This window comes from Cyclobacterium sp. SYSU L10401, from assembly GCF_010993705.1.
Lineage (GTDB): Bacteria > Bacteroidota > Bacteroidia > Cytophagales > Cyclobacteriaceae > Cyclobacterium.
The window spans coordinates 1-57,671 of record NZ_WOFO01000005.1; the positions used below are offsets into that span (position 1 = coordinate 1).

The following is a 57,671-nucleotide window of genomic DNA, read 5'->3' on the forward strand; positions in this document are numbered from 1 at the left end:
GGGATTGATCACACAGTTGTAGTGTTGGGCGAATTCCTTGAGTGAACGGTTGATATCGGGTTCATATTTGCTGGCACGGGTCACGGCAGACTTCAGGTTGTCGGATACGATTGCCTTGGGAACTCCTCCGTAAAATGCCACAGCATGGTTCAAGCTCGGTATCAGGTCTTCCCTTTTCTGGCTCATGGTAGCCTCTACGTAGGTATGCAGACTGTAGGGCAGGGTGGCCACAAAAACTTCCACCTCCCGCAGTTCTCCGGTCTCTTTGTCGACGATATGCATTTTGGTACCGGCATAATCAATGAAAAGCTCCTTTCCGGGCTCATGGTCGAGCTTCATGGAACCTTTGATCTTGGCATATTTACGGTTGTAGTGTTCCATAAACTGCGTATAGCTGTAAGGTTCTTTGGCCTGAAGGCTGTAGTCCCTGTAATGATACAAAAAGGTAAAGCCGGGATGGTCGCGGGCATGGTTTACTTTTTCAAAATACCCCATCAGTTCATCGAACCTGGGGTTTTTGATGGTGGTATGAGAGGGAAAAAGCTCCGCAAGGGATCCGGTTTCGAATTCCAACAACTCCTGAAGGCTGTATTCGCAGGCCTTGAAAAGCTTCATGTAGGCATTGACGGTATTACGGGATATACCCAGGGTTTTCCCAATTTTGCGGTTACTGTCCCCGTCAAGGTGAAGTGTGATGATTTGTTTGATATCCATAGGATCAAGTTGGTTGGCCATATCGTTTTTTGATTACGATATAACCGGTTTAACATGATCTTTCAAAGTGGCACTGTTCGAACCGATATGACTGGCACAAAACGAACCGTTTTAGGTCCGGACCTGCTTCAGTAAACTGGCACAGTTTAGACCGGAATCACTGGCACGCAAAAACCGGAATGGGTGGCACAAGACGAACCGTTATATCCAACCTCATCTGGGACATCTGGTTAAGTGCGGTGCTTTGTGTCATTTTGCGTGTTTGTTTTATGTGAAAATTATTGTCGTTGCTTATCGGTTTCCTTTATTTAAAATTTTCGCTTCCCCTTATATTGGCATGTTTTATCTCCTTTTGGGGAGTCTGTTCCTCCTGGAGCGGCAGGGTGTCCAAACCGCTCCTGAGAATCCGTGTAATCACGGAATAGTTGAAGATATCATATCCTGTGGCTCTGCGGACTGCGTTTATAAGCCTTTCCCTTCCGGCCTTCCTGTCATAACCTAATATGCCCAGACAGCTTTTATAGGCCTGCTCGGGATAGGTATAACTTTCCAGGATCACCCTGATGTAGTTGTGGACGTCGGGATCTACCCCCTTGGCCCAATCAAGGAAAAAATCGGGGTTCCAGTCACTGACGAACCTGTGTGAAGAGGGCATGTGTTCCTTCACGGTGGTATATTTGCTTCCCCCGGTGCTGCGTTTATGGTAGGCGATCCTTTCGTTGTTGTAATACACCGATACATGGCTTTGGGAATAGGCTATTTTAACTTTTTTGCCGATAAACCTGAACGGTACCGAATAATAGTGATTGCCCTCCTTGAGATGTATATGGCAAAACTTCGGTACGGTGGCCTGCTTATATTCTTTAAGCTCATATCTTTCCGTGGCAAGCGGCTTCAGTGCGGCTTTCTCTTCGGTATCGAAAAGTTCCTTTCTGCTTTCGGGCCTTCGCTGGAAGGGGGTGCTGTTGTAGACCAGGAGAAGCTCCATGATGGCCCTGTTGAGCGATGGAAGATCATGGAAGACCCTGTTGCGCAACGGGGCGTAGATCCTGGAATAAACAATGCTTACGGCCTTCTCAACCAATGACTTGTCCTGAGGTTTCCGGCTTCTGGCGGGAAAAACAGTACAGCCGTAATGGTTGGCAAAATCAAGGAAGTCGCTGTTTATCAATGGTTCGTACCTGTCTGCTTTTGTTACGGCACTTTTGAGATTATCGGGGACAAGGGCCTTCGGAACTCCGCCGTAGAACTGCAGTGCATTGTCGGAGGCGGATATAAAGTCCTCTTTTTTCTGTGATGGGACGGCTTCCACGTAAGTGTACTGACTGTACCCCAGGGTGGAAACATAGGTTTCAACCTCTTTTATCTCCCCGGTCACGGCATCTACAAGGGAGAAACGATCCCCCGCATAATCGATGAAGAGCTTGTCACCAGGAATATGTTCCATGTGCATGCTGGCTTTCCTGCACGAACCCCATTGTCTGAAGTGCTCGCAAAATTGGGAATAGCTGTAACCGTCCGGATGTTTTGTTTTATACTCGCCCCAAAGGTTCCAGCGGTTTACCCCGGTCCTTTTCAACTCTTCCAGCATGTGTGGAAAAAATGCCTCCATATCAAGGAATCTGGAACCGGAGGTATGATCGGGTTCTGCAAGAAGGGCGTTTAGTTCCTCGTCTTCCATCTTCAGGAGTTCGGAATGGGAAAACCCCTTGGACTCGATCAGCTGCAGGTACTTCTTTACCGTATTACGGGCAATACCAAGGGTTTTGGAAATTGTCTGTAGGGCCATACCGTGGTCACGGTGGCGGATAATCTGTTTTAATCTACTCATCGTTATCGTCGTTCCGGCCATACTTTACAGTTAAAATGAACCGCAAAGCAAACGATAACTGAACAAATCCAATGGTCAGTACTGCCGTTCTGTCTATGTTGACCACCAAGAAGCGGTGGTCAGAATGGCCGGAATGGCAGTGGTCAACATCACCGGAAAAGGACCTTGGAAATCTTGATTATCCCCTAAATAGAGGTGGTCACGATCGCCGGAAAAAGGTGGTCAGCATCATAGGAACAGGTGGTCAAGATGAATAGGAATCTACAGTTAATGGAAAAGCCACTTTGACTCCTGAACAGAAATAGATCACCCAATTAAAGAAAGCACTGAAAGAGGCTGAGATAGAACGTGACATCCTAAAAAAGGCCGTCGGCATCTTCTCCAAGAGCGACAACAAATATTCCCGTTCATGAAAGACCATCAACATGAATTTACTGTCGGGAAGATGTGTGAGATCGTTGAAGTATCACGGAGAGGCTATTATAACTGGTTAAACAGAACTGTCAGATTTTATCGTTGCTTTTTCACTTAAAGACATACCCCTTAAGTACCTTTTCTTAAAGTGTTTTTATTCTGGTCGGTATGTAATGGTTTGCGCTGTTTGCCTCCTACTTATTTATAGTGTTGATTTATTCGGGTAGGCTGGTCACCTCACTCCCCAAAATTAGCCCCTTCATTTTACATTACCTATAAATTTAGGATTTGAGTCAATTATTGGCGGTTTAAAACCTCATCCCAAAAATTTTGACATTTTACAGGATGTTCATCCATCCGATCCCAAACTAATATTGCTTTATCATTTATTTTATCATATGCAATTATAAAATCATGGTCAACAAATTCTCTTTTATTTTCATGAAACATTGTAGCTAAATAGCTTGCGTAAAGTTGAATATTATCATAGTGCTTATATTTTGGGTATCCATCATTTTTGCAGGTAAATATCATGTATTGTTGAAAATCTTTTGACAATTCATTTTTTCTAAATTCTTCGGATATAGTTAAAAAATTTCTATCGCTTTTTAACCAATCCAACCAATTAAAAATCAGATCTACAGTTCCTCCATCAACATGATTAAATTTAAGAGTAATATCTTTTCCAATTTGCTTTAAAAATAAATCTTTATTCATTTTAGTACGCTTTAAAATTAATAGATTGGTTAAACAATATATAATAAATCCATTTTCTATCATCACTCTAATTGGATTTCAACCAAGGATTCAAAAAAACAATTTAGCGTTAAATTTTTAAATTATTCTCACGCTTCAGTTAAGGTTATTTCCTGTCATTGTTTTAATCTCATTTTCAAAAATCTCGATATCATTTTACAAATTTATCCTCCAAAACTGCAAATAATAAGCTTCGATCAGATCTAGAAAATGAATGAATTTTACCTTAGCCTGGTAAAAAAAATTAACGGGGTGAAATTATAACTAAAACTATTTTTGACCTAACCGCTTATCACTTTATTTTAAAAAACAATTCTACACCGGCGTAGTCAGTTGGGGTAATTTCACCCCCACTTTCCAAGCCTTCTCATACTGTTCCACCTCCAACTGATGAAGGTTGTTTATTTCCATACTCTCTGAATTCTGATTAGGAAAAACAATCACACATTCCAGTAATTTATTAGGGTCCCTTACCCCTGCTTTTTCCCGGATAGCCTTACTCCTTGCATAGCCACTCACCTGCCGGATATCATTATGCAAACCCTGATGGCTTTTACCAATATATTGGGGCTTGTATTTGGCATCTATGATTTTTACATCCGTTCCATCCACGTACAAAAAATCCAACTCGTTTCCATACGTCCTCTGGTGGTAGGCTATTTTGGAGCCATATTCATCCTTCAACTTCCCCAACACATACAACTCAAACAGCTTACTCATATCAATCCAATAAGGAGGAGTTAAAATGGTTTCCTGTTCTTGGATTGTATGGAGATTATAGCTAAAGCGCTGAAGGATCAGCCGGGCCAGTTCGATGGCCTTTTCGTAGTTTTTGTAGAAAGGATTGAATTTGAAATGCTTGATTTCATAAAGCTGCACCTCTTCCGAGACGGTTTCAAAGGCAGGTTGAATAAAACAAAATGCCTCTTCAAAATAGGAGGCGGAGTCCAGCCCCTTGACGGTAGCCAAATACTTCCTGATAAAAGTCAGGGTCTTTTTTAGTAGGCGGTTTTCCAGTCCGTCCACGCCAAATTCCTCATATAAGCAATGAGTATTCAGGTTTTTACTCTTGACTAGGTTTTGCTTGATGGTCTTCGAGACCAACACTTTCCCCTTGACTTTAGCGTATAGGTTTCGCTCCACTTTGTAGTAGCTTTTCTTCAAGCCTTTGCGGACAATGTCCTTTAATTGATTCAGAAATTGGATCATGATTAGGGGCGAAATCAAATCCTGATACTTCTGCAGTGGAATCCAGGGTTGGTCAAACTTGATTTCAAATAGCTCCTGCGTATGATCGCGAACTTCCGGTTCTTCAAGTGCCTGAAACAACATCTTCAACACATCCACTCGGACGAGTTCCTCTGGGTTTTGTATACTTTCTTCTCCAGATTCCTCGTCAAATTTTGTGTTTAGCTTAGAAGCTACATAGATCCAGTGTTTGCCCTCGTGCTGGGGAATCCAGTCTGCCCCCACATAGTAAGTAGTGGAAATTGTCATTTCTTGACCAGCTACTTTGAACGCCGCGCAACTTCCGTCTGTGCGCTTTTTCTTAAACCGGATCTCCTCCGAGAATTCATCTTCGGGAAAGTCAAAGGAGTTGGTTATATGTTCACGTAGGGAATAAGGTGTCATAGTTTACTCAATTCCTGAATCAGCTTTTGCACAGGGTCATTCGACTTGGTATCATCGCTCCGCAAAATTCCATCCTTTACATATTCCTTGAGGAGTGGAAGCACTTCGTACCTCATCTTTATTTTGATCTCATCGTTTGCTTCTTGCTCTACTTTTTTATCAGTCAGAAAGTAGCTGTGCCCTATCCAAACATCCTCTGGCCTGAAGTCCGGCATTAAGGTGTCTGCTCGCTTTGGGCTAGCTTGCGTGTAGATCACCTCTTGGTAGTTTGACACAAAGAACTTGGAGACCTTTTCAAACATTTCCTTGGCCAACGCATTCGAGATCGGGTTGATTGACGGCAATACATCTACAAAAGCAAACCTTCTTCGAATCGCATAATCGATATGCCCCACACTGCGGTCGGCAGTGTTCATTGTCCCTATTAAATAAAGATTCCTGGGAAGGCTTAAAATCCTACCTTCTGAGGCATCCAATTCCCCTTCATCTCTTAAAGAATACATACTTTCCACACTTGTTTCTTTAGGATTTTCGGGATCAAATCGATATTCCAGAGCATAGATCAATTCGCCCAATACAGATGGCAAATTGGCACGGTTAATCTCATCAATAATCAAAACATAATTGGAAGATTTGTTATTTAAGGCTTTTAGGGCGAATTCAGCCAAGACTTTATTAACAACCTTATATTCTGTTTTATTTTCATCAGTAGTTTCAACCACAATCCCTCTAACAAAATCCTCGTAAGTATAAGCCGGATGAAATTGTATTAGCTTTGATTCACCCTTAGAAATGAGATTTCTATTGTTATATTCCACTTCTCCCTTCAGATCAAAGTGGGTATCCATCCAAATCATGAATTCGTAAGAAGTTACATCAACTGCAAACTCCACTTTTTTCTTTTGAAAAAAACCTTGAATAAGTAGGTTCTTTTCAATTGGACTTTTTCCACTGCTATTCACCCCAAACAAATTGAGCATATTAGTCATATATTTTTCACCATTCGCTGGAAAAAACTTATTCGGATAGTAGCTACTTAAAATTTTGATCATATACCCCCATCCAAATGGGAACTCATCGATGCCATCTAAATTCTCTTTTGAAACTAAATCAGACAGAAATCCCCCTACAACTTTTATTCCTTCCTGAGGAGTATTTACGCCTTCAAAAGCCTTCAAACTCCTGAAATAGGTTTTGTATTCATCATCCTTTTGACTGAAGTAGATTAAGTACGTTCGGGAACTTCCAGGAGAATACCCACCTATATTAGAAAGGCCTCTTTCAATCCACCAACAAAAATTATCTCTTCCTCCAGTTCCAATACAATAAGACTCTAAACTGATATTTCTAAGTTCTTCTTTTGGAAATTTAGATTGAAACTGGGTCAACAATCTTTCTTTTTCAAGCCTTTTTGCTTGAACATCAGGGCTACTTCCATTAAATTCCTTAAAGAAAGAATTAATTAATTCTTTTGGACTTCCAAGATCTTGCGGTACTATTAATTCTTTAGCAATTTTTTTTGCCATCCATGTCTTTCCTGTACCTGGAGGTCCTTGGAGGATAATTTGTTTTTTGTAGGTTAGTAAACTTTCAATTTTACTATTCATGAAAAGAGCCTTTAAATCAGAAAATAATTTATAAATCAAATTAAAATATTTGCCATGGACTTCGTGGAACTGTTTTCCCTGACCACCATAGGTTTCCGATTTTAAAGAAAAATCATTGAGAAAAAAAAGATCCTCTATTTGCAATGCTTTAACGAAGTCAAAATCATCTGCTAAAGATATTTCTACCCTTTCCAAATCAGTAATACTTTTAACTTTCGCTACTGCTTCAATGGATTGCCCTTTAGTGATACATATTAAGTCACCTGAAGAAACACCATTCATCAATTCTTGAACCTCTAAACCTGCAAAAGAAATATTATATTTTTTAAAAATAGGTATTAAATCAATTTGCTTACCCCAATTAGAACCAATTCTCCAAATTTTCATTCTTATAAAATTAATTACTAAGGTTTTGTTCTTACAGTATATTAACGATAATTGTCAAGCTATAGTGACTACACCTAAGTGGGGTTAAACCTGTTTGAAGTTATTTAAAAGATTTTCGTAATCATCTATATATATCGTAATATCTTTTAATTGTCTCCTAATTTCTGTTAATTTTTCTTTCAAAACCTCTAGCTCTATTTTGCTTTTAGATTCACTTATTGCCGTATCAATTAAAATATGTGAGTATACATAGGCAAATAAATTTACCCTTTGAAACTCTTCCAATTCATTTTTGGAGTATTCTTCAAATTTCTTAAATGAATCTGAAATTACTCTCATCTTCTCCTTATCGTCAATATTTGATGACAAATGATTTTTCGAAGAGAGTATTTTGTTATAATAATTTGAACGTTGCCCTCTACCAAAATATAAAAATCCATTCGAATGCTTTATTTCAACATAATCCGTATCGGTACTCCAGCCTGAGCAGCGAAACCTGTTTAAATTTACTTCTAATATTGAATTCATATTTCTAAATTGATTTAATATTAATTAATAAACTATTTATAAGTACACAATATATTATCTACTATAATACTGTCTGATCCGGGAATTACTCTATTCATCCGCGCCTAATTCATTATTCTATTCCAACTAATTCGTAGCATTCCTATGAATTAAATATATGACCACAATATGGGTATTAAGCGCACAACTCACCTTCTAATGTTTGATACTATATTATCATTTTTTGAGAATTAATTAAGCCAACTAAAAACGAAAAAACTGGTATACAAATCATTTCCTTATGAATATTCCAAGAAGCAGAGTATTCATCCTCTACTTGATTACAAATCTCATCCGAGGAATTTAACCCTTCTACTCCTAAAGAATTTATATCCAGTTTCTGAAAAGAACGAATAATTTGATTGATTTCTTTTTCGGTCAAAGTATATGCTTATTATTGAAAATTTGCTATGGAGTCATATGAAAGTCCACTAAATAATATTTAATTTAAATGCTTTTTTCAAAAGTAACATTTTTCTCTGTAAATAGAATTTTAATTACTAAATTACTTCATTTAATATTATCATTTCTAGCATTACAAAGTATATTATATCTTATTCCGGCAATTCTTCAAAATAAAGTAATTACCTCTAAAATTAGGAGGACAGAGTACTTTTTCTGAAACTTGCATTTGACCAAATCAAATAGGTATAATCGTAATGGCTAATTCGGCCAATTAAATGTCAATATTTTTAAAGAGAGATTCTGGTTCATTAGCTACCTAACGGTTTATTATTTCACTTACAATTCCTAATGAAAAGTTGTCAGTAGCTTCTGATAAAAGTCTAAGCTTTAATCGCTCAAGCAATTCGTCTGTTGTAGAGGATGATCTTAGAATATTTTCGATTTGAATGCCATCAAATAAGTCGTGAACGCCATCAGAACAAATCAGGAAAATATCTGAATTTAAGAGATCTGGAATTATCTCTATTTCGGCTTGAGATGTATTAACATTACCCTGTATTGATCTAGTTACCACATGTCTGTATTTAGAGAGTTTAATAGGGTCAACATTAGACCCTCGCTCGACTAAGTCATTAACTAAGCTGTGTGAACTTGACTCAAAGAGCAGTACTTTATCACGGAATTGAAAAATCTTCACATCACCAACCCAAAAACAAAATGCGCACGAGTCATAAATGATTATACCACCAATTGTGGCTCCCATATTACTTGAAAGGGAGGCTTTTTTTTGACGTATTGCTAAGTTGGATTTGTTGATTGCCTTCTGAATTTGAAAAGAATCAGGTTTATCAACTGTTGAAATGAAAGTGCTTATGCTTTCAGCAATAATTTTAGCCGCCATATCACCATTTTCGTACCCACCCATTCCATCTATCACCGCAAATAAATAGCAGTTTTCAGCAAAGTGTTCTTCAAGAATTAAATCCTGATTAGTTGCTCTTCTTCCTTTATGTGAATAGGAGATAGATTTCATTGTTCACCAGTTGCTTGAATAGTAGCACCACCATGTTTTGTCACTCGTGGCCGTGTTGAAATTTTTAAAGGTTTAGCCGAAATACTTCGCTCAGTTGCCTTAGTGGCCCATAGAAAGCCTTCACCTGGAGATAATGAACTCATATCTGATGGAGAAAGACTGGATAACTGAGTGACTGATTTTTGAATATGCTTCAACCACTGGGGGCTGTTAAACTTATGAAGTAGAACGATTGAACTAAGCTCGATAATTTCATTTGGCAAGCTTGGAGGGTCTTGACTCGCAATCATGATGCTAACACCTTTGTGTCTCATCTCTCTAATTGCGGTAACTATGTTGCCAGTTAAATCCTTATTATCCATGTATTTGTGTGCCTCATCAAAAACGATAAACTTATTAAAGTGCTTTCCATTTACATTTTTAACAGCTGAGAAAATATTCAGCATTATCACAAACAGGCCCAGGGCCTCATCCTTGACAATAAACTCGTCTCGGAGGTCAACAATGATTAATCTGCCTGGCTTTAGGGTGTCTCGTAAAATGAATTTATCATCAATGTACTCACGAGCGAAGCTCAATTTCTGTTTTGCTAATGCTTTTTGATTGGTGGATAGTAATAAAGAATCCTCAACTGCTTGAGCAATACCATCAAGAGTCAAATCACGTCTAAGTTCTTTCATGATCGCCTTGAGTTGCTTGATGTACGTGGAATCATTCCCAATTGCGCCAAGAAGGAACATCCAATCTTGAACGTTTAACTCTTTTGAATTAAAGGCAATAGGCAATACTTCAATTGATGGGTATTCTGCTTTCCTTTCTTCTATTTTGTCCTTTGGAGTCAAGATAATCACATCTTCAATGCTGTCCGGTTCAGCTCCGTATCTTTCACGAAGTTTTGAGAGTTCTGTTTTTTTATCGTTGGGGCTTTTCATTGAAGTGAACTCAGGCTCATAATCCATGCTTTCGCTATAGTGAAATATTACTCCTGCTAGTGGTGCTGGAAGTAGGTTTATATGGTTGAATTGCTTCAATACCATCTCTGAGATTGTACCAATAGTGTAGCTTTTACCGCCACCTTGGACACCAAATAGGCTGATAGTGTTAGTTTCACTAAGGTCAATTGCTATTTTCTTACCATGAATGCTTTCGCCAAGGATTCCATATTGGTCGCTTGGAGAATTTTTACCAATAAGAATGTCATAATCCGGTGGTGTAACATTGAATTGATCTTCGTTGGAAATAGGTTCAGAATCTTCTAAACCAACCTGATTATCAATTGATGTAGAGGGACTTGCTGATGTAATATCGGGAGAATCATCTACTGGTATTTCGATTCCACCATCTTCATGATCCGGCTTGTCATCCTTCTGATCTATCGGTTCTTTGGATTTTAGTTTTTGGATGAATGGCCTAAGCTTGGTATTAATACCAACCGCTTCACTTAACTCACTATCCAGTTGATGATCTTCAAGACGTTTTGTGTTTAAATCGGAATCCGGATCAAGAATTTGTTCAATTAACTTATCTCCAAATGTGAAGAATGTGAGATCGTTGTCAATTTCTTCTTTATAATACTTTTGATCTGCCGAAAAATTGAAAATCAAACCAAGTTGCTTAAACCTCAACTTGAACCCTTGATGAAGCAACTGCAAAAACGCATTATAACTTGCGAAAGCATTTTCTGTCAAATATTCATAACGATACGCACGTTCAATGTAGAAGCCTAAGAGGGACTTTAACTCCTTATTTTTAATCTCTCTGTCCAGTCTATCAAAAGACATTTCATATTCTGGGTCAAAGTGCAGTCTTAGAGCAGTTATTGTGTTCTCAATTTGCTCTTTCATCTTACTCTTTAAATCTCCGTTCTCAGCAGATCCAATACTTTTTCTGCACTTTATCTCAATTACAGTGAATTGTATTTCTCTTGTTTCCGGATCAATCGAGACTAAAAGATTATCAGCTCGGCTTTTACTTTCTGATGGGAGATTTTCAAATAGGTTATGGTGTAAATCAATTGGAATTAGAAATGATTCTTCTAAAAGCCCTTTTTTTTCCAAAACCCTCTTGGTGAAAGCTGAACCGATTACCTCAAATGCTTTGTTCTTTGAAGAGTTTAATTGGAGTACTAATGAACTGGAAACTGCTCTGAGATCTTCAAGAAGAATCTTAACCTTCTTCTCATCCTCTGGTTTATGTATATCAATGTTGAACTCCTGAAAATGCGGCCCGAGTAGTCCAAGAACTTCAGATGTCGGTCTTGTTGTGAGATAAGAGGATATTCCTGTTATCTCTTCACCAGGAACAAAGTCTAATAAAAATGGAATTTTTCCATCCTTAGAGGGTTGATCGAAAACCTGAGGACCAAGATTTTTATCAAATGTTATTACCCAATCAGAAAAATCATGCAGATGGGTAAGAAGGACTTTATCCTTATCGTTCAAACGAAGCTGAGTAGAAGGTATTGATTCCGTGAATCTTGAAGCTAATGCCCCGGCGATGAAAGATTGAAGGTTATTGAAAAGACTGACACCACAAGTACCTGAATCTTTATAATCTGGCATTACCTCATTTCCCTGCAAATACCTATTCCATTTAATTTCAGATCCGATATCATTTACAGCAATCGTTGGAGTTGCGATAAGACCATTCAAATAGAAATTACGATCAAGTTTATGTGGTTTGATCAGTTCTACAGTAATTGGAAATGGGCTTATTAGAAAGCTTAAATGAGAAGAATACTGAGAAGGAGATTTAAGATAATCCGAGATACTATTGATTGAAAATCGCATCTTGGGAAATAGACGATTGGCTGAAGGTTGTGAGAATGCCTCAGCTTCTTCAGATATATTTGATTCTGGATTAATCAGGGTGCGAAGAGCTTCTCCATGTTCAATTATTTTGTCATCTCCTTTGAAAATTCGAACTTCATATTTTATGTTCTGAAAGTTCGTCTCTCTTTCTAATTCTACCAAGGAATCTGCAAAAACACCTGCATCACCAGCATTTATTAGATTTATAATCAGTTTGTCGGTATAAGGGTGTTGGGATAAATAATTTTTGATGTGGCGAACGACCAACTTTTGACTAATCTCGGTTTCGACATAGTTGTCTTTAGTGATGTTAAAAAGTTGTCTGAAATAGTGCTTCATTTGACGGGATACAGACGTCATCCCATTTTTGGACTCTTCTGAAAGTACATTGAGATAAAAGCCCCAACCAAATGCTAATTCACCGGAGTAGTGATAGCTTTTAAATGTGTTGGGTTCAACTAGAACCAAGGGATTGTTTTCTGGAGATAACTGACCCTCGAATAATTCTGATAATCCTTTATTCCATGCGGACTTATAACCTTCATATTCACTTGTGCTTTTTTCCCATGTGAGGAATACATCAATCAACTGCACCCACCAGGCTAGTCTTAAAGGATGAATAGGGGATAAAAGAAGCGCCTCAGTTGGCTTTCCATCTGGCAGCTTCGTTTTTATTTTAACCATATCAAGCATTTGAACTTCAGCAAGAAAATCCTGAATGGTAGATTTCTCATCATCAGTTGTTTCTTCATCTGAAATCTGACTGTGAAGTTTTGCAATCCAAGTGGTAAGTTTTTGGATGTATGTTCTTATTGATTCAGAAATGAACATGATGTTGGTGGTCTCAAATACTCCGTTTTCATCGTCATTCGAAGATTTAATTTGATCGAAGATTTCAGATCGTAGTTTGAGAATGTCTTGCGGTATTAGTGTAGAAATTTCACTTGGAATGAAACTTATGGATTCAAAAACTACTGCAGAAGAATTGCTCTTTAAAGTTGCCTTCACATGACCAATGCTGCTTCCGTTTTTTAGAAATGCATCTTCAATACTTCTGAGTTTTGAAGACAAATTGACCTGATAATTATGCTTGTCAGAATAGTTAATGTGAAAGGTCGAAGTATGCTTAGTGTAATCTGTGAGCCAGATATTTGATGTTTCAGAAGATTGAGGTACTTCAGGGTCTGAGCCTGATCTTAACTTGTCAATTCTGAATTTAAAAAACGCCTGTAGGACATTGTTTAGTTTGTCTTTGCGCTGGTTTTCTTCTCGTTCGGTGTTTTCTTCAACTACATAGTAAAAATCGTCTGAATCACAGGTTAACTTATACGGAAAGCTGCTCTTGGATTTACTTTGATCTTCTGATTTAGAAGCTTCCCAAGCGGATTGAATTTTTATGTCTTTAAAATCGTCATCTCCATTAAGGATATTTCCATGTTCATCCTCAGCCCATATTTTAAAAAAATATGAGCCTTCTTCCATTGTATTTGGACTTAACTCAACGGTAGCTTCTCGGTATGGCCTGTTAGAATTTGAGTTTTTGATTTTGCGAAGCACTTGTATTTCCTCACCAGCTGCACCATCTACAGCCATTAAAATCACCTTAAAGTATTTCAGGTCTGAAATGTCTTTTGGGTTTTGGTTCGTTGAGAAGCGAACCTTGACTTTTGAAGTTGAGTTTGGCTGTGCTTTTAAAACGTTTTTCCCTTCTTCAATTGTGAAATCTGTAGACCTAATTTCCTCGGTAGTAAGTTTAATATGAGTGAAATCAAGATCAGGAATTTGCCAATTAGAGAAATTGAGATTAGGATAGCTTTTGTAAATTATCCTGCATATGTCTTCTGAACTTCTTGCATCACTTTCTGACTTTATGAAATTCACTAAATCTTTCTGAAGCGTATTGGGTTCGAGAGGTAGTTCAGCTATTCTGTCGTATAAGGGTTTATGAAAAGAGCCTAATAGGGATATACTTTCAAGGTTAAAATTGAGCCTTGAACGTATTTTATCATGTTCCTTAATCAGCGTGCAATCAGGGATTAAGTCTAATAGGTAGATGTTGTTTCCGATTGTTTCTGCATTGTAACCTTGCTCTTCAAGAGAGAGCAGATAATCGATAACATAGACAGCATCTCCATGAAGAATATCTAGATAACCAAGTATTTCATTTTTGATAATATGATTAAATTCTGACGGTACACTATTAAGTAACTCTTCCTTGAGTTTATGCTCAATACCTTCAAGTGAAATATCTTTGAAAGTTGCGTTTCCATAAGAGTCTTCGGCGGCTGTTCTGCTATTAGATGGAATTAATACAAGGAGTGGTGCATCCTGCTTATTTCGAAACTCTATGAGTTTGGTAGCAGTGATAAATCTGGAGTCCGAGCTGGATTGCTCAGAAACGATGAAAGTATTAATGTTAGGATATTTTTCACGAATCAATTCCCACAAGAACTCCAACTCGGACATTCCAAGGCCAGTGATTTTCATGCAATGTCCTTGAATCGCCTTACTTAAATCATCATGATACAATTCCAGTATCAAGTTAATGATTCGCTTATAATAGGTATTTATAGATGAGGTTAATTCCATTCTACTAAGCATTTAATTCGTAACGTGGTCTAATTCTTTGAAGAATGTAGGCATCACTTAGATCGTTATAAAATCCAATTTGTCTGAGTTTCAATTTGAACGCCTCCACATTTTCTTTAAAGGCTAAATGAGTATTCAGATCTGCATCTTTAAAGCGGTCTTCAGAAAGTCCGTTTATTATTAGACCATACCGATCTCTGATTTTTTGGATCAATTCTTCAATGGATAAACTTTTAGTATGAAAGTCCTTTCCGTCTGATTCTAAAACCAGAATTTGAACAAGTGTTTCAAGCAAGCGGGTACCAAGAACGTATCTTCTTGGATGTTTCTTACTCCGTCCTTGGGCCATAATTCCTCTCTCATTATTTTTTTGAGAGAGGTTGTCTATTAATTGCATGTGGTAGCGGAACTGGTAATTACCTCTTGCTTTTAAGATAAGCTCGATGTATCGGTCAAAATAGGTTTCTTCATATTTCACCAAGTCTTGAATTAATTCCTTGTCATCATCATCAAGCGTACTATACAGGATATCCCATTGAGTTTCAAAATAGATTTCAAATTCTTGGGGTTTATTTTTCAGAAGTTCTAGGGCTTTGCCCAAATGTTCTGAATTGGTTTTTTCCAGTCTTAGTCGTCTAAGTGCAGCGTTTACCTGGAATGTGGACTTGATATAGTCATTAACATTGTTGCCCAAATTTTCAGCTTCCTCAGCTGACATTTTTGCAATTCTACTCTCAAAATCGTCAGTTGCATCAACCACAATACTCCAGTCGACTCTTGAAGTATCCGTACCATTTTCCACCATTTGAGGTAAGGTGAAAATCAGTTTTTGGATATAGATAGATAGATGAAAAGAAGTAATAGTTTTTAGGTATTCAATAAGTACATTTCTAGGGAGTTTTTCCTTATAAACCAAGAGACGCCTCACATCATCACAATACAGTTCTGCTTGCTCATTTAAAAGTGGTCTTATTTGATTTAAACTGGAACTACTATCAAGGAATCCGGGCTTTACATTCTTAATGACATGAAGCAATCCAAGACTGTCAACATCAAGCTCGTTCCCTAGATTTATTTTGCTTGTAGTTTGATCCCAGCCTTCCATAAGAAAGCTTTTCAAGTCATCCCGAACGGTAGGGTTCGCACCAAGCATAAGATAAACCTGATCTGCAGTATTATAGTCTCTTGTATTAGTCGCATTTCTTACCCTATAACTTTCCAAGTGGATTGGTCTTAAAGAGGAGATTTTCTCTTTGTCTAAATTCCCTCTATAAACCATGTTGACCAAATTACTGCGCATCCATAGCACTGCTGCTTCCGGGTTGTTGTTAAACCCAGTAATAGAACCTTCCTCCTCAAGTTTAGAAAATACACGCTTTAACGTCTCAAGGTCAATAAAGGAATTACTCCCCGCTCTGGCTCGCTGCTTGGGACGAATTCCATTATGCTTTAATAGCATGAAAAGATTTACCAAAGTGTTGTCAATATTCACCGCCTTGGCATCAGCTGTAAATATCAGCTCGTTGCGAAATATGCTCTCTTCTTTATTCAGTTTAATTGCCATAACTATAATTCCATTGGTTCAATGTAAAGTCTGCTCTCTTCATCCTTACTAATTCTGTAAAACTCCATGTTGTCACTGGTAACTACAACTTCATTGTAGCTAAGATTTTCCAGAAGGTTTTTGAAAATGATCAATTCAATAAATTTCCCTCTCAGGTCATTCAATGAAGGACTAAAACCTTGTTGAATGAAATATAGCATTTCGTACAAATCCAAAGAAATAGTAAGCTTGATGTGCTTTTTAGACCTATGTCTGAAAGTGAGGCTGTCCGGTTCATACTCTAAATATTTAACCAAATGATCCGTTCTATTCACGTACAACTCAAAATCATCTAAGTCAAACAAGCGGAAAGATTTACTTAAAGGATCTCTGATTTCGGTGGATGCCAATACCAAATAGTCCTTATCAATTCCAGGATTATCGCACCCTTCATTTAGAGAAATAGCTCTTGAAATACTGGCTTTTGTGTAGTTCTCAGCGTCACCTTTTTCAAGAACTTTTACGAACTTGTAAACCGAGTGGTACGGTAGACGGAGTAAGTAGGAGGGAAACTGTGCTTCTTCTGAAGCAGCATCACCTTTTACAAAGCCATTTTTAATAGTCAGTAATTCTGATTTCCCTTCAAAATATTGATGACGAATGAAGTTCTTTTGGATACCACGGATTCTCTTAACATTCGTGTCATCTTGTTCATGAGCTGGCACCCATATTTTATTGTTGTTAAACTCATCAATTAAGTCAATCCCTCTTTCAGCAAATTCCAAATAATCATTCGATTGGTGATTTCCAAAGAATAAATCGCGATCTCTATCAGGAATAGCGACTTCTCCAATGTCAGTTTCACGGAGCAGTTTTATTAGCCTATCCTGATTTCCTGAATCCTCAATAGATGGGTCGGTAATGTTAAAATAATAGTGCTGCCAATAATTCTCGGGTATATCAATATTTTCAGCATACAATTTTTCTATATCAGAACACTCATGATCTCTGGTAAGCGAGAAAGCAATAAAAGATCTTAGATCACGCATGGTAATGTGCAGTTCTCTCTTGAGCCCAGCAGTCCTGAGTAGCCATTCCATTCGTGAGATGACTTCTTCACCCATCGCAGGATCATTGAAGGAATCCACATTATACTTAATAAAACACTTATTCGCTAAATCACAACCTTCACATTTGGTCCAAAGCTCTTTTTTGGTGAGTGCCTTGATTTGCTTTCTAAAGAGGCTTGGTTCTTTATCATCTAGCGCAGCAACGGATCTTAGGTTTAAATTGATAATCATCAACCCGCCAGGCAAGTTGTGATGGCCTTCGTTGTAGAAGTAGTTTTCAATAGTATCATGTAAAGGTTTGTGCTTGGTGGAGGTCTTTAAGAACTCAACTAACCTACCTTCATTGATTGCTATTATTCTTCCTTCTTTAGCATCGTTGTAGTTTGCCGTGTTTTCGAACGGTTCAAAAAAGGATTCTAAAACGTCATTATTGGCTCTTTCATCTTCATCTTGTGAACCATCATAGTTACTTTCGAAGTTGATTCCATTGATCCTAAATTTTGCACCATTTTTATGTTCCTGATGATTTAGTTCTTTGATAGCGTTGTCATACTCAATACGTTTGATGAAGGCGGTTTTACCATCACCAGCGTTTCCAGTGATAATAAGCAGCTTGTATTTCCCATCAAGTATATCCGGGAGAAGTTTTTTATCAAGTTTCGATGGAGTGTAAGTCAGCTTGTCAAATTCATTGACATTTTCACTTGCCCTTGTACCAAAGTTTCCGTTTCTGGATTGACTATATAAGGAATTGATATACTCAATAAAATCAAGCCCTTTCACTTCAATTTTATAGGCATTTAACTTTTGCTTGTGTTCTTCAAAAACCTGAAGCAGCCCTTCGTGTAGGCGTTGAATATTGCCATCAGTAAAATTTCTCGCTCCTCCTTTCCAAAAGGGCTTATAAATGATAATCTCGCTATCAACTTTAAGCGTTAATTCAATCATTTCTCCAAGTGAAAGGCTGTTGCGATAGGTTGAAAGTTTATCCTTAAAGCGGTCGAAGTTGTTTAGGATCGTCTTCTCAAGTTCGAAGAAAGTGGCCATCTTATCAAACAACTTGACTCTCAATCCTGGTTGAGAAATCATCAACTCTACGTGATAAAGCTGATTGTCATTTGTGATGGATTTCTCTTCATTTATGCTCGCCTCCAAAATGCCGTCTTCTCCGATCTCAATAAGCGCATCCATCATTTGTTGGGCGTTCTGGAAACGATTTTCGACTCTTGGATTGATCGCTTTATGAATGAAGCTGGCGAATGCTTTGGAGATCCGTGGTTCTATTTCCTTAGGATTGACTGGGTCAATACTTAAAACAGGCATTTTTTTGGGTGCCCAAGGATATTGCTTGCAGATTAACTCATATAGAGTTATTCCTAAGGCAAACGTGTCAGCAGAAGTATCCCAGTTCACTTTATAGCCATCAGTGATTAAGTCTGGAGCCAAATAGGGATTAGTACCAACAAAATCCTGATTATCATTTGCGAAAGAAGCCACATTAAAGTCAATGAGGACAAACCTCTTTTGGTTATCCCAAACTATATTTTGAGGTTTAATATCTCTGTGCAAAATCGGCTTTTCAAGACTTTGCATAGAAACCAACGCACTCAGAATATCCTGAGCCACTTGAAATACTCGGTATATAGGTAGTTTGGCATCAGTTCGAGCATAAACACTCAAATTTTCACCATCCAAATACTCCATAACTGTATAGAATTGGCCACTTGGAGCTTCATCATTCCAAACGAATTTCACAATGTTATTATGACTCAACTCCTTAAGTGCACTATACTCGTCAATTACAGAATTGGCATTAACGCTTTCGTGAAAAAGTTTTAGTGTAAAATATTTATCCTGCAAACGGTGCTTGACTTTGAATACGCGTGAATAGCCGCCTTTGCCTAGAACTTGATGTATGATGTAAACTCCTAACCGATCTCCCTCTTTCAAGTCATAAGTATCAATCGAAGGAATCTGAGGCGAAACAGTGCTTCGCTTTGATTCGACAGCACTATCGCCTTCTTTCATAGAATCTTCTATGAATTGTTCTATCTGTTCGATGCTGTCAACACGCTTCAAATCATCCGTTAGGATGGTTTTATTGCAAAGTGCATCAAGCCATTTTGGAAGTGCTTTATTAAGGGAACTAGGCAATTTTTCTGATGGGAGCTGACCGCCTAGTTTATCAAGATCATAAGGTGTGTTGAATGGTTCTTCGCCTGTGAATAGCCAATAAGCCAATACACCTAACGAATAGATGTCTGATGCCCTGGAAGCATCTCCAACGGTGAGTTCAAGCGGGTGGTAGGGGGTAGCATTGGATTCGTTGATGGTTGCCATCACCGTATATCCTTGCTGGTTATGGTCTGTGAAGTAGGATTTCCCGAAATTTCCCAGATACGCATAACCGCTACTCATGTAGATGTTGTCAGGGTTGATGTCTCTATGGAAGATATTCTCTTTATGGGCTTCTTTTAATGCAGCCATTACATTTCGGAGAATGCCAATTTTTTCCTGAAAAGTGAAGGTCTTAGATCGAGCTTCGGCACGCAATGAATTTTCGTCTAAGAAGTCTGAAATCTCATAAAAAAGATGGTTTTCTTCATCTATCTTAAACTCCACATTAAGTATGAACGGTTTTGCCTTGATTTTATGCAAAGCCTTATATTGGTTTTTAATGATGTCCTCTTGTTTGAGCAGTTCAGGTTGTGAAAACCCGGCTACTTGAAGAGAGTATTCTTTTACTCTCTTGCGAATAGAAGAGGTCACACCTTTTGGTTTTACTAAGTATTCAGTACAGTTCGGTAATACCTCTAAAATCTCAATGATTTCATAACCTTCAACTTCACGCTTTTCATCGGGTGCTTTCTTGCTTTGACTACCATCTAGGTACTTGACAATGTCTTGATAGATATCCTGAATATCATTTTCTTGCTTTCCTACCTGATCAGGATCTATTAAAAAATAAATTAGGTTGTCATTGAGCTGAAAAGTTAGCTTACCTGCTTCTTGCCAAAGTGAAGGAGCATAGGTGTTTGGGTAAGACAGGGAAACCATGTTTTGAATCCATGCTCTTCCCCAAGAAGAATCGTTTTCCTTGAGTTTGGAGGCAAGAATGGCTGTTTTTTGCCTTCCAGTTTTTAGTGGGTTTTGTCTTTGACGATCATTGACATACCAATAATTATCATCCCCCTCAATGCGTCCTTTCCAGTCTTTATTCTCAATGTTGTAAATGGCATGAGGAGTAACTACCAACAAGTCATACTCCCAATATTGGGTACGGTTGTTTCTGGGATTGGTAGAGGCTATTTCTACATTAGGCACTAAAAAGTAAGTGTCAGGGAGATTTACTTCCAGATAATCAAGCAAACGCTTTTCTCCGGCATTTACAACCGATTCAAAGTAGGGAGGTTTTATGATTCTTGCCATGATTCGATTTCTTTTTCAACTAGTTCAATTGCTTCCTTTTCCATAAAGCAGGCATCACTTAGGTTAATCATACATTTTTCTACCTTTTCAGATATTGCTCCTTCTATGTCATGAAATATTGGAACTAGGAAGCTGGAAATCTGATGATTGTCAATGTGTTTTTGAACGCTACCATATTCAAGAGATTTCAATAGGTTTTGACCTACTTTAGTTTTCAAAAAACAGTATATGTAGTAGTTCTTGTTGTCATTTTCATTTGGCACAACTCTCACAAGGTTGTTAGTTGCTGATACTCCATCAAGGAATTTTGTAATGTAGGATAGATACCCTATTGTACCTGCATCTTGAATGGCGATCCATCCATCGCGAAGAATATAGTTGTCAATATTCTTCATTTTTCGGCTTAAAAAACTTTGGAAATTTGGGTATTGATTTAATAAATCTGAGCCACTTAGAAATGGAACTCCTTTATCTGGATTGTTTGTTCTTATCCTCTTGAATATGCCAGGAGTGAAAACTTGATCTGAAAGTTCCGAAATTGACTTTAGTTCAATATTATTCTCGTTTAAAACACGATAAAACCCTTCTATAGAATTTGTATTATATGTAGCCTCAATTCTTGAATTATGATTAGTTCTTGAGGAGATTTTTGCTTTGTATATAGTTTTGAATTCAATTGAAGGAAGTTTTTCTTCCATCATTTCAATAGCCTCCCTCAATAACTTATTCGATTCTGCACGAAGGTTTGAAGCTTCAATAATTAGGCTATGGATTTCTTGTTGTTTGGTTTGGGGGAGAATTGGGATTGGGAGATCGGCAAGCATTTCTTCTGTAATAAATGGCTGTGCATTTCCACTTATATGTCTTCTTGCAAGATGAAAACCATATTTACTAGCTAAAAAGCTATATAGGTATCCGTTTTCAACTTTGCCGTTTGAAATAATTCGAATGACATTGTCAGAGCCTATCGAACCTTCAACCTCTTTTGAAGCAAACGAAAAGGCACCAACGGTATTTTGACCAACACGACCAGTTAATATCATTCCCTCTTTCAAAAAACCCTTTCCTTCTTTCCAGAATTTCTTTGAAGCATAATTACAGCTAGACAAGGGGTTTGAGGATGTTATATCAGTATTTCCCAAGTAGGGTATTCCATTCTCTTTATCAACATAAATTCTTTTACTTCTTCCAGCACAAAAAATATCGCTTGACAAAGCTCCGAGTGTTTCATGATTCATGGACCTGAAGAAACGATCATAAACCACCCCATCAGTCAAATGAAAGTCTGAATTTAGCCTATAACTATCGAAAACATACTTTGAATTAACTCTTCCTACTCTCATATCTTATCACCATTTAAAAATTTGAAATAAGACTCAGTGATTTTGGGGAGATCATCATCCAATTGCTTTAACTTTTCTCTTCTAGTTTTTACTTCGGAAGTACCGTCTTTCTTGTTCACTATATATTTTGTTTCGGTATCAAAAAGCAACTCTGCACCATCTTCATCACGCAAATAAATTTGGTTACCTCTGCGATCCTTGCCTAGCTTTTCAGCAATGGCCATAAAGACTTCATAGTCTTCTGCACTGTCTTGGGCTAGTTGGCGCTCTAATTCTGTCTTTTTCTGCAAGAAGAGTAGGGAGGCTTGCACCCCAACCTGTGGTAGAAATGCCTCTACCGCTAAATCTACAGAGGCAAGTATCTTATACTTATCCAATATCCATTCACGCACAGGTAAAGTGTTGGGGTTTCCAAGAATACCATCCGGCAAAACGATTCCCATCTTCCCGCCTGGCTTTAAATAGTTGTAGCAGGCTTCAATGAACAGTACTTCAGGAGCATCACTGTATTTCGATAAGAAGTATTGACTGGCTACTTCTTGCTCTACCTTCACTTTAGCCCCAAATGGTGGGTTGGTAAATACCATATCAAACTTACCACGAGCGTCATTACCATATCTCGACTCCATATCCTTCATATCGGATAAGCTTTTGTTGATAGAGGCGTTGATTTTCTGAATCTCCTCAGGATGCTCCCAATTGGGATAGGCAAGGGAATTGACATGAAAAATATTGGCATGTCCATCTCCAGCCATTACCATGTTCATTCGTGCGGCTTTTTTTAAATCTGGATCAAAGTCAAAACCGAATATGCATCGCTCTGCATATTCACGTACACGTTCATTTACTTCAAGTGAATTGAATTTCTCAGCCAACAAAGGGCCTTCAAGATTAGGGTGAAGTTCCGATGCTATTTGCTTTCGCACATGGTCTAATGCCATTACCAGGAATCCCCCTGAACCACAACAAGGGTCTAAAATTCTATCTGTTTCTGTAGGATTCATCATCTCGACCATAGCCTTAATGATGTTTCGTGGTGTGAAGAACTGACCCGCTTCTTGCTTTAGCGTATTACTCACAATCGTTTCATACGCCATTCCCTTTACGTCAACTGATGCGTCAAGGAACGAGTATTTAGCAAGTTCACCAGCGATAAAGGCTAAGCCTTTATCAGTTAGTCCAATGGCTTCATTGCCATCAAAAACTTCAGAAAAGATTTCATCCGTTTTCAACTCTTCGAACAAACCCTTAATTCGTTCAGCCACGGCCTTTCTACCTTCTTCTGTGTTTTGTTCTTTTACACCTACCCAAAACTTCCTTCGGTAACTATCTTCAGAAGGCATAAACTTTCGCTTTTCGTCATATAGCTTGCAGAAGATCAGGTTAAGCAACTGCCAGAAAGCATCTTTTTTTCTCCCTTCATTGCCATAAATATAATCGTGCGAGCGTTTAAATACCTTTATCAAGGAGTCATTAGCGGGCTTCTTGCTTGACGATCGATCAGCCCTGTCCATGTCATCCAATGTTTCTCCTTCGCCCGGGAAATCTGAGAGGTCCACAAACTCATAATCAAAGCCAATTGCGTCCTCTACCTTTTGCTTGTAGTGGTAATGAGATCCATTTGCCCACAGCCCAAATTCACAACTCTTTATCGCACCCATGGCATTTTCCAGTGTTGGTTCTACTCCCTTCTTTTTATCGTTGTCTTTAACCTTATCATCTTGGACAATACAGATGCGGATAATGAAATCTTGCTCGTGTGGCTTACCTTTTTCAAAAACTACCAGCTCAACTTTTTGCTTCTTAGCTTTCCCTGTATCAGGATCAGTATAAGTGATGGAGAAATCACGTTCCATATCAGACAGGTCAAAGCCATATTCCTCATTAAGCATAAGGATTGCAGATTGCAGGTTGGTCTCCTGGGCCTTAACCTTCTTAATTTCACCAGAAAGTATGCATACCAGTTGGTTATCTTCTAAGACAATATCTTCTTGATCAAGTACTTCTGTTGACATTATGCAATGGATTTTAGTAGTTCGTTAATTTCTTTTCTTTTATCTCGTCTGGAGGCATAGCGTAACAGCTTACTTTTATTCACATTGTACTTAGCAAATGCCTGTACGTAAAGTTTGTCAATGTCTAAGCCAATAGGCTCTAAAAACTGTTCGTACTCAAACCATGCATTTACCAGGATTGCTTCAATGCTGGGGGAAAGATAGTCACCTGATCGTTCCGTTGGTGTCTCAGAGATCAACGCCGTTAAAATGATAGCTTCATTCTGTGGGATTATGTACCGGACAGTTGTTTCCTTATCGGGTTGCAGATAAACTGGCTTACTGAATGCCCGCATTTCATTGAATAATAGATCCAAGCCATCCTTATTAAGAGCTAGGAATACCCAGTATTTGGATATGTGATCATTTCCAATATCATTCAACAAGAAGGTATCCCACATCACTATTTCACCTGAATAAATGCCTTTTATTCGATTGTAAAGCCGTTTGGATTTTAAGCTTAGTTCAGGAGAAAATTCAGGTTTAAAATCGAAGGTATATAAACCTCTACCAATCTGATAAATGAGTTTGTCTTTTTTCAGTTGATTGAGCCTCCAGGCTATAGTACTACCAGACAAATCAGGAAAATGCTCTTGAAGGGTATCCGTGATTTCTTTGGTAGTAAACTCCCGTTTACCTGAAAAATGTATTTTAAGACTATGTGCTAGATCAGTGTTTTTCATGAAGATAAAACAAATATAGTTTTAAAAATTAAAATTCAAAACTTTGGCAAATAATAATTTTTATTGCCGAAAAAATAATATAGGATTAGGTTGTAAAAAATGATTTTTATAGGCTCAAAAATCCTTTTTAAAAATTAAATTTTAATATCACATCATCCAATTAACTATGACCGCCAAAATTCCAAAAATTTTAACATTCCTGATTTTTTTGGAGTTATTCCCCATCCGTTACTTCCCCAACCCTCCAAACAATTCCTTAAACATCTTCCCGGGATCCACATTAACGGTCCAGGCTATCAGATAGAATTCGTCTGATCAGAGCTTGGCGAAGTCATTGGCTGTTACTGGGTACGTTGCATTTGCCGATCGCATATTAGAAATAGGAGTGCCCAAAAGTATATCGTTTTACTGACCTTTTCCTTTAATAAAAATTAAAATCTCCCCCTGGTCAAATCTTTTGAATCCAGGAGGAGAATCTTAAGGCCAAAATTAATTTTACATATCCTGGGCAGGACGGAGATAATATACAAATACTACCCCTTCATAGGTCATTCTGACCAGACGTGCAGTGATTTGGAAGTGCCTGCCTTTATACTTACCAGGAAACAATAAGGATTGGATTGGAACACCAAGCTCAAAGTCCAACTTCATTTTGACCTTTAATAAGCAGTTTGATTCCCCTTCTTCCATTTTAAAGAAAAAAACTGTACCTGCAAAAGGCAAATCCAAATAGGGATGAATGCTATGCTCGAAATCCCCGTTCTGATAAAAGTAATTTTCTATCCGTTCCTTCATGTGGGTCAGTTGCGTTTCCAATGCATCCAATGAAATCTCGACCTTTGCACAGGTGTATGCTAAAGATGGAACCCGATTATTACCTTCCTGGGTAAAGCGGTTGTCTGCAATGAATGAAATTAGTTGGTGATATGGATGCCTACGGCTAAACATTTTCCAAAGAAAATCACCCATGTGAAACATTTCCTCATAGAAATCTAACAATTCCTTTTTCATACAATAAAATTTTGATTTGACAATGTCGGAAGGGATTTTCCCCACCAAAACATAGGGGGGTATACTTCACCATGGGTACGGGGGCAAAAATTATTTTTCAATTTTTTTTAAGAAATTAATTTTATTATTCTGATAATCATATATTTATGTAGATTTTAATTGGATTTTATGATGAACCAATCCCTACAAAATCCCGGAAGAGAAGCCATAATAAAAGAAGTATCCCAGGACACTTCAATAAGTCTTATTGTTCCCACCAATCTTACCAATCCCGATCCCATAGTATTGGCATTAAAAAATCATTTTAAATCAAAGGACCTTAGAATCTCTTACGAAAGGGATAGAATGCCATCCACTAAACCAGGTTACTTCAATACCAGCATCACATTGAAAAGCCTTGATCGGTCTTTATTAATAATCGATACCTTCATAAAGGCGGTTAGGGTAAGAAATCATCAGATATTAATAGCAGGGGAAAAAACTTACGTTAAAATTAACGATGAAAAAGTTGAAATTAGGTTTTGGGAAAAATGCCGGAGTGAAAAAATAAAAAAGGGCTCCTATGATGGTCGAGAACTAATACCGACGGGTCTCCTTTATATTCAGGTGATAGACATATGGTTGAGGAAGGAATGGGGGGACACGCCATACTCGTTACTGGAAGAAAAGCTTGCCCGGGTAATTGGGGGGATTGAGTTTTTCGCCGAGGAGAATGCTAAAAAAACCATCGAAAGGAATATTTTGAAAAAAAGAAACGAAGAGGAAGAAAGGCTTAAAAAAGAAATCAAGCAAAAGAAAGATGACGAACAGAAAAGGTTTTCGGAATTGTTGCAAGAAAGTAAGCGGTGGGCCGAATCACAGCAACTGAGGGCTTATCTTAATTCTATTGAATCAAGTGGTTCTCTGAAAGAAGATTTGTCGACCTGGCTAGAATGGGCTCGATCAAAAGCTGATTGGTTGGACCCAATGATTAAGAAGGAGGATAAATGGATGGAAGGATTCAATCATGAAAAATAAATTTCCCACAAGACAGCTCCAAGTAAGGAGAATTATGCGTAAATTTTTCTTACTTATACCGTTCATCACAAAAATCCCTTCGAACCCAAGAATTTATTTTATGCGGAAAAATCGAGACCTATTTAATTTTACGATTTTAAATGTCTGATTATCAATATATTGAAATGGATGTTCGAATCCCTCCTCCTCTGCTGAGAAAAACCCTAACTACTTTAAATATAGTAAGTTAGGGTTTTTATTTTTTAATCAGGGGCGAATTCAGGGGCGAATTTGCTTATCTTTTAGACCATAAATCTTAATAAATTAAAATTTCCGCTCATTCAAATCCTCCAGGAATGAATGTTGCCTCTTCAAGTTTCAGCCCTTTTGTGTTTATCTGAAGTTGTCTGTAATCTGATAGACTTTATCAGATATGTCAAAATAAGGTAACCTCTCCCTGGCCTGATCCTTTCATCTAAGCTTTTTGCCTATGTAGTCCTTTTCTGTGTAATGTTGGGGTGGCTTTAAAAATTTAATCGCTGCTGAATATATTTTGTCGTTATTACTTTTTGCTGCAGAGCCTGTCCCGGGCAGCGAAGCGAATCGGGATCAAAAAGTAATCAACCTGTCCTGATAACTCAGGGAAACCCCGCTCCGTATTCTAAGGTTAAAACAAGGACAAAAGGAAATTTTATGCGGCATATTTGAAAGTGTCTACATAGCTGGATTTTCGGTTGATTACAGCGAAAGCTCTGGCAATGATTTTATTTCTAATGATGTTGAGTGTACTCATTTTGTTTTTCCCTTCATTGACTCTTCTTTCATAATATTTCTTCATTTCTGTATTGTATTGGATGGAGGTGCTTGCACACATCGTCAACAGTGACTTAATCCTTTTGTTGGCTAATTGGCTTGTCTTGGTTTTTCCTTTGAATGTCCCTGACTGATTGGGGAAGGGAGCTGTACCAGCGTAACTGGCGAATTTTCTCCAAGTACTAAACCTAGAGAATCCTTCTGTCAAAATAATAAGTGTTAGAGCGGTCTGTGGACCCACTCCCTTGATTGAGTTGATCAGGTTATATTGCTCAGTCAGAAAGCTGTCTTTTTTAAGAAGCTGCTCCATTTCATTTTCAATGGTTTTGATTTGTTCATTCAAGCAGGCTATAACTGTTTCATGGGAGCTTTGATAAACTTTCATACCATTTTCAGGTATCACAGAATCATATTCTTTAAGCCGTGTTTTAAAAGCTGCTCTCTCTTTAACCAGCCTTTCCCGGTAGGACAGCAGCTTTTTTAAGCTAAGAATAGTCTGGGAGGGGAGCACAGTTGGAGTGATTTTTTCCTGCTTTTCGTAGAGATATTCTGCAATATCTTTCGAATCTGCTTTATCTGATTTTCCTCTTCTTATCCCTAAGGAACGCTTGAGCTCAAGGCCGGACATGATGTAGAATGGCAACCCGTATCTCTCAAGAAACGAAGCAATTTGTGAAGAATAGATACCGGTGGATTCGAATCCAAAAAGAAGCTCTTTGGCCAATACCAAGCCGGAGTTTTCCATGACCCATTCCACAAGCTCCAAATACCCCTTTTCGTTGTTTGAAAAGGTAGCATGAGAATGATTGATTTTAAGGTAGGCATCAAGAGTAGATTTACTTATATCGATTCCGATAATTGATTTGAAATTCATAACTTGACTATTAAAGTTTAACAAATGAGAGTTGCGGAAACTAAAACCTTTAACAGGCCTTGAAGCCTAAAATTCTAACTGGTTATTTGGCAACTCAATTAAGAATGGGGACTGATACGGAGAATAGGTCACTAACCTTGCCGCGGCGAAAGTTCACCCCATTCTTTTTTAATATATTAAATATTTGAATTGACTCTAAATCAGATAGATATTACATCCATTTTTCACCTAGTAATTCTATAATGCAAACCTAAAGGCCACGGCGGACACGCGCTATTGTGTATCTTTTGGCTAAAATCCGTACACTTCGCTCACAGAAGCAAACTCCTCTGGGTTTTGGATGAATGATATTTATAAAGATGGCATGTCATTCCAAAACCCCTCGTCAGACATGCTTCTGCCTTTGCCAACCCGCAGTCCTGATTTCTTATAATCTGCAAGACGGAAGTGAAAAGCTCTCTCCTATTCTTGTCACTACCTTTATGGTAATTATTTTGGGATGACTCCACTTTCCAGTCAAGTATAAGCGTAGTGAGGGATTTCGAAGCAATTCACTGTCCGCCCTACGGTCAGTTTCTTATGAGCAAAATGCTTAATTTTAGCAGTTCAGCCACGCTAATACAATTTTATAGTGCGTTTTTATTCATTTTCAGTCTTTTATCGTCCACGTTGTACAGTTCAATAGACCGCCATGAAGTCCGATTTCATAGCAATTAATCGTCTCAATTATCCTGTCTGGAAAAATCTCCTTGAACTTATTGTAAACTTCTTGGTCTTTGTTTTTCTCTGTTTCGAATATTGGCAGCACAATCAGGTCATGGACTTCCAAGTAGTTTACATAGCACCCAATTGCATGGTCAGGGTAAGTTTTTTCTTTGTGGTCAAGAAATGGAATATCGATATAGTCAATTCCTTTCTCTTTTAGGACTTTGTTAATTCCGTCCTTCCAATATTTATATTCTTGTTCTCGCTCATTTCCAAGTAGTGTATTTTTATCAACAAATCGAACCATCCCATCTGCATGACCTGTCATATCAGATTTAATTTGTGGAATAACGATTATTTCGACTTCAAGAAGTTTTTCAATTTCAGCAATCAGTCGGCTTTTACTTGAATATTCTGGGTTCTCGTCAAAAATTCGGTCAGTAATAATTGCTCTATCTGACCAATTCACAACATTTCCACCGTCAAGGTTGATTTTGGAAAATTGAGGGTTCAGGTTGTTGGCTTTACAAACTTCTTTTGGATTTGATTGAAGTTCTAACTCGTCTTTTAGGTAAGACGGCTCATAACGGAATTGTAAAAACTTTCCCTTTTCAATCTGAATTGGCATGTAGTCTCTGCACCAAATGTCTTTTGTGGCTTTTAAGAAATCATACTTTATTGAATGCTTGTCAAGAAGTCCAATTAAAGTATTGCAGGTCTTTGTAAATCTCTTGTCATCCTGCAGATTTTCTGAAAAATATACCGTATCTGTTTCTTTACCTGTGACCATCTAATAAAAATCTTGTCCATTCAGTTTGTTTGTCTTCTCGATAAAATCTGGCTGGAGTGGTTAAAGCCTTGAAAGCAATCCCTTTGTTTTCACAATGCTTTTGGATGTTTAAAAGCTGCCTTTTCATGTTCGGTATATCAGAGAAAGTTTTTCTTGTAAAGCAAACCCTCTTCAGGTTTGGAAGAGTGTCAATAAGTGCTATGATGTCTTTCCATCGAGTTACTTTGTTGTCGATGTAGCCGTCATAGTAATTGGTTTCTTGACCTTCTTCAACTTTAATTTCTTCAATCAGGTCAGTAAGGTCAATTTTATGTTGCTTAATAAAATCTAATTTTTCCTGCTTAGAAGCACCTTTTAAGTCTGTCTTGCCAAAAGCTGTTGGAAGGAGTCTCCACAAATAGTTTCTGGTTCTACCATAGAAAAATTCAGCGTCATTGTCCGCTGTTTCTGGATTAAAGGTTCCGATTATCATCGTTTCTGCTTTTGGATTTATTTGGTGGTCTAAAAATCTATGTTGAACTGTAATCATATCGTTTCTTTAAATGCACTACAAAATTCAAATTTAATACAAAGAAATTAACTATCCATGTGCAACAAATCATTCTAATACATTGATATTAAGATATTTATATAATCATTTCCAACTAAATTACTTTTAATTTACCGAAAATTTAATTAAATTAAGGTATTATTTTTAACTATTGAAGCCATGAAATTTCTCATCAAACTAATCCTCGTTTCCTTTATTGGCATGGTAGCCATGTTCGGTGCCCTGGGCAGCGAGAACGAATGGCCAGGTCTGATAGTGGCCATTACGGTGTGGGTTTGGTTTATTTATTCCCTATCTAAACCCAAGGAATACAATTCTGACAGAAAGATCAGGGAGCTGGAGCGCAGAAACGAGGAGCTTATGAGGAAACTGGAACAAAGAGGTCACTAATAATCGGGTCCAGTAATATTTTTCTTTCAATACCCCAAAAGCGGCAATACCATCAAAGGTCCAGTTTCAAGCCCTCAATTTCCAATTCTTTAATATGCATACCGGCCAGAATCAAGTCATCCCCTTCGATGGCTTGCAGGATTTTTTGAATCAATTCATTTAGCTGTTTTCCCTTTTCCAATCTTTCAAAGGGAAAGGGATCCAGGTTCTGGTCTATCAGCTGGTTGATCTTCCGTTCAATCTGAACTTGCCGGTTTTTCAATTGCATTACGATCAGGGAGATATCTTTCATTGTTTATTATATTAACATTATACCGTCAATAATTTAAACATTAAAATTCGGTTTTTCTTCACCAGCAACCTTTTTCTCTGTTTAACAAACTCCACCAATAATGAACCTTTAAAAGGTAATTTCTGCTTCTGGTGTATCCCACTTAACAGAAATAGGTATAGGCCACTTATCCATGCTCCTGATGCTAAAAATCCGCTTGAGGTCTTTTTTTCAGGGTTTCGATTTTTTCACCCCCCCTCCTTTCGGAGCAGCTACGTTTTTGCTGATATAGGCCGCATGGGTTTTCCCACATTGATCCGGCTCTTTCAGTGAGGTAACTTCAAATACCATGTATTTCTTGCCGTAACAGCCGTCTATATGGTCTTTTTGGATTTCCCCCACGGTAATTTTAAAAAAGTTAGAACACTTCCTCAGGAAACCCTATTTTTTGATCGTGCGATGCGTACCCTTGGTAGATGGACCACTGTTCTCATCTTTTCATAGAGCAAACTACATCAAACTCGTGTTCCAAGGCTCTATAAATACCAATTCAACTGAAATTGTAAAGAATCATTTTTATCATATCTTCTCTTTTAATTCTCTTCCTAATTGCTGATAATATTCATCTGACATGCCGTGCGCGGTTGGATGAGGAATAAAAACATAGGAGGTTGGGGAGCCTACAAAAACTTTGGCCGTTTTTTCTGAAGTAATTTTTAATTCCAGCAAATCACTTCCGTCAAGTCCCGCGATGGCTTTATACTTATCGCCATAAGCTTTCCCATAAAACACAACCATTTTTGGTTGGTTTACTTTAATGAGCTCTTGAAGTCCCTGTATCCTGGGCTTTTCATTTTCCTTCTTATAGTTTTCCCTTGTGAAGTTTTCATCACCAAGCCATTTGGTATATTTGAAATCATTGGCATTTGGCGAGGGCAAAGGGAATAGCTCCAGCAGGCAATTATCTGATTTAAGACGTCCCCAACCGTTACTTTGCTTTTCTTTGATTTTTTCCGCTGAATAAGTCTCAGCTTTGTAGGACAGCAAGAGTTTAATCAAACCTTGCCAGGTTCTTTGAACAGCGGGGTTGCCATCTCTGAACAAAAAATCGAAATTCTTTCCCTTATCATCCGTTATCCTATAGTGGAAATCATATGCATCTACTACCTTTCCAGCCCCCAATGCTTTCCATACTTCCAGCCTTGACTTTATTTCCTCCAGGGTAGCACCACCCCCTTCTTCCATGCCAATGAACCAGATATCACTTTTAAGATTACCGTAGCCGTAAAAGTCCTTAATAAAGCTGTCAAGTTCTTTTCTTAAATCCATAAAATAATTATTTTGAATAGAAAATATTTTTATTCCTCACTTTAAAAAACAAAGCTAGATGGCTAAAATAGGGCTTTAATTAGGAAACCTACATTTTTTTTAAAATTTTAGCTTTGTAATCATCTGACCGAAGAATTATTGTCCGAATTGGGAATAGTTAAAAGCATAGGGATAACGATAAAATCCCTTTTTTGGAGATGGTGCAGAGAAAAATACCTGAACCGAAGCTAAGTGGTAACCCGATTCCACCGGTGAAGCGAAAAAGCCCAACTAAACTCATTAAACAGTTCTCAAAAAAGATATTTTAAATTGCATGGGTAAATTACACTTGCTTAGGCATTTCAACGCTGATCAGTTTATCAAAGAGATCTGTTTTTAAAACGGAAAGGTTGTTCTTCCAAAGCTCACCCTCGTATTTTACCTCTACCAAACCAAAGTATCTCATAAAATTTTCAAAAACACGATAGGTAAAACAATTTTCACAATCAGCAATTCGGTTGCTATAAGGGGGATCGGGAACATTGAGCAAATCCGGAAATGCCTTAAAATATTTTTGGGTATAAAAGCTAACCTTTTTCCAATCCTGGCCGTACCTGCTTACTAAAATGAGGGAAAACCCAAAACCCATTTGGCCTATACCGTTTTCTCCAAACCCATCAAAATAGGCCCAATTGAACTTTTCCCCATAGGTTCTTATGATCAATCGTCTTAGCGCACCATCATTTTGTATGATTTTTTGTCCCTGCTTGGTCAAACTCAGTTTATTTGATCGTTTTTTCACCAGTCCAGCGATGATAAGCAATATCCTTGATAAAGTAATAGCAGGTACATCTGCTTCCCGAAGTTGTTTAGGTGATCGTAGTTCAAAATATTTGTCCTTAATTAGACCTAGATCATAGATATCAGCCACCACATTCAACGGAAGGAATCCCAACTTTGTTAATTTAAGCTCACCCTTATCCTCAATTAATGTAGCGAGGTATTTAACCTGATTTAATAATGGTATTTTTCTGTAATCGGCAGCATCCAATTTCTGCAAACTAATTGGACTGCTTCGTTCAAAAGTAAAGTGCAAAATCGAATGCATTTCTGCTGGTGAATACCCCTCAAAATCTGGGATAGGCCGGTTATTTTGTTCATTCATTAATCTATTCAGGTGCTTTTGCAGATCTTCAAGCATTTTTTCCTTTTGAAAATAAAATTAAAAAGATAAAGCCACATGTTTGGCAAAGCAAGAGGAAGTTTTTTTCAGCCTACGTTCAATGAAATTTCGTAAATATGGTCTGAAAGGAAAAAAAAGCCCCGCAGGGCTTTTTATCAAGATTTCGATTTCTTCGACCTCCCGCCTTTCGGAGCCGCTACCTTTTTGCTGATATAGGCCGTATGGGTTTTTCCAAATTGGTCCGGCTCTTTTAGGGAGGCGACTTCAAATACCAGGTATTCTTTGCCGTCGTAATCGACCATATGGTCCTTAAGGATTTCCTCCAATGTTTCTTTGGAGATGGATACCCGGATAATGTTGAGGTCCTTTACCTGGGTTCCTTTGCCGATGTAGGTTTTTTCAAATTGTGACATGACTTTAACTGTTTAAGGTTTGAAATTTGATTATGCTCAAGAGAACGGGGGCTGCCAGGGAAACCCAAGCCAAGGGCCGGGCGAAAAAATTGCGGAAGGCTTCCTTTGGAATACCCAATTTTTCCGAACGGGCGAAGCGCACCCTTGGCGGGTGGACCGCTGCCCCCATCTTTGCATGGATCATAATTCACAACCGGGAACAGGATAGGCCATGACATTTGAAAGGCTTCCATAAAAAGGGAATTAGGAATGGTCCTTTGCAGTAACAGGATTTATCCAACCATAGAAAACAGGGGAATTTGAGGGACAAGGACGAACGGCTATTAAAGATTATGAAATTTGAAGTTACCACGGAAAGTATGAAAAGGTGAAATAGGAATACCCTATCCAACTTATACAGAAAAACTGTATGATAGTGCATAGAGGCCTAATTAATCTATTCCGAAACCGGATCCAGAATTCCCGGGTGATTGTTTCCGGGTTTGTTCACCTCTTTGGATATTTTATATGCCTCCATGGAATCGGCCGGATAAGCGTTCAACAATTTTAGCAGATCCTTGGGGTTTTGACCGGGATCCAACCATAATTTTTCTTCTTCCCTGGTCAAAATCACTGGCATTCTGTCATGGATTTTTTCCATCAATTTATTCGGCGCAGTGGTGATAATGGAGTATGAATTATACGTTTCGCCTTCAGGGTCCTTCCAACTTGACCAGAGCCCGGCGAAAAAAAACACCTCTCTTTCGGGAAGATAAATCCTGAATGGCTGCTTTTCCTTGCCCTCCTTTTTCCATTCAAAAAAACTGTCAGCCAGGACCAGGCACCTTTTATTGTTTACCAACAGGGGTTTAAAGGAAGGTTTTTCAAGCAGGGTCTCTGAGCGGGCATTTATCATTTTATATCCGACCTTTTTATCATATGCGGCACCAAACCGAAATGGAAGACATCAATCAGATCAGGTTTATCTGAGGTTACCACAGGAGCCAATTGCGATGGTGCAATATTGAAAGATGGCTTCCAGTTTTTGGCCTTTTCGGACAACCTCAACTTCAATTGGTCCTCTACCTTTTTTAGGTCTTGCTTTTCGGAGTATCTGCCACACATAGTTCCAGTTTATGTTGAGCATCCAATTTACAAATAATAGGACTACCTATTTACCTTCCCTCCTGGTATTTGGCTTAGGGATAGCAATGGAAATCCTTTTTGGGGAGGAAAATGCCGGGAAAAAAGATTGGAATGAAAACGAAGTGGTAGCCCGACCCGAAGGGTAAGCCCCAATAAATTAACATCATTCCAGGTTATCCCTTTAACTTTTCCTTTAGGTTTTTATAACATTCAATTGCCAATAACCTAACCTCTTCCTCTGAACGGGAAATTGGAAATTCCAGGCTCCTGTGCATGACAGCCATATAGGTGGCGGAAAACTCATCCATCTCGTCATCTGAAACCCCCATTAACCTTTGAATCAGATCCAAAATACCCAAAAAATGACAGTAACCGGCATCCAGGTTCAACCTGTCCAGCCCCAAAATCAACTGATTGTGTTTCAGGTCCTGAAGGATCAACTCAATAATCAACTCGTCCAGGGTAATATTCATCTTATTATCCAGTTATCCAGGTTTTTCGGTTGCTAGGTGGCCCTCTCTATTGGGATTTTCTGTCAGGCAGCTTTACAAAATTCAAAAATCCCTGACCCCTACCCTATTCTGATAAGGGATAACTTATTTTCTGAACATGCACAGGTGCTGGTTGAAAAAAGAGGAAAATGCTAACCGATCCCAGATGGCCACCAGCATAAATTTTCTCTACTACGGATATATTACTTAAAATCCCTTATTTCCTTATAGCCAATTCTATGGAAATGGTTAATTTTGATCAACGACAGAAAGCAACAACATGCCAGGAAAAATCCATTAAGGCCGCAATATCAAACGTTTCCGTGAAATGCATAAGCAGGAAGCCCTGGCCCATGAGTTGGGTGATGACTGCTCCCAGCGACATTAAAATACAAAAAAGAAAACCCCGGAAAAAGCCTAAAAGAGACTATTTTCGGGGTCTTTGACTTAAGTTATCTTTACTTAATTAATTGAATTTCAGCTATATTATTATTTAGAAAGAAGCGCTGTTTCTTAGACTTCTTCCCCAAAAATCTCGTTGTGCTCCCTCGCAATGGGTTCATCTCTGTTTTGAGTTTTTATTTTGACAAGACTGCACTATAGTGATCAATGAACTTTTCTTTCAAAATATATACACCACTAATTTGTTTAGTTCCCATCCCTTCTTTAACCCAAAGAAGGGAATCTTCACCAAGATCTATAAACACCGGTCTCAAAACTCCTTCCCAGCTTTTAGGAGGATATTTCCATTTGAAAAACTCTTCATTGCGACTTTTTTTTCTCCAAATATCAATTCTAGGATGACTTAAACGAATATTGATAGTTTCAGGGTCTTCCCAGAATTCTTTGGAAGTTAGATTGTCTCTGAAAATTATTCCATTTATTACCCATACCATTTGTTCACCATAAAATTGCTCTCTTTCTTTAATTAATTCCTTTGAGATTGGGGAATTTTGAAATTCAATAACAACTCCCTTGTCTGTACGAACGTCCGCAAAATGCCATTTTCCTGTTTGGTCATCACAACAGACTTTCTCCTGCCAATCTTTAGGAAAATTATTTTTCCAATTGCGATGCCATTTTGTTTCGTTTTCCCACCAGGGGTCACAATTACAGTTACTATCATGCCTCCAATGGTGAATTATGATAGGCCCACAAACCGGAGTTACCTGAAAACCACAGGCTTGGCATGTCCCCTTAATTCCTTTTCTGGCTTCAGTTCTTTCGTTATCAACTAACGCAAACCTCATTTTCTCTATGTTTTGTGCTCATCCTCTTTTAAGAGTTCATCCAAACCCCAAGAATGGTTGTGAAAACTACACAATTTCCAAATCAACTTGAGTCTGTCTTTCACTTTACTTGGAAATCTGGATTTGTTTGTTCATTTGGAAGACTTTCTAACCCATTATTTGATCAATACGACTTATCCCCTCTTTAAATTGAATTCGAACTTGCTTTTTCCGGATTACAACCACCAATTCTAGTTCCAGGTTTCTCGTTTCTTGGTTGCTCTGTCTATTCATGCCGCAAGTTTAGCCACAAACCGGCTTCCATGGAAGATCGGGTTCCTCTGACGGATACATTTATCCTCTTGTTCTTCAAAAAAATGGTATTATAAAGATTCTATAAATAGATGCTTTTTATACTGTCAAAGCATGAGATAGACTTTTTATATTGATTGTATGCATTATTTGAGTTCTCATTTAGGTTCTTCCCACACAACACTTAAAATAAATATATTTAAACTTATTCCCAGTCACAGCAACGATTTACTTTTTCTAATCCTTTCCCGTATTGCTTTATTGAATATACGTTTATGATTTCTGATCTGATTTTCGATTGCAGGCTCCTCCATAATTTTTGCCGCTCTTTTGGCGTAGGTCAGGTAATTTCCTTTGAATGGAGGGAATTGGATGTCTGATTTAAAATAATAGTAGCCGAAAATATTCTTGACCAATTTTTTGCGCTTTTTGGTTGCGTTGGATTTTTCGAGATTCAGACTGGTATAAATTTTATACAACTGACGTTTATAGACAGCGACCCCCGACCTGTCGATTTCGTCCTTCTGGAATTTCTTTGTGGCTATCTTTACCTTCTTTTTAACTGACGTTTTCATCCGTCGGTAAAATTTTGAAAGATTCTTTGATGCAATCAAGGTCTTGAACCCATAAAAATCAAATCCCAGGTAATTCAAAGGGGTGGTATCGACCAAATCATGTTCTTTCTTTAAAAATCCCTTTATAATCGATTTTCCTGTTGTATCGGTGCATTTAATAAATCGAAATATCTCGGTTTTATCAGTGCTGATTGAAACCTTGCTTTCTAAAATCAACTTTGTAATATACTTATTTGCCCATTCTTCTTCATCCACTGGAACTACAATCAAGATATCATCCGAATACCTGCGATAATACCCATTTCTTTTTTTGACGATTTCCTTGACAACGTTACGATCAAATTCCAAAAGGTATAAATTCGCCAATGTGGCAGAAATAGGTAGACCTTGGGGAATGCCCTTTCGGGTTTTATCTGCTTTAGAGTAAAATGGATTTTTGTAGACCTTTAACTGTCCCGACTTTATAGCCTGGCGAAACTCCGCCGGATTTTCAAAAAAACATTCAGTTCCCTTTTTTCGGTTTTCAGCAAGCTTTTTTTCATCAAATCCTGCCTTCCTTCCATTATTGGATTGAAATATTCTTAAGTCATCCTTTAATATGTAGGAGAAATTGGTGCATGCTCGGAATACCTGATAGTGGTCCCTAGGAAGTTCCTTTTGTTCTAATAGATTGGACCAGGAGGCCTTCAGAAGTTTATGATTAATTCCGCTGAAAAATTTCTCGATATCAAATTTTAGGACTGCGCACTGTTTATTCTTTTCTGCTTTGGTTTTTATGTGTTCAAATGCTTCGTGTGCAAAGTGGATTGTGCTTTTGTTCTTGCCCGGACTGTTCGGGTCAGGAATTTGCCTGTATGCGGTAATACATTCTGATACCTCTGGTTCTGTCGCTAATACACCTTCATACAAAACCTTAAGTTTGTCAGCGTAGTATGCAAATATTAAACTGTCCAAATGCGATGCAAAATGAAGGGGTCTTATTTTCGCATTGCTTTTTCCGGTTGAGGCAGTATGGCATCTTTTTTCTGTTACCGGATCCTTTTTGTATCTTCTTTCTTTAATGTTGGCATGTATAAGGGGGAAAAAGGAATGGTGCGCTACGTATCTGGGGTTGCTGATTTTTTTAAAAACATAGTCTCCTTCCGAATCCAAATTTAATTTTGGACTTAAATGAAGGTAACCCCTGTTTCTAAACCATTTTTCTCTTATCCCAATCCTCATAATTTAAAAAACACCTCGCGGGATGATAGGCGTATCTAACAGCAATCTTACACTTCCTTCGAAGCCGGACCGGTACCCAAATTCTTGAGTCACGCTTATTTTCAATTATGTTAAACGAATAAAGAAGAAGCAAATGAAATATTTACTTATGAACCTACTTATGATATCCGTCATATATGCAATCAGCTCCGATGCCAATCAATTTCTTGATGCACCAACCTTGAAGCTCCTCAACATTACTCTCCTCAATGGGATTCTAATTATAAGGAAGTTTCCAAAGAAGTGGAACCATTACATAGTTAATCCATTACCTATTACCCTATGGCAATAGTCAGCCTAATAAGGCCGTACAGTCCTAAACCAGACGATTGCCTAAGCACATTTCTCCGCGAGGCTTAGTTCAAATGTAATAAATATTTTGTATGTTCGGCATATAATTAACTGTTTACTTTTAGCATGGAAAATTTTGTACTTGGAGATATAGTAGCATTTAAATCTCATCCCTACTCATCAATTCAAAATTCAGTTTTTGAAACAGTGATAGCAGGAGAATCATTATTAACGCCACCGCTGATGGTTATAGGGGAAATTTTGATGCACAACAGAGGAAGCTATGATCCTAAAGATGGAGAGGAGATACACAAGAAGGGTTCCAAAAGTTGTAAATGCTTTTGGTTCAACCATGACCAATACCAATTTGAAGACGCCTGGATTTCAGAAAAACAGCTTAAACTTATTCAAAAATCCGAAGTCGTAAGTCAGGAGGATTTACTTTATTCAAACGTGATTTTTAAAACTGCGTCGCTTGAAACAGGAAAGAAGAAATCATCACTTTCCTCCAAAAATGGAGTTCAAACGAGGGTAGATAATCATATTTTGTCGTTTGTTGCGCCTACAATGCAAGTCATCAGCGTAAAAAAGGCTGAGGAAAAAGACCCAAAATATGATGAAAAGACTGGAAAGCAGGCTCGCATTACCGGTAAATACTTAGCCAAATGCAAATGGTTTAATCCAAAGGGTCATAAATTTTCTGAAAAATTCATGCCGCTAGCCGTATTAGAGCGTGTTCCTTTTTACGGTTCTGAAATATTGGAAAAAATTTCTGAACTGGTCAAAGAACAAACCACGCTACACATAATAAAATCCGGGGATAAAATTCCCATTTTACTTCAAGTCAGCTCTTCCTTTTGTCTAAATGGTAAATATTACCTGCAAGGATTCGATTTGGTTAGAAATAAACCTGATACTTTTTTGGTTGAACCCAATATTGATTTTCCAGAAGCCATCAGTCCTATTGTTGAGTCTTGGCCAAAATTTGATAGCCAAAATGAAATTATCTCAATAGATGAGTTTTTAAATGCTCACTTTGGAGATTATAAATACTTTAAAATTAGATATGCCTCTTTTCATGGGGAAGTAACAAGCAGGACAATTGAAGCAAAATCCATTTCAGATTATGAAGTTTTTAAAAATCCAGGTGACACAAGTAAACAAAGCATCAAACATTTTGTAGGACATTGTTTACTTCGAAATGCTGAAAGACGCTTTAGATTAGAGAGAATCCAATCGATTCAAGTGCTTAATATCAAAAAATAATTAATAGGATTTATTCCCAAATATCTTCAATTGTTCTAAATTATAATTAAAATAGAATTTGGAACATAAACTTTTAGAATACTGGACGAAACTTGGATAGATCGAACAACTATTTAATCCTTCACTGATGTGGAGAATTATATGAAATTGGCTGAGTTGAATGACCTGAAAGAAAATGACTACAACCTGAACATCCCGCTGTAGAAAATATCATCGAAAATAATTTGTCTAGCTTGGAAGTGGGGCTATCAGATTCGAAAACTGCATGGGATGCCAACATGCTGGCTGAGGAAAAATTTAAAACTATTCTTTAACGATTTATTAAGAAAATGGAAGAATTGAATTTATCGAATGCAAGGCACTTAATTATTAGAAATTATGCTAGGTGGTGTGCTTTTTCGTCAACGAGATCCGGGAGCCCGCTAAAATCACGTGCCGACATATACCCTTTAATAGATACTCCAGAATACGATAAGGTGCTGAAAGGATACAGTCCCATCACCAAGCAAGAGTTCAACCAATGGCACGAAAAAAGTGTCTTGGAAATAAATTTGGCTAGACCAGAAATGTGTATTGGATGGGCTGCCAAGCTGGTTAATGTCTATTTAAAGACAATGGTATACCTGGCATCAATTGGCAGACCGGGGTTGCCTCAACATGTTCATCCACCAATAGACGGTGGATTATTAGACGGTATCAGAGAAAATTATAAAAAAAATGATGCCATAATGACTAAAACCCATTCGGTCAAAAAAATTAAAGATATAAAGAACTATGTTCAATATAGGGTTATTATTGAGGGAATAGAATTAATAGCAAAGCAGGATTCCTGCAGCTTACTGGAGGTCGAAAAACTTTGGAAAGGCACAGAATTTAAATCCTAGCTTGCATGATCAACAAGAACTATAAAAATGTTTTTAGTTGCCGCCAAGATACCCCATACACCACCGATGCTGGAAATTTACCCTAAGGGTAAAATTTCATCCTTTTGAATTTATATTCATACCAACCTCCCTCTATCCGTGCTTATCCTAAACCAAAAATTTCCGATTTCAATCTTGGATACGCCGATCAATTGGGCTTTGCCAATTACTTTTTCTCCATTTGCTTTAAGACCCGAATTAGAGTCCAGGTCATAAATCCAGGTATCATTTTTTTGATTGATAATTGCGGCATGACGCCTGCTAATCATGTTCCCTCCAGGCAAGAAGATGTCATTGTAATAATAACCATCTCTTCCAATTTTAATTATTGACTGAAAATAGGACTTGTTGATCAATTCGGGAATATTTGAATCCACAATAAATAATTCGGAAGCAAGCACCTTTTCAAACCTACTTTCCATGAAAAGGAGCTTTGATTTGATATGTGGTTTTCCTTTATAGGTAGAGCTTTGTACAGATTCTGGTTCTGTACAAACCTCCTTGTTGTATTTTGCAAAAGGATTATTATTAGTTGAAAAATTCATTTTTGCCATTTGGTTTCTACTTACCAAAATTAGGATCTCGCATAAAAGTTGGTTATTTGTCAAAAAAGCCGTTTTGGGAAAGATCCTCAAAAGTTCCTTGGTAAGTTGAATTCCAGCTTCATAGCGACCAGTCAAATAAAAGCATTTCAACAAGAGGTTCTGTGCGGTCAAATCATTTGGATTCCGGTGCAGATGGTCTGAAATAAGGGAAATGGCTTTTGGGAAATTCTTTAACTCCAATTGAATCTCACCCAACTGTCTTTGAATATTCAATCTGGGGTTGATATTCAACGCTCTTTCAAATGCTTTCCCAGCGAGATCAATCCTATTTCTGTTTAGGTATAAATTACCAGTAACTTCCAAAATATTGAGGTTAAGGGGAAAATGTTTTAAGGCATATTCCACAACTCCCTGGGCTTTGCTCCATTTTTTCAATCTTATCAGTCTCCGGATTTTTTCAGCCAAAATCCCCGCATCAAGCGTTTCCTTTTTGAATACGAAGGGCACTTGTTTTGCCTCAATGGCTTCAGCAAAATCTGCCATCGATTGAAATCTCAATTCGGGCTGGATATGGATCGCTTTAAGTAAAATATCCTGTTGCCATAAGGGAAGGTGAGAAATAGGAAAATCAAGCGATTGATGTATTTCAATAATTTCAGGAAGCATCATACCCCAAAAGGGGTTATGTCCAAGCAATGCCTCCAATAGAGTCACTCCTAGACCATAAACATCTTCTCTTCCATCCACATTTGAGTTTTCCTGCCGCATTATTGCTCCTGGGCTCATATAGGATAGTGTACCACCAAACTTATTCACCATACCAAAATCTGATATTTTAGGCATTTCGTTTTCTGAAAAAAGGATATTGGGAGGTTTAATGTCCTTATGAATCATTCCACTACTATGAATTTTTTCCAGACTAAGTGCTAATTCTTTGATCCAATCAAATATTTTTTCAGGTTGGATTTTTTTGTTCCTGATTCGGTCATGTAGGCTTCCTCCTGAACAAAATTCCATTACAAAGAATAGCTGTGAGTTTGCCCAAAAGTGATGGTGATAGGTGACAATATTTGGTAATTTTAGTTTAGCTACCTGCTGGATTTCATGAATGATGTCCGACTGATCCGGATTTTCGGTTTTTAATTTTTTTATGGCCCGCAATTCTCCGGTAATATTTTCCTTTACCAAAAACACCTGTCCAAAACCTCCCTGACCTAGGTTCTGGACAAATTTGTATTTTTCGTCAAAGATTTTTTCCATGTAATATTCTCGTACTAATTAGATTCTAAAATTTAGTTATTTGATAATTTCCTCATTAATAAACCGTCACAATATTATAATCCAAGGCTCGTGAGTTTATACTTTTTCCTTGATACTTTGTAGACTTATGTACCACTATTTACCCCTCATGGATACCTCTGAGGATATCAAATAAACTAAAAATTCCGCTTCCTATGGATAATTTCCCAAATGAATGTTCCATCATGATTTCAAATCTTCCACACTTTAAAACAATCAGTCAGGAATAACGAATAGGCGCAAATTTGACCAACCAGTAATTCCTTATTTTTCGGTTTAGCCATTATTCCAAAAATAACTTTCAAACAGATTCATTCTGCAATTTAATTATTCTTCTTTTTTGTATAATGCTTATCAAATTCCTTCCATATATTACTGCTGTAATATGCCTTCTTCAGTGACCTCGGGTTATCAGGATCTAACTTTCTTTCGTGGTGTAGCTTATCATCTATTTTGATTTTTTTCATCAGGATATTAAAGTCATGATTTCGTTTAAAATTAGAATACCGCTCTTTTGCTTTCAACCTAACTTCATCATAGGTTAAAGGAAATTTTTTCCTGATATCTTCTTCTTTTACATTTATTGAAACCCCCTTAGGATCATACTTAAAACCTATTCCGTCAAAACTATTGCTCTTAGAGAAATTGATATCTATAGAAATCGCAATGTCAAATTCCTCGTCTTCTTTATTTTGGTTATCAATTTTATTTTTAACAAAGGCTAGGTAATTCTTTACCTCATCAGTAACCAAACCATCCGATACTAGTTTAGAATCCACATATGCCAAAGGCATTAAGTAAAAATTGTAAACTGACAAATCTACTTCCAGATCCCATTTTTTGATGATGTGCAAGTAGTTCTTGATAGTGGCAAATCCCAACTCCTGAATTTCTTTGGAGATAAATTCCTCATTATGAAAGTGAATGGCATTATCTCTCAATTCCACCAACCCCTCAATACTTGCCAAGTGATTTTCAGTTAACTTAAAACCCTTTTTTTCCAGTTTTTTGATAACATCAAATAGACTGATCGTCATCGGATTTTGGCTGCGACTTAGTTTTGGTTTCTTTCTGGTTTTATGTGGAGTTTTGTCTTTTTTTGGAACAGGTTCCATTACATATAGACTTTTCATCTGATAAGAGGAAGATTTTAATAATTGCGCTTTGAAAAGTAGTTCTATCGCATTGGTAGCCAAAATGGCAAAAGTCTCCTCCCGATAAGAAAAATTCGGCTTATTGTAAATCTCAATAGCCGATAGCATAGAGTTAACAGATTTATCCAGTAAGCTGCGATAGGTTTGATTGATTCTCATGCTTTAGCCAAAATTAAAATCATTTCAAACTCCTCTCTATTTAATCTCATCACTGCCAGCCGTTGCTGCTTGATCAATCCTATTTCAGACAGCTTAGGCTCACATTTTATTTTCTTTAGACTAACAGGATTCTCCAAACTTCTAACAGGTTCAAAGGTTACGGATATCCACTTGCTATCTGTTGTAGTAGGGTCTTGATGTGCCTCTTCAATTACTTTCATCATTCCCAATACCTCATGTCCTTCCTGACTATGGTAAAAAAGTGCTTGATCTCCTAAGCTCATCAAGCTAAGGTTATTCTTCGCCTGTGGATTTCTTACGGAATAGATTTCAAATTTTCCATTCTTCAAGACATCCCGCCAGGAATAGCGAAAAGGAGCAAATTTGACCAACCAATAGTTCATACTATTCAAATGACTTATCCTTCATTAATACATATAGCGGATAGAGTTTTTCAAAATCATCCAAAACCGTATCTACAATATAATCATCTTTCAATCTTTTATCTTCAGGACTGATTTTATTTCCAATAATGAAATAATCAGACTTCCAATTATCTCTTTTTACAAAATCATGAAGCGCTTCTGAATCCTTAAATTCATTTAAAAATTTTTCCTCCTCACCAATTCTTATCCAATAATCGTTACCTAATTGACGGATTAATTGAAAAAACTTCTCCTTGTAACCTTTATTATTCATCTGTGATTGAAAATAAGCCCGATCCTCAATACTATCCCCCGATTTCCCAAACCTTAGCCAGACACCAACATCATCAAAATGAATAATAACCTGAAGTCGGGCAAAAAACAACGGAGTTTTATCACCATATTTTTTGATTTCACTTTTTGATCTTCCATAGTGAATCCAAAGTGAATTCAGTTCATTTGAATTATGGAAGCTTAACTCTGTACTGGCTACTATATCATTTTCTAAATAATGTTTATCCAACTTCCAGGGTTTGGATTGTATTTCAGGCCAAAGTCTATCGTTAAGGTTAAATAACCTTTTCCTTACACTTTTTCTTAACTCATTTACAATTGGATCATTTTCCTTAGATGAATTTTCCGGAGAAAATGTTAGGTGATGCTCTTTCGAAAAATATTGCCCTTCAAAATTTATAGATTCAATGTTAAACTTACCTTTTAAAATATCCTGCAATAGTTTGATCTCTTTTTTATCCCTTTGCTTCTCCATAGCCTTTCTTTCAAAAAGTGATTGAAATATTGGCAAACGCTCCTTGGAAACTAAATACCCCTTGGCAAACATCTGATCAAACCAATTCTTGTATTCGATAAATGAATCCTCATCATCGAAAGAATGAAACAGTTCTTCATTTCTAAACCAACCTCCTTGAGTAAAATTGCCAGAACCAATGAAGCCTCGAACAAAACCCTTACCTTTCAACAGGTAAAGTTTTGGATGAAAAAAGTTATCCGCATAAAGTCTAAAAGACCAGTTTCCTTCTTCATGACCATCAATTAATTTTTCAAAAGCGGATAATTGACTGGGTAGGTGAATACCGATCAAAAAATTGAGTTTTGCTTTTGGATTCACATTTCGCAACAAAAGCTCTAAAGCAGGGAAACTCACGCTTGCAGATGCCAAAAACACCTCGTCAGCGTTGGAAAGGAGCTTTTCTCCTCTTAAAAGTGAAATACTTAGCTTTTTATTTAACATGCCATTTTTTTATCTCATACAACTCCAAATAATCATCCGACTTCCCTAACTTCCGCAAATTGGCCTTCTGGGCAGCAGACAGCTTGGGATACCTGCGGGCAAACCAATCTTCAACTGCTTGAATATCCTCTGGATTCAAACCATAGGCTTTATAGACCAATTTGTCTATTTCTATTTGCTCGTGGCTGGCATAGTCATATCGAGAAAAGTCTTTCTGTTGGTATATGATTTCTTTAACAAATTCTTTAATTTGATCTAAAACCTTTTGGTTACCCAGATTCAAAACAAAAGCAGCAATATCATCTCCACTAGTATCTACAGTATGCTTTATGAAATTTTTAAATATGAACTTAGCGAATTTTGAAGACAAAATTCCAAGTAATTTTTCATCTTCAACCCCTTCACAAAATAAACCCGACCCCTTCGCCTCAAAAACCCCCTTACTATTTAAGCGAAATGTTGGTGCGTATATACCTGATATAGAAAAGGTTAAGCCTTTTTTGAAAAAATATTTCTCATTTTTCCAAGCTACTCCTGGGTTATTTTTCATATCCAAAATAGCACCTTTAGCCCAGTTGATAAAAAATTGAGTAGGCACATAATAATTAGGTAACCATCCATCATCCGAGTCAGACTCTCCACCTTTTTCAAAGGGCACAAAACACTCAGTTAAATTATTCCAATCCTTATCAAGACCATTTATTTTCTCATTTCTAGATAAGGTAGATAATTTATTAGACGGGAAAACCATCCAGGCTTCTATTTTATCATAAGATCCTTTTGTCCCTAACTTAACTCTAACATATTTCTTATTATTTCCTGTAGAAATCCCGTGAGGTGCGGCACCTATATCTCCAAGTTTTACCAGTTCTATATTTTTTTCATTCAACTTTAATTTACGGACATTAACCTGCTTTCCAGCAATCTCTTTTAATTGACTTTTAGGTGAAATTAATTTGTCATTCCCATCATTCATCAAAGCAAAGAGTTTCGGACTTGCTACAAAAAATGGTAAGTTGCTATTCGTCCTAATTAAAGATTGAGGATAATAATAAATAGCATATTCTTCGTTGGATACTTGCAAATTCATATCTGACCCTTCAAAATCTGCTCCACGAGTTTGGCCCAATACCTCCACAAAGTGCTCGTAATTGTCATGTATAGAAATATTCGTCATATCGGCCATTAGGCAGATATGTTTATCGTCAATTTCCTTTTTGTTATTCCGCTCGGCCACCATCACAGCGGTATTGACTGTAGCACGAAAAGTATCCGGGTGTACCCGGATCATTTTGTGCACATAGTTCTGCATAAGCTTCTTGCGTAATTTCAAGTGGCTTTTGATGGTCATAAAGGTGTCGCTGACGATATAAGCTAATACTCCACCATGCTTGAGCGGAGTAAGCTTATTGGCATCATTTAGGAATCTTGCAATAAATGCTCCGTATGGATCCTTGCTTTCTATATCCAAGGCTGATCGCACATCCTCGCTGATTTTGACACCTCCATATGGAGGATTTCCAATCACACAATCAAAACCATCATCCTTTAGCTCGGGATAGAAAAAGTCCATATTAAAGAATGGCGCGGCAAGTGTGCTGTGGGTAAACCATTCTTTAAGTAAAACAGGATTCTGACCTGGTATTGATTTTCCTGTTACTTGTTTGGCAAAGAAGGGAAATGCCTGATCTAATACATCTATAATTTCATTAGTAATTTTTTCACGTTCTTCGTGACTAATATCCGGCTGGTAATATCGTGCCCTTGCATCTGTGAGCCTATCTATGGCATCATTAGAGAATAGATCAACTTGAATATTTTTTAGACTATCCGCACAAATGATTTTGGTCTCGATATTTGGCATTGGTGTTATACCATTATGTGTATTTTGGTCAATAAGCAAGGATATAAAAAATCGAAGTTTGGTAATCTGAACTGCTAGTGGCTGAATATCTAACCCATATATACTGTCCCGAATTATTCCAAGTTTTCTACTGTAATCATCCAAATGCTTTTTAAGTACTTTTTCGAATTGTACCCTTTGTGCAGCATCCACATTTTTTAACTTTAGCTTTAGCCAGCGCTCATTATCAGGGTCTACTAGTTTCAGAATATCAACCATCCTATGCAACATAACCATGGGAAAGGCACCCGATCCACAAGCAGGGTCAAGTACCTTATATTTGTCCAAAGCTTCTACTATAGCATCACAGAATTTGGTTTCTGAGGTATCCACCTCCTGCTTATAAATCAGATTAGAAATGGACTGTTTAGCATTTTCTATTTTTCTTACGTTTTCTACCAAATACTTAGTCAGATACAGGAAAAGGCTATCGTTTACCATTTCTAATATCACCTTTCTAGGTGTGTAGTAACTACCTGTAAGTTTACGGATACTTTTCTTGATGCTGTCTTCCAAGTTAGGATCTAATTCTGCCAATAGATTTTCGAATACCAATCCAAGCATTTCTGGATCCAAAGCTACATCCTCTTCATATGGTGTATTTTCATCCAAAGTGAATTTGTATGATTTCAAGATCCCATTAAGTCCTTTGTGCTCTACCTTTTGCACCTCTTCCCGGGCAGTTTTACCTCTTCCAACATGTACCTTTTCTTCAGTTTCAATTCCATAAAATAGGAAGTTAGGGATCTGAATGGCGCCATCCTCAATACTCTCTTTAGCATTGTCTTCTTCCAATTTGTCAAAGATCCCTCCATTGAGATATGGGATGTCTGTCAACCAATTCAGGGCAAAATCAGAATGAAGGTAATTGGTCCACTTAAAGTCTTTTAAAGATTTCTTATCAGCTTGATTGAGCGCGTTAAAAAAAATGTTTTGAAGGATGCCCCTATAGTAAGAATTGCTCTTCAAAAAATTCTTTTCACTAATGTCATGAACCAGCGGATATTTGTTTCCTTCCCAATCTTCAAGCTCTAGTAATTCTTTTCTGATCAAGCCTTTTTCTTTGACAAACCAACAAAAGAGGGTTCTTGAAAGCAACCTTACCAAAAAGTTTTTCCCATTCTCCTTTTTGTCTAAATAGTTTGGGCAGAAAGGTAAATTGATATTTTCTAAAGCATAATAAAACCAATTTTGAAGATCAGCATAGAATTGGTCATTTAGCGTCTGAAGGGCAAAAACAGATTGCCAATATTGATAGAGTTTTTCAAAGGAATTAATTTTAGCCTCATCTATTTTTAATCCATCAAAACCCTTCCCATCACCTAGAATAATTTTTAAATGGGCAGCATGCGTGTTTTCAATAAATACGTCCTTAAGCATGACCACTTTCCCAACTTTCTCCCCCTCATTTTTTTGATGGACAAATGGTAGCCTTTCCGAATTTGCAAATGCCAAGCACCTATTATACCTGAAAACCACAGCCACAGGAACTCCCAAGCTTCTCCTGTTAAGCCATCTGGTAATTTCAGAGAGTCTGCTTCTGCTTGGGTTATCTATATTCAATTCTACCCCAAAAACTAGAATGGAATCGTATTTTCCTCTTTCAATCTCCTTTTCTGTTTCTTCAAGGCTGGAATTTTCCCCCTCCTGTCGAAAAGTTTTATCAGAAAGTTTTCCCGCAAAATATATCGATTCTAAATCGCTAAGTTTTTCAGAATCCTTATCCTTAAAAGCTGCTTTTGTGGGGATAGGTTTTTCGGTGGGTGTTTGAAGGTTCAAATTCAGGGATTCTTCAAAAAACTGGCGGACTCCCTTTCCAAGGTCAATATGCTGATCAAAATAAGTGTTTAGGTACATTTTTTTCGTTAATTATTTTGTACTGCTATCCAGCAGATTAAGTCAAAATTCTCAGCTTGGTATTTTTCATCCAAAAAAGCTTGTTCTTCTTCATCATTTGAGCTGCTTTTAGTAAAGGTTATATCTCCGGCAAAAATATCATCCATCGTGTTTTCTATTTCCCTACCTGCCTGAATGTCCAACCAGTGCAAGAGGCTTTTCGAATAGTGCTTTAGGACCAATTCATCCCCGGCATCCAATCCTTTAGGTAGTTGCCTTTTGCTTAATTTTTGAGATTGGAGTACTGCAAGGATTTCTTTTGGATTTTTGAATACTACTTGTTTTTCATTATCCAGATACATCAGGTGTAATTCCTTATACTGATGGTCTACAACACCTGAAGGTTTGGCTGGATAACCCATCAATGCTACCATTCCCTCAGGGATGGCCTGATGAAATAAATCCGGATTTGCTTTGAAACCGGTAAAAACGCCGTTTGGAATTGCTTCCAGTTCTTTCTTTTTGCTTTGCAACAACTGGAATAACTCCTGACGGAAATTCTCCATGGATAAGTCTGCAAAAGAAAAATTCTTTACATCATCTCCCTCTATTTCTTCAATTTTTTCAGCCATCTGCCGCAGCATTTTTGCTTTCTGAAATTCTTTGGTCATTTCACTGCTGGCTTTTTCACCAATCCTTTCATTGAAGCCCTTGGGCACTTCCGAACCAGCGAGTTTCATAGCGGCCACTCTGACTTCTACCCTGTGTTGGAGATTGAGGTAAGTATTTATGTCATCAGTTGGCCAGAAATTGACGGCTGAAATACCATCCTGCATATTGGGGGACCCAATTCTATCAATACGTCCAAAGCGCTGCACAATTCGAACTGGATTCCAGTGTATGTCGTAATTCACCACTAAATCCGCATCCTGTAAATTTTGTCCTTCGGAAAGACAGTCGGTAGTGATCAGAATGTCGATAGGATTCTGGATTTCTTCATCTACCGAGGGTTTGTGTGATTTGATGTAATCCTTCCAAGCTAAAAAGTTCTCCCAATCACTCACTGCTTCATTTTTGTAAAATTCAGGCCACTCCCTTTCCATATAAAGTTTGGTAAATGGGGCAAATCGTTCCAAAATTGGTTCGAATTCTCCATATGGGATCTCTTCTCCTGAAACAAAACTTTTCCCTCCTGTCACTACAGCCAGTTGCTGAAATCCACGTTTCTTCAATTCATCAAAAAGATACATTGCCGTGTCCTTGAAAGTAGTAAATACAATCAGTTTTTTATTTCCACCGTTTCTTTGAGCTTTTTGCTTTTCCCTGATAATTTTGATAAGCTCTTTCAATTTATTGTCTTTGCTTTGGTCTCCGGTTTCGTCTTGAATTTCATCTTCCAGCCTTTTCAGGTTTTCCTTAAGCAATTTGAGCTTATTGACATCCGACTCTAAGTCTTCAATAAAATATTCCAGATTACCCTGTGCATCAATGTCCTGAAGTCGGATTTCTCTTTTACCAAGGGTAAACTCTTCCTCTTCCTCCATTTCCTCTTCCGTAATCCCAAGATCACCATCCAATCGAACCAGAGCGTCCGTTTTGATTTTAGTTGCCTTATAGTTTAAGCTAACATCAAGTGCATTTTGATGATGGGCCAAAATCCTCTCCAAAGTAATCTGAAAGGATTTCCAAGAAGATTCAAACCGCTTGATCATCAGAATATACATCATTTTGACCAAAAAGCTATCCTGAATCCTCGCATCTTCAATAGCGCTCACTCTAAAAGTGGAAGGTATGGCATAAATACTTGGTTTATAACCAGCCAAGACATCTGGCAGGGCCTCTTCCAAAGATTCAAAGCTATTGATATCTCCAATATTTTTAGGACTGCAATACTTATTGACTGCACCGTTGTTTTTAGGAAAATCAAGCCCATCGATTTTTATCAAGTCACGGGTTCTTGAAACCACCATTGTATCTGTTAACCTTATAAAACTATCCCCTAATCTGGAAATAAGGTGATCAATATTTTCATCAGGATTATTGACCCAAGAAATAAACTCTCTATCTGATTCCCTGAACAAAGCATCTAGGCTTGGCACACTAAGTGATTCCTTAAATCCATTGTTTTTCCCTTTTACAAATAGTTTGAATTGATTTTTTATATCTGCCAGTTTTGTATTAATGGGAGTGGCAGAAAGCAAAAGCACTTTGATATCAATATTTTTTTTGATAATCTCCTCCATCAAAAATTGATACCTGGCTGAAGAATCATTTCTTAAGTTATGTGACTCATCTATAACCAGCAGTTTCGAACCATCACTTTGGAAATAGTCTTCTATTTTGAGTCCGTCATCTTTTTTTTCTAGACGATCATCTTGCAGATCAGTATGCCATCGGATGGTATAATCCAACTTATCAACCTCAAATCTGGACATTTTTTTCCTTTGATACTTAGTCCAGTTTTGGTGTAATTTCTTTGGGCAGAGTAAGATAACTTCGTGGTTTCTCATTTGAAAAAATTTCATTACAGCTAACGCCTGCCAGGTTTTCCCCAAACCAACAGCATCGGCTAAAATGGCCCCATTATAGTTTCGGAGCATTTTGATAAGACTTAAGACTCCTTTTTGCTGAAATGGATAAAGGGTTTTGAAAACGGCTGTATTTTCAAGACTCCCTATTTGGGCCCTGAATTCAGGATCTTGGTCAAATTTTAAAAAATCATTTTTAAACAGTTCGAATAAGACCTTGTAATAAATCTGTTCCGGGGTATATTTTTTATGATAATCCTTAATCAATCCTATTAGATAATCTTTGAAAAGAACCTTTTTGTCATCTACTATGATGTGATCTTTTGCATAACTATGGTCCCACAGGCTATTAAACCAATCCTGCATTTCTTTGTAATCACTACTCCCTCCGAAATCGGCTGTATTTAATTCTATGTTGGATGAATACTTTAGCCCCATCCCTGCCTCTGTCATATTTGAACTTCCCACGATATGAAAATTTTTCTGGGGATCATTGGAAGCCTCTTGAAATAAATATGCCTTTGCATGGCAGAAATTAGGTTTGAGGGTTTTTATTTTAACCTTGTCTTGTTGTAAAAATTTAATGGCTAAATCAGAATCTTTTAAAGAATTTACTCCGTTTTTTATGCTAAGATTATCTGAAAGTAACTGGTAAACTTTTTCCTTGGTGCTTTCAGTGGTTACCAGATCCCCAATAAGCAAATTGTATTCATCAACGAATTCATCAAAATGCTCTTGAAACCTCGCCAGTCCGGAAGGTGAAAAATATCCAGTAACAGCATTGACCATTCCTTTATTCTTAATGTATTTTTTAAAAAACTCAAAAAGTTTTGTTGGATGGTTTTTTTGTATTGATTTATTGTCTATTAGCATTTGTTTGAATCAATTTGAAACTTGAAAAATAAAGACTTAGGTTTTTACACTTTTAAATATCGATTTTTTAATTTAAAAGGAGAAACTTAATACAGATTTAGTGGTCTTTGTAACCCAATCATTCAAAATAACTAGAATTGCTCAATTTAAGATAGTGGATACTCCGGTTCAAATTCCCGAAGATTGGTAATTAAAAAATACCTTTTTCCCATATGTACTGAAAAACTCGAACCTTCTGGAATTGGATAATATAAACTCCATTTCATTTGATGCTTTTTATGAGAATCTATGCCGTTTCATCATTTCCCCTTCAACCCCAACCCCCCAAACAACTCCTTAAACATCTCTCCCGGATCCGCATTGATGGCCAGGGCGATGAGGTAGAGTTCGTCGGCTCGGAGTTTGGCGGAGTCGTTGGAAGTTAGCTGGGTGAGCCGGGATTTGCTGATGCCCGTGCGCCTTGAAACTTCCGCCTTGTTTACCGTCCTTTTGGCTAAATACAAGCCCAAATCTGTCATGGATGTATCGTTTTAGAATACATCAATTTAGCTATCCGATACTTTTGTTACTAAAGATCAAATAACTGTTTTGAAAATAGGTTTATTTTCTATATTATTGTTTAGAAAAATGAAACAATCGTTTTACATTTTAATACACCTAAGGTTCGGGATCTTAGAGTCCCCCGGTCCTGATTGAGAGTTATGGAGAAAAAAGAATCGTTTACCTGCCCACATTGTGACAAAAAGCTGCCCTTTCGGGTAATCCTGAAAGTCAAAAACGATCATGCCTTTGCCTGTCCCCGTTGCGGGGGAGCTGTGGTTCCGCAGAAAACCAAATCCTTCACCTGGGGCTATGTGATCGGATTTTTGTCATTTGTGGTACCCGAACAAATTGTATTCTACCTGCACGAAGATATTGTGATGGCATTCCTGGTCGGATTCGTCCATGCCCTCACCGCATTTGGCCTGGTATCCCTTTACCTCTATTACAATACCAAATTTTCAAAAGCCATTTCCTTTTTTATTTGATTCATTCACTAAAACAAAACAACTATGAAAACTAAAATGAAAAGTCTGCTTATCCTGATTGCCATTTGTGGCAGTTTTGCAATGGGAAGCGTAGAACAAGCCGCGCCTAAAGAAGGAGAAGTTTGGGCGGGTATTAGTTACCTGGCCGCACGAAGAGGCGCTTCGGCTGAAGCTGGATTGGCCATCAATGCCATTGGCCTGATAGATGCCGCCGCATGGGGCTTTGGTGTTGGTATGGTGGCTGGCCCTGCAGGAGGGATGATCGCAGGAGCCACTGCCGGTATGTAGTGAGCCATGAATGCTAAACCCCTTACCCTATCAGCGGCCGCCGTCTACCTGACAGGGCTGCTGGTAGGGTATTTCATTGATTCCGATTTTGATTTGAGCCTACCGGAAGTCCAGCCATCGGTAGCAATGATGGCGGATTCCAAATCAAAGTTGTTCTGTTCCATTGCCGGAAACAATATATCAGTAGCCTTGATTAATATAGGTGGTGGTTTTTCCCTGGGTGCCATTTCCTTGCTGAATACTTTCTACAATGGTGTCGTATTGGGTTATACCCTATCTGTGGCAGGGGATAATTTTTCACTTGCCTTAATTATAAGACACCTGCTCCCCCATGCCATCGAAATCGCTGCCATCATTCTTTCGGGTTCACTGGGGTTTTACCTCGGACTATATCTACTTAAAAAATTCATCCTTGGAAGGAGTCATCAATTTGACTACCAAAAATTTTTGATCCTGTCAGCCACTACCCTGGTCATCCTATTATTAGCCGCTGTTTTGGAAGTATATGTTAGTTTCTCCGGATGAGAAAATACCTGCCTTATATCGTTCTATTTACCCTTTCCGTCCTGTTTTACTGGATATCCAGCAGGTCTTATGCCCTTCAGTCCGGTGAACTGGAAAATATGGAACTGTTCCGATTGTTTCGGGGAATCAGCAACCTGATTGCCCTTTTTGTGCCTTTGATGCTTTTCGTATTCTACATGCTGACTTCCGGCCTCATGTTCACCTTGCTGGATGAAAAATTTAATTCCCAAAAGCTGTCCTTTGTGATTACTATATCATTCATCCCCATTATCCTCAACTGCCTGATTTACCTGTTGGTGTTGTATGGGATCGAAGAAAGCGGTACCCTTTCTGAAATCTTGAATCAACCCTCCTTTATGGGATTGGGGCTGTCGGATATGGAGGAACTGAGTTATATTTTTTGGCTGGGGTTCTACTTGTTTTTTGCCATTATGTTATGGCATGAGTTCGAACTGGGAATTGGAAAAGCCATTGCCATAAGTTGTACCCCTACATTATTGGTAGTACTCGGTAAATATTTTTTAAATCAGTTGCAATCTTAAATGCCATTGAAATAAAAAGTTGGGTAGAATTTTAAAAAAAAATGCAATCAGCCTTCTAGTAACTTATATTTTAAACTAGATTGGTAATTTAATCAAATCCTCTGGGCAGATCACTTTCCTCATGTAAGGTGTTCTCAATTTCATAAGTTTAAGATCCTTCTGGAAAAAGAGATTTTGGAAATTATTGAATTAAACAATTTTTTATTAACTTACTTTTTAACAATTTTAATGGTAAACATGAATAACACAGGTCTAGATTTGATTGGATTAAAAGTTGGAGAAAAATTCTTCAATTTAAATCAATTTGCTTTCCTTTTTTTAACAAATGATCTTACTAATGAAAATGTTGATAATTTCACAAAAGGTCAACCACTTGATAATACTCAAATTTTTTTGACATCAAAGCAAATTTATTATTGGGCAATTGTATTGTCTAAAATAGTTGAAACTATCGGAGATAAAATTTCTGCTGAAGAATTAATTATTCAAACCGAAGAAGGCTTCAGGAAAGCAGTGGTTGATAATCAACAAAGAATAACCACATTTTACAATACTTTTGGAATTGAAAGTGAAAAAGAAATATTCACAATTATTTGTGATAATTTGGCAGAAACTTTTGGATTGCCTCCTCTTTTCTTTGAATTTGAAGAGATTCAATTAGAGGCAAGTAAGACTTATAATGAGTTAGTCGAGGACGATTTAATTAAGGATCCTGTTGATTTACCAATTGGAGGCCCTTTTTCTATTATTGTGTTAGGCTTAATCCCAATTGGATTTAGTTATGTTACAGGAAAGGGGAAGGAGATAAAGTTGGAAATCAAGGCCTTGTTGTGGGAATTTGAAATGAAGAAAGAAAAGGAAAAGAGGGAATACCATTTTTTCTTAAAACTGCATAAGATTCTTAATGCCTTAAAAAAATTACCAGATTTATTTGAGGACAGTGAAAGAGAAAAAAATAATGAAGATGAGGACGATTTGCCAGCTTGAAATGTCCTATTATCCTTGAGCTGAAATATTTTAGATGTCACTTTATAAATGGGTGTAATTTTTTATCATTTTTCTAAAGGTTTATTATCTAAATTAATTGACAAAATTGAGATCCCATCCAATAATTTTACAAATGAAGACCTATATTAGGCCTTCATCTGCAAAACTAAGGTAGGAAGCATCGGTAAAGATCAAATGGTCCAGGACCGGTATTTCCAGGCTTTTTCCGACTTCAATCAGCCGCTGCGTAAGCCTCTTGTCCGATTCGGAAGGGGTAAGATTTCCGGAAGGGTGATTATGCACCAGGATCAATCCCGAGGCAAGGTAATCCAAGGCCTTCTTGAAGATCAACTTGGGATCCGCCAAGGTACCGTGCGTCCCTCCTGAACTGATCTTATGGAGTTTGACTACCTGGTTATTCCGGTTCAACAAAACGATGTAAAAATGCTCAACCACTTCATCGAAGAGATACGGTTTCATACAATTGTACACATCTTGTGAACAGTTGATTTTGATTCTTTTATCCGGTTGTTCAACCATCCTTCTTCTTCCCAGTTCAAAGGAAGTGACTAGTGCGGTGGCCCGGGTATACCCTATTCCGTCAATCTTCAACCATTTTTCAAGGTCCCATTTGGCCAATTCGCCCAGTTTATGGTCTGCTCTGGCCAATATCTCCCTGGCTTT

Annotated in this window: 42 protein-coding genes and 2 pseudogenes (1 of these 44 running past the window's edge); 9 read left to right on the plus strand and 35 right to left on the minus strand. The window is 37.6% G+C overall.

What is annotated here, in order from left to right:
• The 15 genes and pseudogenes from GL182_RS12935 to GL182_RS13005 form a co-directional block, all read right to left on the minus strand.
• Window positions 1–735 (minus strand): annotated as a pseudogene (locus tag GL182_RS12935) (DDE-type integrase/transposase/recombinase); the annotation flags it as partial.
• Window positions 736–1,018: 283 nt separating this feature from the next.
• Window positions 1,019–2,545 (minus strand): IS21 family transposase, encoded by a 1,527-nt coding sequence (gene istA / locus GL182_RS12940; RefSeq protein ID WP_163380121.1) that lies wholly within the window; start codon window positions 2,543–2,545, stop codon window positions 1,019–1,021.
• Window positions 2,546–3,256: 711 nt separating this feature from the next.
• On the minus strand, window positions 3,257–3,676 hold the full coding sequence (locus GL182_RS12945; RefSeq protein ID WP_163380122.1) for a hypothetical protein: 420 nt from the start codon (window positions 3,674–3,676) through the stop codon (window positions 3,257–3,259).
• A gap of 354 nt (window positions 3,677–4,030) precedes the next feature.
• The gene (locus GL182_RS12950) at window positions 4,031–5,347 is read right to left on the minus strand and encodes a 5-methylcytosine restriction system specificity protein McrC (RefSeq protein ID WP_163380123.1); all 1,317 of its coding nucleotides are present in this window, start codon (window positions 5,345–5,347) and stop codon (window positions 4,031–4,033) included.
• Window positions 5,344–7,341, minus strand: coding sequence for an AAA family ATPase (locus GL182_RS12955; RefSeq protein ID WP_163380124.1), 1,998 nt, complete (start codon window positions 7,339–7,341; stop codon window positions 5,344–5,346). The genes GL182_RS12950 and GL182_RS12955 overlap by 4 nt, the downstream gene beginning before the upstream one ends.
• Window positions 7,342–7,425: 84 nt before the next feature.
• The gene (locus tag GL182_RS12960; RefSeq protein WP_163380125.1) at window positions 7,426–7,869 is read right to left on the minus strand and encodes a hypothetical protein; all 444 of its coding nucleotides are present in this window, start codon (window positions 7,867–7,869) and stop codon (window positions 7,426–7,428) included.
• Window positions 7,870–8,077: 208 nt separating this feature from the next.
• Window positions 8,078–8,290 (minus strand): hypothetical protein, encoded by a 213-nt coding sequence (locus GL182_RS12965; RefSeq protein WP_163380126.1) that lies wholly within the window; start codon window positions 8,288–8,290, stop codon window positions 8,078–8,080.
• A gap of 339 nt (window positions 8,291–8,629) precedes the next feature.
• A complete protein-coding gene (locus tag GL182_RS12970; RefSeq protein ID WP_163380127.1) occupies window positions 8,630–9,346 on the minus strand; it encodes a PP2C family protein-serine/threonine phosphatase in 717 nt (238 codons plus the stop codon).
• A complete protein-coding gene (mads8, locus tag GL182_RS12975) occupies window positions 9,343–14,745 on the minus strand; it encodes a methylation-associated defense system ATP-binding protein MAD8 (protein WP_205603651.1) in 5,403 nt (1,800 codons plus the stop codon). Before mads8 ends, GL182_RS12970 begins: the two co-directional genes overlap by 4 nt.
• 4 nt (window positions 14,746–14,749) lie before the next feature.
• Window positions 14,750–16,309, minus strand: a complete 1,560-nt coding sequence (gene mads7 / locus GL182_RS12980; RefSeq protein WP_163380129.1) for a methylation-associated defense system protein MAD7 — start codon at window positions 16,307–16,309, stop codon at window positions 14,750–14,752.
• Window positions 16,310–16,311: 2 nt separating this feature from the next.
• A complete protein-coding gene (gene mads6, locus GL182_RS12985; protein ID WP_163380130.1) occupies window positions 16,312–20,787 on the minus strand; it encodes a methylation-associated defense system protein kinase MAD6 in 4,476 nt (1,491 codons plus the stop codon).
• Entirely contained in the window at window positions 20,772–22,130 is a 1,359-nt protein-coding gene (locus GL182_RS12990) for a restriction endonuclease subunit S (protein ID WP_163380131.1), read from the minus strand. The genes mads6 and GL182_RS12990 overlap by 16 nt, the downstream gene beginning before the upstream one ends.
• Window positions 22,127–24,145 carry a methylation-associated defense system DNA methyltransferase MAD2 gene (mads2, locus tag GL182_RS12995; protein WP_163380132.1) on the minus strand — a complete coding sequence of 673 codons (2,019 nt, stop codon included), beginning with the start codon at window positions 24,143–24,145 and terminating at the stop codon, window positions 22,127–22,129. Before mads2 ends, GL182_RS12990 begins: the two co-directional genes overlap by 4 nt.
• A complete protein-coding gene (locus GL182_RS13000; RefSeq protein ID WP_163380133.1) occupies window positions 24,145–24,867 on the minus strand; it encodes a DUF6577 family protein in 723 nt (240 codons plus the stop codon). Before GL182_RS13000 ends, mads2 begins: the two co-directional genes overlap by 1 nt.
• Before the next feature lie 495 nt (window positions 24,868–25,362).
• Window positions 25,363–25,878, minus strand: coding sequence for a hypothetical protein (locus tag GL182_RS13005; RefSeq protein WP_163380134.1), 516 nt, complete (start codon window positions 25,876–25,878; stop codon window positions 25,363–25,365).
• Window positions 25,879–26,046: 168 nt separating this feature from the next.
• On the opposite strand from GL182_RS13005, the gene GL182_RS13010 reads away from it, so the two are divergent.
• Window positions 26,047–26,895, plus strand: coding sequence for a hypothetical protein (locus GL182_RS13010; protein ID WP_163380135.1), 849 nt, complete (start codon window positions 26,047–26,049; stop codon window positions 26,893–26,895).
• A gap of 670 nt (window positions 26,896–27,565) precedes the next feature.
• On the opposite strand, the gene GL182_RS13015 is transcribed toward GL182_RS13010, so the two are convergent.
• From GL182_RS13015 to GL182_RS13025, 3 genes are all read right to left on the minus strand, one after another.
• The gene (locus GL182_RS13015) at window positions 27,566–28,561 is read right to left on the minus strand and encodes an IS110 family transposase (RefSeq protein ID WP_162416512.1); all 996 of its coding nucleotides are present in this window, start codon (window positions 28,559–28,561) and stop codon (window positions 27,566–27,568) included.
• A 649-nt stretch (window positions 28,562–29,210) separates the two neighbouring features.
• Window positions 29,211–30,056: an agmatine deiminase family protein gene (locus tag GL182_RS13020; protein ID WP_163380136.1), complete on the minus strand. Its 846-nt coding sequence runs from the start codon at window positions 30,054–30,056 to the stop codon at window positions 29,211–29,213.
• A complete protein-coding gene (locus GL182_RS13025; RefSeq protein ID WP_163380137.1) occupies window positions 30,043–30,585 on the minus strand; it encodes a hypothetical protein in 543 nt (180 codons plus the stop codon). The genes GL182_RS13020 and GL182_RS13025 overlap by 14 nt, the downstream gene beginning before the upstream one ends.
• 180 nt (window positions 30,586–30,765) lie before the next feature.
• On the opposite strand from GL182_RS13025, the gene GL182_RS13030 reads away from it, so the two are divergent.
• The gene (locus GL182_RS13030; RefSeq protein WP_163380138.1) at window positions 30,766–30,996 is read left to right on the plus strand and encodes a hypothetical protein; all 231 of its coding nucleotides are present in this window, start codon (window positions 30,766–30,768) and stop codon (window positions 30,994–30,996) included.
• Between the two features lie 52 nt (window positions 30,997–31,048).
• Here the strand turns inward: GL182_RS13030 and GL182_RS13035 are convergent, their stop codons facing one another.
• The 9 genes and pseudogenes from GL182_RS13035 to GL182_RS13085 all read right to left on the minus strand — a co-directional run bounded on the left by GL182_RS13035 (window position 31,049) and on the right by GL182_RS13085 (window position 39,124).
• Complete coding sequence (locus GL182_RS13035; protein ID WP_163380139.1) at window positions 31,049–31,288, minus strand: hypothetical protein; 240 nt, start codon at window positions 31,286–31,288, stop codon at window positions 31,049–31,051.
• A 210-nt stretch (window positions 31,289–31,498) separates the two neighbouring features.
• Entirely contained in the window at window positions 31,499–31,669 is a 171-nt protein-coding gene (locus GL182_RS13040; protein ID WP_163380140.1) for a hypothetical protein, read from the minus strand.
• 177 nt (window positions 31,670–31,846) lie between these two features.
• Window positions 31,847–32,596, minus strand: coding sequence for a hypothetical protein (locus GL182_RS13045; protein WP_163380141.1), 750 nt, complete (start codon window positions 32,594–32,596; stop codon window positions 31,847–31,849).
• 322 nt (window positions 32,597–32,918) lie between these two features.
• Window positions 32,919–33,776: a hypothetical protein gene (locus GL182_RS13050; protein WP_163380142.1), complete on the minus strand. Its 858-nt coding sequence runs from the start codon at window positions 33,774–33,776 to the stop codon at window positions 32,919–32,921.
• 137 nt (window positions 33,777–33,913) lie between these two features.
• On the minus strand, window positions 33,914–34,171 hold the full coding sequence (locus GL182_RS13055; RefSeq protein ID WP_163380143.1) for a hypothetical protein: 258 nt from the start codon (window positions 34,169–34,171) through the stop codon (window positions 33,914–33,916).
• Between the two features lie 436 nt (window positions 34,172–34,607).
• Window positions 34,608–35,275, minus strand: a pseudogene (locus GL182_RS13060) (SOS response-associated peptidase).
• Window positions 35,276–35,469: 194 nt separating this feature from the next.
• Window positions 35,470–35,769, minus strand: coding sequence for a hypothetical protein (locus GL182_RS13075; RefSeq protein ID WP_163380147.1), 300 nt, complete (start codon window positions 35,767–35,769; stop codon window positions 35,470–35,472).
• Between the two features lie 596 nt (window positions 35,770–36,365).
• Window positions 36,366–37,037, minus strand: a complete 672-nt coding sequence (locus GL182_RS13080; RefSeq protein ID WP_163380148.1) for a competence protein CoiA — start codon at window positions 37,035–37,037, stop codon at window positions 36,366–36,368.
• Window positions 37,038–37,543: 506 nt separating this feature from the next.
• Window positions 37,544–39,124: a reverse transcriptase domain-containing protein gene (locus GL182_RS13085; RefSeq protein ID WP_163380149.1), complete on the minus strand. Its 1,581-nt coding sequence runs from the start codon at window positions 39,122–39,124 to the stop codon at window positions 37,544–37,546.
• Between the two features lie 456 nt (window positions 39,125–39,580).
• On the opposite strand from GL182_RS13085, the gene GL182_RS13090 reads away from it, so the two are divergent.
• Both GL182_RS13090 and GL182_RS13095 read left to right on the plus strand, forming a co-directional pair.
• Window positions 39,581–40,720, plus strand: a complete 1,140-nt coding sequence (locus tag GL182_RS13090) for a WYL domain-containing protein (RefSeq protein WP_163380150.1) — start codon at window positions 39,581–39,583, stop codon at window positions 40,718–40,720.
• Window positions 40,721–41,049: 329 nt separating this feature from the next.
• On the plus strand, window positions 41,050–41,604 hold the full coding sequence (locus tag GL182_RS13095) for a hypothetical protein (protein ID WP_163380151.1): 555 nt from the start codon (window positions 41,050–41,052) through the stop codon (window positions 41,602–41,604).
• A gap of 116 nt (window positions 41,605–41,720) precedes the next feature.
• Here GL182_RS13095 and GL182_RS13100 read toward each other — a convergent pair whose 3' ends face one another.
• From GL182_RS13100 to GL182_RS13130, 7 genes are all read right to left on the minus strand, one after another.
• Window positions 41,721–43,448 carry a protein kinase domain-containing protein gene (locus tag GL182_RS13100; protein WP_163380152.1) on the minus strand — a complete coding sequence of 576 codons (1,728 nt, stop codon included), beginning with the start codon at window positions 43,446–43,448 and terminating at the stop codon, window positions 41,721–41,723.
• Between the two features lie 362 nt (window positions 43,449–43,810).
• Window positions 43,811–44,800 carry a DUF3644 domain-containing protein gene (locus tag GL182_RS13105; protein WP_163380153.1) on the minus strand — a complete coding sequence of 330 codons (990 nt, stop codon included), beginning with the start codon at window positions 44,798–44,800 and terminating at the stop codon, window positions 43,811–43,813.
• On the minus strand, window positions 44,797–45,204 hold the full coding sequence (locus GL182_RS13110; RefSeq protein ID WP_163380154.1) for an EVE domain-containing protein: 408 nt from the start codon (window positions 45,202–45,204) through the stop codon (window positions 44,797–44,799). The genes GL182_RS13105 and GL182_RS13110 overlap by 4 nt, the downstream gene beginning before the upstream one ends.
• A gap of 1 nt (window position 45,205) precedes the next feature.
• Window positions 45,206–46,477, minus strand: a complete 1,272-nt coding sequence (locus tag GL182_RS13115; RefSeq protein ID WP_163380155.1) for a phospholipase D family protein — start codon at window positions 46,475–46,477, stop codon at window positions 45,206–45,208.
• Window positions 46,467–50,237, minus strand: coding sequence for an Eco57I restriction-modification methylase domain-containing protein (locus GL182_RS13120; RefSeq protein ID WP_163380156.1), 3,771 nt, complete (start codon window positions 50,235–50,237; stop codon window positions 46,467–46,469). Before GL182_RS13120 ends, GL182_RS13115 begins: the two co-directional genes overlap by 11 nt.
• 8 nt (window positions 50,238–50,245) lie before the next feature.
• Entirely contained in the window at window positions 50,246–53,533 is a 3,288-nt protein-coding gene (locus tag GL182_RS13125; protein WP_163380157.1) for an SNF2-related protein, read from the minus strand.
• Window positions 53,534–53,916: 383 nt separating this feature from the next.
• The gene (locus tag GL182_RS13130) at window positions 53,917–54,135 is read right to left on the minus strand and encodes a helix-turn-helix domain-containing protein (RefSeq protein ID WP_163380158.1); all 219 of its coding nucleotides are present in this window, start codon (window positions 54,133–54,135) and stop codon (window positions 53,917–53,919) included.
• A 183-nt stretch (window positions 54,136–54,318) separates the two neighbouring features.
• On the opposite strand from GL182_RS13130, the gene GL182_RS13135 reads away from it, so the two are divergent.
• The 5 genes from GL182_RS13135 (at window position 54,319) to GL182_RS13155 (ending at window position 56,987) form a co-directional block, all read left to right on the plus strand.
• On the plus strand, window positions 54,319–54,645 hold the full coding sequence (locus tag GL182_RS13135) for a hypothetical protein (protein WP_163380159.1): 327 nt from the start codon (window positions 54,319–54,321) through the stop codon (window positions 54,643–54,645).
• A gap of 24 nt (window positions 54,646–54,669) precedes the next feature.
• Window positions 54,670–54,933, plus strand: coding sequence for a hypothetical protein (locus GL182_RS13140; protein WP_163380160.1), 264 nt, complete (start codon window positions 54,670–54,672; stop codon window positions 54,931–54,933).
• Between the two features lie 6 nt (window positions 54,934–54,939).
• On the plus strand, window positions 54,940–55,458 hold the full coding sequence (locus tag GL182_RS13145; RefSeq protein WP_163380161.1) for a stage II sporulation protein M: 519 nt from the start codon (window positions 54,940–54,942) through the stop codon (window positions 55,456–55,458).
• Complete coding sequence (locus tag GL182_RS13150; RefSeq protein WP_163380162.1) at window positions 55,455–56,000, plus strand: hypothetical protein; 546 nt, start codon at window positions 55,455–55,457, stop codon at window positions 55,998–56,000. Before GL182_RS13145 ends, GL182_RS13150 begins: the two co-directional genes overlap by 4 nt.
• Before the next feature lie 237 nt (window positions 56,001–56,237).
• Entirely contained in the window at window positions 56,238–56,987 is a 750-nt protein-coding gene (locus GL182_RS13155; protein ID WP_163380163.1) for a hypothetical protein, read from the plus strand.
• Window positions 56,988–57,128: 141 nt separating this feature from the next.
• On the opposite strand, the gene GL182_RS13160 is transcribed toward GL182_RS13155, so the two are convergent.
• Window positions 57,129–57,671, minus strand: the 3' portion of a protein-coding gene (locus GL182_RS13160) for a RadC family protein (RefSeq protein ID WP_163380164.1). 111 nt of this gene lie beyond the right edge of the window; only the last 543 of its 654 coding nucleotides appear in the window; its start codon lies beyond the right edge, outside the window; it ends in the stop codon at window positions 57,129–57,131.

Coding starts and splice junctions, on each gene's coding strand:
- GL182_RS13105 (WP_163380153.1), bottom strand. CDS start 44,800: ATGAGAATCAATCAAACCTATCGCAGCTTACTGGATAAATCTGTTAAC.
- mads6 (WP_163380130.1), bottom strand. CDS start 20,787: ATGGCAAGAATCATAAAACCTCCCTACTTTGAATCGGTTGTAAATGCC.
- GL182_RS13115 (WP_163380155.1), bottom strand. CDS start 46,477: ATGTTAAATAAAAAGCTAAGTATTTCACTTTTAAGAGGAGAAAAGCTC.
- GL182_RS13100 (WP_163380152.1), bottom strand. CDS start 43,448: ATGGAAAAAATCTTTGACGAAAAATACAAATTTGTCCAGAACCTAGGT.
- GL182_RS13035 (WP_163380139.1), bottom strand. CDS start 31,288: ATGAAAGATATCTCCCTGATCGTAATGCAATTGAAAAACCGGCAAGTT.
- GL182_RS13135 (WP_163380159.1), top strand. CDS start 54,319: ATGGAGAAAAAAGAATCGTTTACCTGCCCACATTGTGACAAAAAGCTG.
- GL182_RS13120 (WP_163380156.1), bottom strand. CDS start 50,237: ATGTACCTAAACACTTATTTTGATCAGCATATTGACCTTGGAAAGGGA.
- GL182_RS13090 (WP_163380150.1), top strand. CDS start 39,581: ATGGAAAATTTTGTACTTGGAGATATAGTAGCATTTAAATCTCATCCC.
- GL182_RS13085 (WP_163380149.1), bottom strand. CDS start 39,124: ATGAGGATTGGGATAAGAGAAAAATGGTTTAGAAACAGGGGTTACCTT.
- mads2 (WP_163380132.1), bottom strand. CDS start 24,145: ATGTCAACAGAAGTACTTGATCAAGAAGATATTGTCTTAGAAGATAAC.
- GL182_RS13055 (WP_163380143.1), bottom strand. CDS start 34,171: ATGTCACAATTTGAAAAAACCTACATCGGCAAAGGAACCCAGGTAAAG.
- GL182_RS13095 (WP_163380151.1), top strand. CDS start 41,050: ATGGAAGAATTGAATTTATCGAATGCAAGGCACTTAATTATTAGAAAT.
- GL182_RS12950 (WP_163380123.1), bottom strand. CDS start 5,347: ATGACACCTTATTCCCTACGTGAACATATAACCAACTCCTTTGACTTT.
- GL182_RS13000 (WP_163380133.1), bottom strand. CDS start 24,867: ATGAAAAACACTGATCTAGCACATAGTCTTAAAATACATTTTTCAGGT.
- GL182_RS12970 (WP_163380127.1), bottom strand. CDS start 9,346: ATGAAATCTATCTCCTATTCACATAAAGGAAGAAGAGCAACTAATCAG.
- GL182_RS13150 (WP_163380162.1), top strand. CDS start 55,455: ATGAGAAAATACCTGCCTTATATCGTTCTATTTACCCTTTCCGTCCTG.
- mads8 (WP_205603651.1), bottom strand. CDS start 14,745: ATGGAATTAACCTCATCTATAAATACCTATTATAAGCGAATCATTAAC.
- GL182_RS12960 (WP_163380125.1), bottom strand. CDS start 7,869: ATGAATTCAATATTAGAAGTAAATTTAAACAGGTTTCGCTGCTCAGGC.
- GL182_RS13025 (WP_163380137.1), bottom strand. CDS start 30,585: ATGATTACAGTTCAACATAGATTTTTAGACCACCAAATAAATCCAAAA.
- mads7 (WP_163380129.1), bottom strand. CDS start 16,309: ATGGCAATTAAACTGAATAAAGAAGAGAGCATATTTCGCAACGAGCTG.
- GL182_RS13010 (WP_163380135.1), top strand. CDS start 26,047: ATGATGAACCAATCCCTACAAAATCCCGGAAGAGAAGCCATAATAAAA.
- GL182_RS13050 (WP_163380142.1), bottom strand. CDS start 33,776: ATGCTTGAAGATCTGCAAAAGCACCTGAATAGATTAATGAATGAACAA.
- GL182_RS13030 (WP_163380138.1), top strand. CDS start 30,766: ATGAAATTTCTCATCAAACTAATCCTCGTTTCCTTTATTGGCATGGTA.
- istA (WP_163380121.1), bottom strand. CDS start 2,545: ATGAGTAGATTAAAACAGATTATCCGCCACCGTGACCACGGTATGGCC.
- GL182_RS13140 (WP_163380160.1), top strand. CDS start 54,670: ATGAAAACTAAAATGAAAAGTCTGCTTATCCTGATTGCCATTTGTGGC.
- GL182_RS12955 (WP_163380124.1), bottom strand. CDS start 7,341: ATGAAAATTTGGAGAATTGGTTCTAATTGGGGTAAGCAAATTGATTTA.
- GL182_RS13110 (WP_163380154.1), bottom strand. CDS start 45,204: ATGAACTATTGGTTGGTCAAATTTGCTCCTTTTCGCTATTCCTGGCGG.
- GL182_RS13155 (WP_163380163.1), top strand. CDS start 56,238: ATGAATAACACAGGTCTAGATTTGATTGGATTAAAAGTTGGAGAAAAA.
- GL182_RS13020 (WP_163380136.1), bottom strand. CDS start 30,056: ATGGTCACAGGTAAAGAAACAGATACGGTATATTTTTCAGAAAATCTG.
- GL182_RS13125 (WP_163380157.1), bottom strand. CDS start 53,533: ATGGTCAATGCTGTTACTGGATATTTTTCACCTTCCGGACTGGCGAGG.
- GL182_RS13145 (WP_163380161.1), top strand. CDS start 54,940: ATGAATGCTAAACCCCTTACCCTATCAGCGGCCGCCGTCTACCTGACA.
- GL182_RS13075 (WP_163380147.1), bottom strand. CDS start 35,769: ATGAATATTACCCTGGACGAGTTGATTATTGAGTTGATCCTTCAGGAC.
- GL182_RS12945 (WP_163380122.1), bottom strand. CDS start 3,676: ATGAATAAAGATTTATTTTTAAAGCAAATTGGAAAAGATATTACTCTT.
- GL182_RS13045 (WP_163380141.1), bottom strand. CDS start 32,596: ATGGATTTAAGAAAAGAACTTGACAGCTTTATTAAGGACTTTTACGGC.
- GL182_RS13015 (WP_162416512.1), bottom strand. CDS start 28,561: ATGAATTTCAAATCAATTATCGGAATCGATATAAGTAAATCTACTCTT.
- GL182_RS13130 (WP_163380158.1), bottom strand. CDS start 54,135: ATGACAGATTTGGGCTTGTATTTAGCCAAAAGGACGGTAAACAAGGCG.
- GL182_RS13080 (WP_163380148.1), bottom strand. CDS start 37,037: ATGAGGTTTGCGTTAGTTGATAACGAAAGAACTGAAGCCAGAAAAGGA.
- GL182_RS12990 (WP_163380131.1), bottom strand. CDS start 22,130: ATGAGAGTAGGAAGAGTTAATTCAAAGTATGTTTTCGATAGTTATAGG.
- GL182_RS13005 (WP_163380134.1), bottom strand. CDS start 25,878: ATGAAAAAGGAATTGTTAGATTTCTATGAGGAAATGTTTCACATGGGT.